The sequence below is a fragment of the Ruegeria sp. BF12 genome (assembly GCF_056538705.1).
In genome coordinates, this window is the sequence record NZ_JBQFTP010000020.1 from 1 (window position 1) to 57549 (window position 57549).

The window sequence follows — 57549 nt, forward strand, 5'->3', positions numbered from 1 at the left end:
AGCGCAAGACAACGGTGAAGCACGACAAGCGCCGATACAAACGCCGCAACCGGATCGAGATCATGTTTGGCAGGCTCAAGGATTGGCGCCGTGTGGCAACCCGGTACGACAGGTGCCCGAAGGTCTTCCTCTTAGCAATCGCCCTCGCAGCTCTCGTCATCTATTGGCGATCAGTCCTGACCCTAGGTTGTAGTGCAACTTGCTCAATGTGATGTTAGAAGCCGCTGGTTGTACAGGTTGTACAACCGCGACCAGGAACCCATCCAGACACAGGCTACCCCCTGTTTCGATCCAAATTTGGCGCAAACACATTTTCAGGTTTTCTGCTGAAAGGTTGCAGTGTTGGGAAGGTCTGCTTCGCGGACAAAGCTGCCGTTTGCTGCGGCGCAGAGCTCCGGAACCAATTGAATGATTGCTCAGCAGACGGAGTGGACGAACAGAGCTAATTTCGCTGTCGGGTCCAAAACGCGGACCCTAATTGCCTATCTCAGGGCAAAAGCCTTCTTCTACTACAGGATCGATACATAGCTTTCGGCGGACGCTCTATCTAGAAAAAAGGCCAGCAGAAGAAAATACAACAATATTGGGACAGCAAAAATAGCCTTCCCTATTATAGGTTTTAGGGAGCCATTCTTGTCCGGGTCAAATGTTTCGGCCTCGGCGTCATCCAAAGGCGGGAATAGCTCCCTTTTGATTTGCTTAACCATAGTCAACTCGTAAAAAACTATTTATTCTTTTCAGACCTCACATTAACCGAGAGTTAACGCTCCACTTATTTCCGTTTTAGCAGTTTTTTTTGATCGCTGCTGGAGACAAAAACTTTAAAATTATTGCTACTGTTAACAGCCTTGTGTCCTCAAGTGATTCTTTTGATGACAAAGGCTAAGCTGTTAATGTTAAATTAAAAATAGCAACTCCTGAAAGTCGGATAGCTGCCACATTCTAGCCCTGTTTGAGCAACATTCTTAAGGACGGCCGTTGTACGTCACTGCCGGCCCGTATGTCTCTAAACGAGTAGGATTTCTGCCATGTTGAACTTCCTTAAAGTGAGCGTCTCCGCACTCGTACTGTCTGCATTTGTAGTCGCGCCAATCGTGACCGTTTTCGCCACCGATTACGCATACGCAAAAAATGGTAACGGAAAAGGTGGAGGTAACGGCGGCGGAAAGGGGGATAACGGAGGTGGCAACGGTGGCGGAAAGGGCGGCAACAGCGGTGAAAAAGGTGCCAAAAGGGGATTGGGTTCCGACAAAACGCTGAACAGGGCGAACACGAAGTCCGCCAGCAAAAGTCATATGTCAAAGAGCGGCAGTCGTTTAGGTCGAGCTATGAAGGAAGACTTTCAGGCTTTAGGCCGCAACCTAAAGCAAAACGGTGTCAAAGGTCTATTTAAAGGGAACAAGGGTAAGACCACCACAAAACGGACAAATAAAGCGATTGTTAAGCAATCCCCAAGACCAACAAGCAGAAAAGCAAAATTCCTTGATGATGGTACACTTGCCCCGCGCAACCTCGGCAAACTAAATGGTGCCATTAACTCCAGTGTAAATGCAAAACTTGCTCATATCGCGAACGGACAATATGCGAAAGGTACAGGGCCGGTAAGCCTAGCCGCTGGCCTTGCCGTAGCCGACGCAAGTTTCAATCATGTCATGGGTGAAGATTACGACTTGAGCCCTGAAGAAGTGAAGGAAATTGCTGCTGCGTATGAATATTTGGACACGGCACCTATGACGTTGGAGGAAGCTGAACAGGTTCTTGCCCAAGAGGCGGCCACTCCCGGTACGATTGCGCCTGAAGACTTGGAAACCGCACAATCAGTGAAAGAAGCGCACGACGTAACAACAGATGAGGACGGAAATAAGATAGGGCAGCCGACGGACGATCAGTTGGCGGCTGCGGAGGCGGTGCATGACGCGGAGGCCAGCCTGTTGGGGCATTACAAGGGCGATTTTTCCGAAGATGAAATCGTCGCAGAGGAACAGCAAGACCGCGTCCTTGGCGCCGTCCGTGCCTCCAATCCCGATGAAGAATCGGTAATATCCACACTTGGCACTTCGGTTGACGGAAGCATTTATTCGGACGACCAGGAGGACGATGATGCTGATGGTGAACCGAAGGGAGTGGATCAAACCCCGGATGGAGAGCCGGAAGACGAATTTGCAAGTAACGGCTGAACTCAAAGTTAGAGGCCCGAGAGCAAGGACTTAGACGCTATTTTTGACAGTGCCAGCCACCCGTCGGATTGAAACTGATCTACTAGTTGGGTGGCACTATCACTACATTGGGGACCACCTAAAACAAAACTGACGCGAAAATATATGGTCCGCTCTGGGTTCTATAAAGCAGTCATTCGCTGCCATTCGGTTGTATGGCTACTATGCGTGCAATATTGGCCGAAGCTAGGACAACACCTTAACCACTCAATTTAGGTTCTTCTAACAAAACCTGGGCATCTAAGATGGCACCGCAACAAAGCTATGTTTAAATTTTTCGCAAATATGCCCAAGAGACAAATCCCTTTAGACCACGCACACGTTGCAAGGACACGCGGCACCAACGGGTGCCGCCGGTCTGCTCGCAACTGTGAACTCTTAAAGCAGTTCCATTTGGAAGGCCCACTATCACGTTGAACCCTATTCCCGGTCCTGCACGCAATTTCAGCATGTCTCCGTCTTCAACGCCAAAAACCTCGTATTGTCCAAGAGAGGCTGCCGATGCGGATTGAGTTACGACAATGGCGCCTAGGAAAAATGCCACTAAGGGTAAGAAGAGTGCTCTGCGCATAACGTTAACCTGCCTGTTTCCTCAACTGCAATCTTAGCGCCTCTGATCATCAAGCGTAACTCCCTGACCAAAGAATGCGCGCGTTTAAACCGACCATTGAACTAAGCATCTTAAGTATTCCGAAGGTCAGGTTTGGCTCGATGCAGTCATTCGCATGATTGCAGTGAATGTCTACTTTGCGGACAAAGTAGCCGTTTGGTTTCACCACCCAGTGACTACCTTTCGATGAAATGAAACTACGACCAATCGAAAAGCACTTTTCCATAAGTTGGGGGATGGCCCACTCACAAACCACCCCCCCCCCCAGCCGAACTGGACTGCAAAGGTCCAGGACGGTTGACTATAAGCCTTCAATCGCGGTTTCTACTTGGCCGCAAAACTTATCAATATCGCGCTCAAGCATACCGCTTTCTCGGGTCTCATCTCTGACCGCAGATAGTTCATCTACAACTACCCGCAAATCTTCTTCTGGAGCTGCCTCGGCGATGCGCACCAAAGCTCGAATAAGAGCGGCCGTTACGAGGCCATTGCCCCTGGCAGCGCGTCTCAGTGCCGGCATCGAGTCGTGAAACAGTGACTCTGCAGTGATGGTCGGGTAAACCACCCGCGCGACCCCGTCGTCATGCCGAACGAGGGCAGCTACTACGACGAATTAGCCAGCGGGCGATCTGATTGAGGTTGCCGCCGATGCGCCCAATGGCCAGCACCAGCGCTGGATCGACACGTGGCACGGGCTTACGGCGGCGCGCCTCGGTGAGGCCAAGCGCCTCACGCAAGAGAGTCGCGGCGGGTAGGCCAGCAGCCTCGGCCTTGGCGCGCAGCTCGGCCTTCTCTGCCGCCGTGCATCGGAAGACAAAGGTCTCCGTCAGCGGCTCTTTTGCGCGGGTCTTGCCCGCGCCGGTGGGGTTCGAAGGGGAGGCTTGCCGCCCCACGCAAGGTCCCGTGTCATCCGCGCCAGCGTATGACGCGGGTCGCCTTGCTGTTTGCTCAGACCGCATGGCGGTGCTCCACGGTTGCCGACGTGTCGCGGATCAAATCTCGCAGCGATTTGAGCTGGTCCTGCCATTCAGCGCTACTCATCGGGGCCGGTGTCCGTGCCGAAAGCCAGAAGCCCAGGTGATGTTTATGCGGTGACAGGGGCAGGCTGCGTTCCAGCGTTGTCATGCCTTCCCTCTCCAGCCTCTCGTTCCAGTCCCGGACAAAGCAGATGCCCCTCGGCACGAATGCCAGACGCTGGCCGCCTGGGGTACGTTCTAAACGTGTTCCGCCCGATTGCCCTTCATCGGGCAAATCCGGCGCGGACGCGCGCCCTTGTTCTTTTCTAAGTTCTTGTTCTCTGTTCGGGGGGCGATCCTGTCCCCCTTTGCCGGACAGGTGTGTCCCGCTTTGCGGACAGGATTGTCCCCCATTGGCACGGCTTAGCGGGACAACCTTGTCCCCCTCCCGGCGGCGTTCGGTGGCTCGTTGAATGGCCGCTTTGGTCGGACGGTAGCGAGAGGAATTGCCCTTATTGGTTCCGCGTTCGACGGTCATGTAACCCGCCGCTTCGACCTTGTTCAGCGCTCGCTTGACCGACTTGGCGTGTTTGCCGATAGCCGCGCCAATGGTCTCAAATGACGGACGGCTCTCCCCGGTTTCGTGATCGGCATGGGCAAGCGCTAGGTAGAGCGCCACGCGCAAGGCGTTGTCGTCCAGCTCGTGGTCGGTGACCATTTCCAGAAGGTATTGCAGCTTGATCTTGCAGAAAGCGAGAACCTCAGACATTGGCCCCTCCAGCGATTGCGATCATGTCCGCGATTTGGTATCCATTCAGTGCAAACTTTTCGATTTGGCCGTTGACGCGGGTGCCAGCCCGGTCAGCGGCCTTTCGGTTTCTGAGGGGGCTGGACTCACCGAAACCCGCCTCAAAAACCGCATAATCCGGATCAAATCCGGACCGACCCTTAACAAGGGTCATGACAAGATGGGCTAAGTATCTGGAATTATTGGTCGGAGTGAGAGGATTCGAACCTCCGACCCCTGCCTCCCGAAGACAGTGCTCTACCAGGCTGAGCTACACTCCGACCGTGGCGCGTGATCTATACCCGGCGATTTGGATGTGCAAGAGGGATTTTTGGCGGCCAGCCTGAATAGCGCGTGACCGCTCGTACCTTGGTATTGCGTCAGGTCAGAACATCGGTCTTGTACAGTCGGATTTTTGTACCTCCATGATCCACAACGGGGCCCGGCTGCAGCAGCGGCAGGCGCGTTGAACGGGCCAGGGACGTATTGCTGGTCACAATGCCGACACGCCAGCCTTTGAACCGGGTTTGCAAAGCCTTACCCAAGCTACCGTACACGGATCGCAAGCGTTTTTCATCTCCGATCCGCGCTCCATAGGGGGGATTGACGATGACAAGACCCGCAGCCTTCGATGGGGGTTTGATTTCGCTAACGGAACGTGTCTGAAACATGGTGACCTCAGCCACTCCGGCGCGTTCGGCGTTTTTGGTGGAAGCGTCTATCGCTCCGGCATTGCGGTCCGAGCCATAAAAAGCCAGGTCCGCTTTGATAACGGGCTGTGGCTGGCGCATCGAAGACCAAAGGTCGGGGTCGAAACTGACCAAATCCTCAAAGGCAAAGTTGCGAGAGCGGCCAGGGCGCAGCCCCAACGCGATCTCGGCCGCCTCGATGACAAAGGTGCCGGATCCACACATCGGATCCAAAACCGGCTCCGTCCCGTCAAATCCGCACTCCCGCAGAAACATCGCTGCCATGGTTTCGCGCATTGGGGCTTTGGCGACTGCGGGTTTGTGGCCGCGCTTGTGCAAAGGATCGCCTGAGCTGTCGATGGAAAACGTGCATAAGTCCTTTTCAATGCGCAGAAGAACACGCACTCGGGCATCACTAGAAATCGGCACACCGAGGGTTTCGGTGATCGCCCGCTCGACGCGTTGCCGTGCGGCGCCGGCGTGGTAGATCCGGGATTTGCGGCTCGTCGCTTCGACTTTTATCGGAACATCAGGGTGCAAAAAGTCGGCCCAAGGGAATTTTCGCGCCCTCTTGTCCAGTTGCGCCAAATGAACTGCCGGAAACCCGCCCACGCGTACCAGAACCTTGTTCGCGCCGCGCAGGCAAAGATTAGCGCGCCAGACCTCTTGCCAGTTTCCCTGGCAGGTCACGCCTCCCGATACTATTTTTGCGCCCGCGAATCCCTGTTCGACCGCCTCGGCATGCAATGGGCTTTCAAGGCCAGGCGTGGCCACCAGAAAGATTTCAAGATCGTTGTTTGGTTCCATATTCCGGTGCTTACACCGGAAGCGTTATGGGTGCGACATGCAATTTTGATCGGCGAAAATGCCGGGCTTCAAAGGAAAGTGACATTTTCTCGGTAATTTCGGCGGTAACGGGTTTGCGTTTGCGACCGTCCCCGCGTAAAGGGTCCCTGATCAAAACGAAGCTTGGAACGGAATGCGGCGGAATACGCCTTTTTCTGCTCGCAGGCTCCCACATACAGATCGTTTTGTGCCACTATGCAGTGGCTGTAACGATGTGTTGCAGGAAAGAGGCTTGGAAGACCGTAGCGACATGCAAACTTTCAAACTGAAAAAAGGGTTGGAGTTGCCGGTGCAGGGTGCACCTGAACAAACAATCCAACCGGGGCCTGAATTCAGCACGGTCGGGGTTTTGGGGGCCGATTACCTGGGCCTGAAACCGCGTATGCTGGTTCAGGAAGGTGAAGTGGTTCAGCGGGGAACACCTCTGTTTTGCCACAAGGACGTACCAGAGGCGATGATGGTCGCCCCGCTCAGCGGCAAGGTCGTGGCCATCAACCGCGGGGCACGCCGGGTTCTGCAGAGTGTCGTTATCCAGGTATCTGACGCCAATGACACGGGTCTGGACTTCTCGGGGGTAGGTAACGCCGACAGTGCCGAAGGTGTGACCGCGCGGCTTTGTGCAGCTGGACTGTGGACTGCTTTCCGGACGCGGCCTTATTCGAAGATGCCCGCACCAGGCACCAATCCTGCAGCGATCTTCGTGACCGCGATGGACAGCGAGCCTTTGGCCGCTGACGCTGCTGTCATTATCAAGGATGCAGCCGACGCCTTTGCTGCCGGGTTGAGCGCTGTTACAAAATTGACCGAAGGCAAGACTTACCTGTGTCAAAAAGACGGTGCCTCGCTTCCGGGCGCCGACGTGCCGGGTGTTGAGGCCGCAGCATTCTCGGGACCTCATCCTGCAGGTCTGGCCGGAACGCACATTCACTTCCTTGAACCGCTGGCCGGTGAGAAGCAGGTCTGGACGATCGGCTATCAGGATGTCATCGCGATTGGCCGCCTGATGCAGACCGGCCACCTTGACCCGAGCGTTGTGGTTGCCTTGTCCGGCCCCGGTGCGCGCCAGCCACGTCTGATCCGCACAGTTATGGGTGCGTCGACCGACGATCTGACGCGTGACGAGATCAATGTGGAAGGCACGGCCCGCGTGATTTCCGGCTCGATCCTGTCGGGGCGCCATGCCGAGGGACCGCAAGCCTATCTGGGCCGTTTTGCACGCCAGATCAGCATCATCCGCGAGGATCACGACCAGAATACGCTGGGTTGGATTCTTCCGATGCCATCAAAGTATGCCGTGCAGCCGGTGTTGGGTTCGGCCTTTGCCAAGAAGTTGTTTGCCCTTACGTCAAACCTGAATGGCGGACGTCGTGCAATGGTGCCAACCGGCACTTTCGAAGAGCTGATGCCGCAGGACTACCTTCCGACACAGCTGCTGCGGGCTCTGTTGGTGATGGACACGGACTCCGCGCAAGCGCTGGGTGCACTGGAACTGGATGAAGAGGATCTGGGTCTGGTGGGTTTTGCCTGTCCAGCAAAATATGAATACGGGCTGGCGCTGCGCGACTGCCTGACCAAGATTGAAAAGGAGGGCTGATCCGAATGGGTTTGCGCAACTTCTTTGACCGGATCGAGCCGAACTTTACCAAGGGCGGCAAGTACGAGAAGTATTTCCCCATCTACGAGATGGTCGAAAGCTTCATCTACACTCCGAAAACCGTAACCTCCGTCGCGCCCCATGCGCGGTCTTATGTGGATATGAAGCGGATCATGACTTACGTCGTGATCGCGACGATCCCCTGTATCCTGTGGGGCATGTGGAACACTGGTTATCAGGCCAACTCCGCCCTTGCTACACTGGGTCCGGACGCGGCCACGGGCTGGCGGATCGCTCTGTTGCAGATGTTTGGCATTTCTCTGGACCCGTCCAGCCTGTTTGCCAACGTGATGCATGGACTGCTCTATTTCCTGCCGATCTATATTGTCACTCTTGTGGCTGGCGGTATTTTTGAGGTTATCTTCGCCACTGTGCGTGGTCACGAAGTAAACGAAGGTTTCCTTGTTACCTCAATGCTTTACACGTTGATCATGCCAGCGACCACGCCGCTCTGGCAGGTGGCCTTGGGCATTATCTTTGGCGTCGTAATCGGCAAGGAAGTGTTTGGCGGTACAGGGAAAAACTTCCTCAACCCTGCGCTTGTGGGACGTGCGTTCCTGTATTTCGCTTATCCGGCGCAGATGTCCGGGGATGCGGTTTGGACGCCCGTTGACGGTTTCTCGGGCGCAACTGCACTGGCCGTTTCGGCGGCAGATGGTTTCCAAGCGCTTGCGGCTGACGGTATCACCTGGTGGAACGCCTTCTTCGGGACCATTCAGGGCAGCTTTGGCGAGACATCCACATTGGCGTGTATGATTGGTCTGGCCTTCCTGCTGATGACCAAGATCGCCAACTATCGACTGATCTTGGGCTGTTTGGGGGGCACAATTGCGTTCACGTTGCTGCTGAACCTGATCGGCTCTGACACCAACCCGATGTTCGCGATGCCATGGTACTGGCATGTTGTCCTGGGCGGTTACGCCTTTGGTCTGGCCTTCATGGTGACCGAACCTGTTTCGGCAAGTCACACCAATCTGGGTCGGTACATCTACGGTGCGCTGATCGGTGTCATGGTTGTGTTGATCCGTGTGGTTAACCCTGCTTTCCCCGAAGGCATGATGCTGGCAATTCTGTTCGGCAACGTTTTTGCACCGCTTATCGACTACTTCGTCGTTCAGGCAAACATCAAACGGAGGGCGCGTCGCCATGTCTGATACGCAACCCCAAGAACCCAAGGGGGCGATTGCCCGGTTCCTGGCGGCCTCGCCGGACTCGGTTGGCAAGACGATCTTTGTTGCCGTCGCCGTCTGCCTGGTCGCTTCGATGGTCGTTTCAGCCGCCGCTGTCAGCCTGCGCCCGGTTCAGGAAGCAAACGCGCTGAAGGACAAGCAGGTAAACGTTTTGCAGGTCGCCGGTGTCTACAAACCCGGCATCAATGTGTCCGAAGCCTTCGCGGCGTTTGAACCTCACGTTCTGGAACTGGCTACCGGCGAATTCGTCGATGATCAGTTCGATCCGGCGACCTTTGACGACATCGCTGCCGCGAGTGATCCCGAGTTGAGCGTTGCTCTGGACAATGATCCGGCGGGTATTGGGCGTAAGTCCAAATACCGTGTGATCTATCTGCTGCGCGACGACGCCGGCGACCTGGATAAAGTCATCCTCCCGCTGCACGGTTACGGACTGTGGTCAACGCTCTATGGCTTTATCGCGCTGGAAAACAACGGCAACGATATCTACGGCCTGCAGTTCTATCAGCACGGTGAGACCCCGGGCCTTGGCGCCGAGGTGGACAACCCACGCTGGAAAGCGTTGTGGAACGGCAAGAAACTACGTGACGATGCGGGCGATCTGCAGATCACCGTCTCCAAGTCGCAACCCGCCGCTGGTCCTGAGTTCTATGTCGACGCGCTGGCCGGTGCCACGCTGACTTCAGTTGGTGTCGATAACCTGGTGAAATTCTGGATGGGCGATGCGGGCTACGCTCCGTTCCTGGCCAAGCTGCAAGCAGGAGAGTTCTGATGTCTCAAACCAAGAAAGAGATGCTGGTCGACCCGCTTGTCGACAATAACCCGATCACCCTGCAGGTGCTGGGTATCTGTTCGGCACTGGCGGTGACCTCTTCGCTGCAGGTATCCTTCGTGATGGCGCTGGCGGTGACCTTCGTTACCTCGTTCTCATCCTTTTTCATCTCTTGCCTGCGCAACCAGATCCCGGGCTCTATCCGGATCATCGTGCAGATGGTGATCATCGCGTCGCTGGTGATCCTGGTGGATCAGGTTCTAAAAGCCTACGCGTTCGAGATCTCAAAAACCCTGTCGGTTTTCGTCGGTCTGATCATCACCAACTGTATCGTGATGGGCCGCGCCGAAGCGTTTGCGATGAAGAACCCGCCCGTCGCGTCCTTCATTGACGGTATGGGTAACGGTATGGGCTACGGTCTGATCCTGCTGCTGGTCGGTTTCATCCGCGAGCTGTTCGGCAATGGGTCGCTGTTTGGCGTCACCATTCTGGAGACCGTCAACAATGGTGGCTGGTATGTGCCCAACGGCATGCTGCTGCTGCCACCGTCAGCGTTCTTTATCATCGGTCTGATCATCTGGGCCTTCCGCACGTGGAAGCCGAACCAGGTCGAAGAACGTGAATACAAAATCCAGCAGGTAGAGGCGCACTGATGGAAGGGCTTATCTCTCTGGCCGTAAAGGCCATCTTTGTTGAAAACCTCGCGCTCAGCTTCTTCCTCGGCATGTGTACCTTCATCGCCGTGTCCAAGAAGATCTCAACCGCGCTGGGTCTGGGCATCTCGGTGATGGTTGTGCAGGCGATCACCGTGCCGACGAACAACCTGCTGCTCAGCTATCTGCTGAAGCCGGGTGCGCTGGCCTGGGCCGGCTTCCCGGATGTGGACCTGACTTTCCTTGGCCTGATTTCCTACATCGGCGTGATCGCCGCGATGGTTCAGATCCTTGAGATGGTATTGGATAAGTACTTCCCGCCGCTCTATAACGCGCTGGGGATCTTCCTGCCGCTGATCACTGTGAATTGCGCCATTCTGGGCGGCTCGCTGTTCATGGTCGAGCGTGACTATAACTTCGCTGAGGCAGCGACCTATGGTCTGTCTTCGGGCTTTGGCTGGGCGCTGGCGATCACTGCAATGGCGGGCGTGCGCGAAAAGCTGAAGTACTCGGATATTCCGGATGGTCTGCAGGGTCTCGGCATCACCTTCATCACCGCGGGACTGATGGCGATGGCCTTCATGTCCTTCTCGGGCGTGAAGCTGTAAGGAGGCGTCGATGGAAACTTTTAGCCTGGGCGTCGTCCTTTTTACCCTGATCGTTATTGCGCTGGTTGCCATCATTATGGCCGCGCGCTCGAAACTGGTTTCGACCGGAGATGTGAACATCACCATCAACGGTGAGAAAACCATCTCCGTTCCTGCGGGCGGAAAACTTCTGCAAACACTGGCGGCTGAGAAGCTGTTCGTCCCGTCGGCCTGTGGTGGCGGTGGTACTTGTGCGCAGTGCCGCGTGCGTGTGCATTCGGGCGGTGGGTCTATCCTGCCGACCGAAGAAAGCCACATCACCAAGCGCGAAGCTGCCTGCGGCGATCGCCTGTCCTGCCAGGTTGCGGTCAAGCAGGACATGGACATTGAAGTCCCGGAAGAGGTCTTCGGGGTCAAAAAGTGGGAATGCACGGTGCGTTCGAACGAGAACGTAGCGACCTTCATCAAGGCGCTGACGCTGGACCTGCCTGAAGGTGAGGATGTGAATTTCCGCGCCGGTGGCTACATCCAGATCGAAGCTCCTGCGCACCAGCTTAAGTACACTGATTTCGATGTGGAAGAAGAGTACCGCGAGGATTGGGATCGCTTCAATCTTTGGCAGTACGAGTCGGTTGTGAACGAGCCGATCGAGCGCGCCTATTCAATGGCGAACTACCCGGACGAAAAAGGCATGATCATGTTGAACGTCCGGGTTGCATCGCCGCCTCCGGGATCCGAAGGTATCCCGCCGGGTCAGATGTCGTCCTACATCTTCAACCTGAAACCGGGTGACAAGGTCACGATCTCGGGTCCGTTTGGTGAATTTTTCGCCCGCGAAACTGAAAAAGAGATGGTCTTCATCGGTGGCGGTGCCGGTATGGCGCCGATGCGCAGTCACATCTTCGACCAGCTCAAGCGTCTTGAGAACCGCAACCGCAAGATCAGCTTCTGGTATGGTGCGCGTTCGAAGAAAGAGATGTTCTTTGTCGAAGACTTCGACTCGCTAGCCGAAGAGTTCGACAACTTTGAATGGCACGTGGCCTTGTCGGATGCACAGCCTGAGGACGATTGGAAAGGCTATACCGGCTTTATCCATAACGTTCTTTTCGAGGAATACCTCAAGAACCACCCGGCACCCGAGGACTGCGAGTTCTATATGTGTGGTCCGCCAATCATGAACCAGTCGGTCATCAACATGCTGCTGGATCTGGGCGTGGACCGCGAAGACATCATGCTCGACGATTTCGGCGGATAAGAGACAAAGAAACCGGCGCTCATAGCGCCGGTTTTTACTTTGGCGTCACAGACGCAAGCCGCTGGCCTAAACGGGTAGAACGGATTTCACGTCGAATATGATGCTGGTTTCTTTCCCATAAGCACGGATCTTTGCAGGATCGACATCCAGAAACTCCCTATGTGCAGCGGCCAGAACCATCCCGTCATAGCTTCGCTCCGGTGGCGTTTCGACAAGTGAGATACCGTATCCGCGTGCTCCTCGGCCGTGTCGACGTGAGGGTCGTACGTATCGACCGCGATGCCATAGTCCTACAACTCGTTAATGATGTCGACGACCCGAGTGTAATGCAGATCGAGCCAGTTTTCCTTGAAAGTCAGTCCCATGACCAGCACCGGCGCCGATCCCATGTCGGTCCCGCTGCGCGTAGTACGGCGTTGGTATCAATGTCGAGACGCCCAAAGATCATCGCCAATTCGTTGACCAATGCGATGTTCAGATCGCGTCGCGTGTTTTCGATGACCTTCGCGGCTTTGGCTACGCGGATACTTCGGCTTTGCGCGTGCCAACGGCGACGATCCGGGCGTAAAGCGCGTCTATCAGATCGGCAACTTCCGGAGTTGAGCCTGAAGTCACCTTACAGATATCCGGAAACCGGTGTGTTTTGTCCCAAGGATTGATCCGTTCGGGGCGGTAGCCCGCAATGAAGTCCGTTTTGAACGCCAACCCGGAAACGCGTTTGAGTACTGGTACGCGGTCTTCTTCGGTTGCGCCGGGGTAGACCGTAGATTCGTAGATCACCAAATCGCCCTTTATCAGAAAGTGCCCGACGGTTTCGGACGCGCTTAGTAAGGGGGAGAAATCCGGTTGTTTGCCCACTGTGCTGGCGTTGGAACGGTGGAGATAAAGGTATCACATGCCGCCAAATCGGCGGGGTTCGTCGCAAAGGTCAGGCCTGTCGCTGCAGCCAGATCTTCCGGAACGATTTCCTGTATACTGTCCCGACCCGCGCGCAACGCCTCGGTTGATATCGAACCCGTCTTTTAAATCGGTCCGGGGAGGATACCCAGTCAAGTGTTGCAGCAGATCGTTGTTGGCCCAGGTCGCCGGGACGTCGCACATCTGCATCTGCATGTGGTTTCGGATTGCTATCTTTCCGACGGCTTCATTGATCGCATCACGAAATCCCTTTGCCGGATTTTTTTTCGCCATATACGATATTGACCACGCGCCACGGTGGGTTGTCGAAAGGCTGTCAACGTCCAAGGGCGGGACTTCAATCAGCAGTCTGATCCCCCGCACCAAGTCATCCACTCAGTTAAAATCCCGGTACATATCGCCGTGATCGCAGATATCGATCGGGCGATCATCCAGCATGGCATCCAAGAATTATGGAGCGCCAGGTCAGAGCGTTCCAAGGTGCCGTAAACGGTAAAGAACCGAAACATCGTTGTCGTCGGCAGGTTCCAAAGATGCGCGTAGGAGTGGCTCGTGGCCTCGTTCGACTTCTTGGTGGCGGCGTAGTTGGTCGGCGGCGTGTCAGCTTTTTCAACTTCGGCAAATGACATCAATTCAATTGCGCTGTAAACCGAGGACGTGGAGGTCATCAACAGGCGCTGAACTACATGTTGGCGCGCGACGTCCATGATATTGAAGGTGCTGACGATATTCGGGCGATATAGCTGCGTGGATTTTCAAGGCTGTATCGCACACCAGCTTGGCTTGAAAGGTGGACGATCACTTCTGGCTGAAAGTCCTCGGCAACCTGTAACGGTCTTTCAGCGTTTTCCAGCAAGTCCTAGGTCGCCGAGAACCCGAAATCCTTCGGCGAGGCAGCTTCGCCAGATGGAAGCCGATGAACCCTGCTGTGTCAGTAGCCAGAACCCGCTTCATTCCGCCCTCGACCTATGACCTGCTTTATTGCACCAGCAAGGGTACCTTCGGCCGCACAAGGTCAAGGGGAAATGCTGCCGGACCGGTCAGCCGACGATCATTTGCTTCATGCGAAGTGCTTCGTATTCCAGCTCCTTCAAGCGGTAATGAACCACGTCTCCAATTGTGATGATACCGCGCAGGTTGCCGTCGCTTAGAACTGGCATATGCCGGAACCGTCCTTCGGTCATGGTTTTCAGGACATCATTCAAAAGATCGTCCGGCGCGCATGTCTTAACCTCGCGCGTCATCAGATCCTCAACGGACTGAGGCAGAGTCTGACCGGGCGTATCTGCCATTCGTCTTACGATGTCACGCTCGGACAGGATGCCCTGCAATGCACCGTTCTGATCGGTCACGACAACGGCGCCGATCCGTTTTTCCTTGAGAGTGTTCACGACCGAGTGGATCGTGTCATTTGGGCGCACCGCAAAAACAGCATCCCCTTTGCCCTCAAGCAGTTTTGCCACTGTTGTCTGGGTGTGCGACAGGTTCGATTCAACCGACTGACTGTGCGTGGTTGTATCGGCCTTGTCGCCACGGGTGGGGGGCTGATATGAGGTTGGGGCCATTGGCAATCTCCTCTTATTTTTGAGATGGCTTTATCTACACCTTAGCGCAGCCAATCGGTCTGTATAGGGTGCAAATGCCGCAACAGGGGAAAACTGCCACAAAACAAGGATATCCAGCCTGTTGTCTGACCTATACCTGACACCGCCCATTGCCGCGCTGATTTTCTTTGCGGTCGTTGTCTGTGGGCATAATTTTCGAATGGCGTGGAAGCAGCAGGCCACGGGCTGGCAGAAAAAGGCCTGGTTGTTTGGCGTGCCTGCAGGCGTTGGATTGCTGGTGCTTGGGTTCCTGCCGCTAAAGCTCTGATGCCGGTTTGACTCTGCGGGGGGCCGCTGGCATATGCCGGGCACGGTTTTCCTCAGGAGGTCTCTCGATGCGCCTATTGCCTGTTTTGGCTGTCGCAACACTTGTTTCCGGCTGTCTCTTTGACAAAGAACCCGAAGTGGTGCGCCTGTCGGGTGAGACCATGGGCACCACCTTCAACGTCACGGCCATCGGCACGGATGTGGATGAGGACGCACTAGCCGTGGCAGTCGAAGAGACCCTGGCCGAAGTCAACGCCAAGATGTCCAACTGGGACCCGAATTCCGAGGTTTCGACTTTTTCCGCATCGACCAGTACTGAACCGACCGAAGTTTCGGACGAATTCGCATTGGTCATTGCTGCGGCAAACGATGTGCATGAAAAAACGGGCGGTACCTTTGATGTCACCCTTGGCCCACTGATCGAGCTTTGGGGCTTTGGTCCTCGCAAACCCGAAGATCCAGTGCCATCGGACGCCGAGATTCAGGCAGCACTCGACAGCGTCGGTCAGGCGCGTTTGCTGACGTTGAACAGCGAAAACGGTACCCTGGCAAAGTCGGATGCCGGGGTGGGTATCAATCTGTCCGCAATTGCCAAAGGGTACGGTATTGATGCGGTAGCCGGTGCCCTGCGCGACGCCGGGATCGAAAACTACATGGTCGAGATCGGTGGCGATCTCGTGACTATGGGCCAGAATGACAAGGGCGAGTCCTGGCGGATCGGGATCGAGAAACCGGAAGCAGGCGCCCAGAACATTCAACTGATCGTCGAGTTGGATAACCTCGGTATGGCGACCTCGGGCGATTACAAGAACTTCTTCGAACAGGACGGTGTGCGTTATTCGCACATCATAGATCCAACGACGGGACGCCCGGTCACGCATCATACGACTTCGGTGACTGTTTTGGCGGAAAATGCGATGATGGCGGATGCCTGGGCGACTGCAATGTTGGCTCTGGGTCAGGAAAAGGGCATGGAGCTGGCCGAAGAGAATAAACTTGCCGTGTATTTTATCTCGCGGGATGTGACAGGTGGCGAAGATGCCTATATCACGGTACACAGTACCGCGTTCAAAGACGCCTTGGGCACCAACTGACGGGTAGGGACCGGAATGAGCACCTTTATCATAGCTTTCTTTCTGCTGCTGATCATCGTGGTCGGCATGTCTCTTGGTGTTATGCTGATGGGTAAGACGATCAAGGGCAGCTGCGGCGGCCTGAACGCGATTTCGGGCGCGGACAAATGCGTGGTCTGCAAGAAAGATGTCGACCCGAACAGCCCCTTGCGCGATCAGTTGCAATGCAAACGCGCCAGGAAAATGCTGGACCAGATGGAACGTCAGGCCTAACGGCAGTTTGCGCTTCGCTCTTAGGGTGAAACTGGCTAAGTAATCCCCGAAGAAGTTCGGGGAGGACGCAGACTTGGCCGAAGCCAAAAACATCCTGTTCATCATGTTCGACCAGCTGCGCTGGGATTACCTGAGCTGTTACGGCCACCCGCATCTACAAACCCCGAACATTGACCGGTTGGCTGCGAAAGGCGTGCGGTTTAACCGCGCCTATATCCAGTCACCGATCTGCGGCAGTTCCCGCATGTCCTCGTATACGGGGCGCTATGTGCACTCACACGGCGCCTCGTGGAATGGCATTCCTCTGAAGGTTGGCGAGATCACCATGGGTGATCATCTGCGCAAGGCCGGCATGGATTGCTTCCTGGTCGGCAAAACCCATATGCGCGCGGATGCTGAAGGGATGGCGCGGCTGGGTCTGGAGCCCGACAGCCTGATCGGGGCGCGTGTGGCAGAATGCGGGTTTGACGTATTCGAACGAGACGACGGAATGCTGCCCGAAGGTCCGGACGGCTATTACGATCCGGATGGAGCGAAGGAATACAACAAGTATCTGACCGCTAAAGGGTACGAGAGTGACAACCCCTGGCACGACTTTGCCAATTCTGGACTGGATGCGGATGGCAACGTCCTGTCTGGCTGGTTTCTGAAAAACTCGGCTGAGCCCGCGAATATCGCTGAAGAGGACAGCGAAACCCCCTATCTGACGGCGCGGGGCATCGAATTCATGGAAATGCATGATGGCCCGTGGTGCTGTCACCTGAGTTTTATCAAGCCGCATTGGCCTTACATTGTGCCGGAACCCTACGCTTCGATGTTTGGCCCCGAGCATGTGTTGCCCGTGGTTCGGTCCGAGGCCGAGCGTCAGAACGCCCATCCGGTTTTGCGGGCGTTCATGGACACGAAGATCGGCCAAACATTCTCGCGCCAGGACGTGCGCAATGCGGTGATCCCGGCCTATATGGGGCTGATCAAACAGGCTGACGACCAAATGGGACGCCTGTTCGATTGGATGGAGAAGACGGGCCGGATGGAGGACACGATGATCGTGCTGACCTCGGATCATGGCGACTTTCTGGGCGACCACTGGATGGGAGAGAAAACATTCTTCCACGATGCCTCAACCAAGGTGCCATTAATCATCTACGACCCGTCGCCCGAGGCTGACGCGACCCGCGGTACAGTCAGCGATGCGCTGGTCGAGTCTATCGACCTTGCCCCAACGTTTGTGGATGTGGCAGGCGGAGAGATCGCGGGCCACATCCTTGAGGGGCATTCCCTGCTGCCGATCCTGCAAGGGCAGCACGCGGAAACGCCACGTGATGTGGTGATTTGCGAGTACGACTACTCGGCCTCACCGATAGCAGACATGCTGAACGCCTCGGTCAGGGATGCGGTGATGTTCATGGCGGCCAACAAGAAATGGAAGCTGATCCATTGTGAAGGCGGGCACCGGCCAATCCTCTTTAATCTCCAAAACGATCCAGAGGAACTCACCGATCTCGGAGACAGAGCGGACCATGCTGATGTTATCGCCGAGATGTACGAACATCTGTTTGCCTGGACACGCCGCCAATCGCAGCGCACAACCCGATCGGAACAGCAGTTGATCGAGATGCGGACCAAAAGCCGGGGCAGGGGAGTTGTGGTCGGGGTTTATGACGAAAACGATGCGCCGTTGGACCTGACCATCAAGTATCGCGGCCGCAAAGCGCGCCCATATCAGGAAATCAGAAACAGGGAATGAGCCGTCGGGCATTAATTCTGGTCGCCAGCGCATAAAATACGGTTCAATTGCCAAAGGTCAGAAGATACAAGACCGAGAAAGAGCAGAAATCCGGAGAGCCTCAATGACCGCCCCCAAACCCGTCGTCCTGTGCATTCTTGATGGTTGGGGCCTGTCCGATGACACGCAATCCAACGCGCCTTATCTGGCGAATACTCCGACTTTCGATGCGATCATGGCCAACGGGCCGCACGCCACGCTGATCACGCATGGGCCGGATGTCGGATTGCCCAGCGGTCAGATGGGCAACTCTGAGGTGGGCCATACCAATATCGGTGCGGGGCGGGTTGTTGCGATGGATCTGGGGCAGATCGATCTGGCGATTGAGGATGGCAGTTTCTTTGAAAACGAAGCTTTGCAGGCATTCATCGCCAAGGTGAAGTCAGCAGGTGGGACGGCGCATCTGATGGGCTTGGTCTCGGACGGTGGGGTGCACGGTCACCTGAACCATATCGTTGCGGCGGCCAAGGCGATAACAGATGCGGGTGTTCCGGTGGCGTTGCATGCCATTACGGATGGGCGTGACGTTGCACCAAAATCCGCATTTACCTATCTGGCGGAGCTTGAAGATCGGCTGCCCGACGGCGCGCGTATCGTCACCGTCAGCGGGCGGTATTTTGCAATGGACCGGGACAATCGCTGGGAACGCGTCAGTGAAGCCTATGATGCGATGATCACCGGCCAAGGCCGTGCCGCCGCGACTGCGCATGGGGCTGTGGATCACGCCTATAATCAGTCGGAAACGGATGAGTTTATCGTGCCCACGGTACTTGTAGGCTATGACGGTGTAAAAGATGGCGACGGCTTTTTCTGCCTGAACTTCAGGGCCGACCGCGCCCGAGAAATCCTGCGGGCCATTGGTGAGCCGGACTTTGCAGAGTTCGACACTGGCCTGCGCCCGCAGTTGTCTGCTTTGCTGGGCATGGTCGAGTATTCAGACGGCCACAACGCCTACATGACGACCGTGTTTCCCAAACGGGATATCGTGAATACCCTGGGTGAATGGATTGCCAAGAAGGGTTTGCGACAGTTCCGTCTGGCCGAGACCGAGAAATACCCCCATGTCACCTTCTTCCTTAATGGGGGGAAGGAAACACCCGAGGAAGGCGAAGATCGCTACATGCCGAAATCGCCTAAAGTTGCGACTTATGACTTGCAGCCCGAGATGTCGGCACCCGAGGTAACCGACAAATTCGTCGAGGCCATCGAGGCGGGTTATGATCTGATCGTCACCAACTATGCCAACCCGGATATGGTCGGTCACACGGGTGATCTGCAGGCTGCCATCGAGGCCTGCGAGGCTGTCGATCAGGGTTTGTCTCAGGTTGTCGCCGCATTGAACAAGGTGGGTGGCGCGATGATTGTCACGGCCGATCACGGCAACTGCGAACTCATGGTCAATCCGGAAACCGGCGGCCCGCACACGGCACATACGCTGAACCCGGTGCCGGTGGCATTGGTCGGTGGACCAGAGGGCGCGGTTTTGCGCGATGGTCGTCTATCCGACCTGGCTCCAACGTTGCTCGACCTGATGGGGCTTGAACAACCGCCGGAGATGACGGGTCAGAGCCTGCTTTCATGAGGGTTCGCGCGCTTATCCTGGCGATGCTTTTGGCGTCGCCCGCCAGCGCTCAGAGCGATCCGTCAACGGCGGCGTTGAATGCCGCGCGGATGCTGGAACGGGCTTCGATCAACCTGACCGAAGCGGACGGCGCCCGTGATCGCGTTCGTGCCCTTACCGAGACCATTCAAGCCTATGAGGCCGGGTTGTCCGCGATGCGGGACGGTTTGCGCATGGCTGCGACGCGAGAGGCGCAGTTGACTGCGGAATTGCGTGCCCGGGAAAAGGACGTGGCGCAGCTGTTGGGCGTGCTGCAGACTATCGAAACAACGGCGCCCCCGGTTCTGATGCTGCATCCGTCGGGGCCCCTTGGGTCAGCGCGGGCGGGTATGATGTTGTCCGAGGTCACGCCCGGCCTGAACGCCCGCGCGCAGGCGCTGGCCCGCGATCTGAAGGAGGTCCAAACGCTCCGCCAATTGCAGCAAAGCGCCTCGGAAACCTTGGTCGAAGGCCTGACCGGCGTCCAAAATGCTCGCACCTGGCTCAGTGAGGCAATTGCCGACCGCACCGATTTGCCGCGCCGTTTCGTCGAAGATCCGGTGCGAACGGCGATCCTGATCTCGTCGACCGAGACATTGGACGGATTTGCCAGTGGCTTGTCCGAAATCTCCGAGGGTGAGATTGCCGAGACAAACGCAGATGTTTCGGACAGGAAAGGGCGGATTTCCTTGCCAACCCAAGGGGTCATTCTCCATCGCGCAAATGAGACCGATGCAGCGGGCGTGAACCGCCCCGGAGTGGTTCTGGCAACCCGACCACGTGCAATTGTTACATCCCCGACAGCAGCAACAATCCGGTACCGTGGACCGTTGCTGGAGCTTGGGAATGTGATGATCCTTGAGCCTCAACCAGGTTTGTTGTTCGTGTTTTCGGGCCTTCAGGAGGTTTATGGTGACACCGGTCAGGTGATTCCCGAAGGGACACCGGTTGGGCTAATGCCCGGTGAAACGCCTGAAATCGGCGCTATTTTGTCAACAAGCAGTGATGGCACTGGAACTGACCGGTCAGAAACGCTCTATATAGAGGTAAGACAGAACAATACCCCCGTGGACCCGGAAGCGTGGTTTCGGACCGACAAGGATGGATAAACGAGTATGAAGAAATTTCTGATGGCTGGCCTGGCCGGTACCGTGGCAGGCGTAATCGCAACAACACAGATCGCCGGGCCTTTGCTGGCGCAAGAGGCCGACCGTAAGGCCAGTGTTTATGAGCAACTTGATCTGTTCGGCGATATTTTTGAACGCATCCGCGCCCAATATGTCGAAGAAGTTGAGGCCGAAGAGCTGATCGAAGCGGCCATTGATGGCATGCTGACATCGCTGGACCCGCATTCCAGTTACCTTTCGCCCGATGATGCCGAACAGATGCGCGTTCAGACGCGGGGCGAGTTCGGCGGACTTGGTATCGAAGTCACGCAGGAGGAAGGCTTTGTTAAAGTCGTCTCGCCAATTGACGACACGCCGGCGGATGAGGCCGGGATCGAAGCAGGCGACTTCATCACCCATGTTGATGGTGAAAGCATTCTTGGCCTGACGCTGGACAAGGCCGTTGATCTGATGCGCGGACCGGTCGGGTCTGAAATCGTCATCACAGTTGTTCGGGAAGGTGAACAGGAGCCCTTTGATGTCACCATCATCCGCGACACGATCAAGCTGACGGCAGTTCGCGCCCGGACCGAAGGCACCAGCGTTGTTCTGCGTGTGACCACGTTCAACGACCAGACGTTCCCGAACCTGCAAGAGGGTTTGAACGAGCAGATCGAGGAGGCCGGCGGCCTCGAGAAGGTAAACGGCGTCGTTCTGGATCTGCGGAACAATCCCGGTGGATTGCTGACGCAGGCTATCAAGGTCTCGGATGCATTCCTGAACGAAGGTGAGATTGTTTCCACCCGCGGTCGCGACCCAAGCGATGGAGAACGGTTCAACGCAACACCGGGCGATTTGGCGGAAGGCAAGCCGATAGTTGTGCTGATCAATGGTGGTTCGGCCTCTGCTTCCGAGATCGTTGCCGGCGCGCTGCAGGATCACCGCCGCGCGATTGTCGTCGGAACCAAGAGCTTTGGCAAAGGTTCGGTTCAAACGGTCATGCCATTGCGTGGTGATGGCGCAATGCGCCTGACCACCTCGCGCTATTATACGCCGTCAGGGCGTTCGATTCAGGCGCTGGGTGTCAGCCCGGACATCATCGTTGAACAGCCACGTCCGACACCGGATGCCGAGGAAGACAAAGCAAACGCGCGCACACGGTCCGAAGCGGACCTGCGCGGCAGCCTGAACAACGACAGTCTGAGCGAGGACGAAGTCCGTCAGATCGAAGAAGACCGTGCCAAAGCCGAAGCTACGGCTGAGCTGCGGGAAGAGGATTATCAGCTGGCCTACGCCATTGACATCCTCAAGGGTCTGTCGGCGTTCAATCCTACTGGCGGGCCGTCCCAGTAAATCGGAAATAGAGGCCGCCGATATCGGCGGCCTTTTTGCAAGGTTAGGGCTTAGCTCTCGACCTTGTGGAGTTTCTCTTCGTCCAGCATCATCGCCAGAATAACTCCAATCGAGACCGAAATGGCTGCGAACACAAACGCCATGTTCATGCCGATGTCGAATGCGGAGGCGATGGCGGATTTGACTTTTTCGACCTCTTCCGAGCTCAGTTTTTCTATGACCGCACGGGCCGTGTCGGTTGTAAGCGACCCACCGTTGATGGCTCGTTGATCGGCCTCTGACATGTCTATCCCATCCGCTGCCAGTTGTTTGCCAAGATTGGACAGGCTGGTGGCATACATAATCGCCGTTGCGCAGGCGACGGATATCGCGCCATAAACCAGGTGCGTCATGAAGCTAAGGCCGCCAACAAGACCTGCGCGCTCGGGTTTGACTGCGCATACGGCGGCCGTGCCCGAGGGCCCTACGGTCAACGTTGCACCCAGCCCGATCATCGCCATTCCCGGCAAAATCTGAAAGTAACCCCATCCGATAGGCATAACGACTATGCTCAGCGCGCCGATCGTTGCGATCATGTACCCCCAGAACAGCAGGCGTTTCGGACCGAAATCGTTGTAAAGCGAGCCCGAGACAATCGAGCCGACGGCCAGAAGGACCGTCAGTGGAGCCAGTCCAACCGCCGATTCAAATACGGACCAGCCCAGAACTTTTTGCATGTATTGCGGAAAGTACAGCAGCCCGACAAAGGCAGCGGAAACATTGAACATATTCAGCCCTAACGTGATACGAAATTCGCGGTTCTGCATCATCTGCGGCAGCAACAGCGGCTCTTTCACGCGCTTTTCGACCTTGGGGAACAGGAAGAACAAGACCGCGCTCACAAAGAACAGCATCAGCAACGGGACTGAGTTCCAGCCCCAATCGGCGCCTACGTCCAACCCATAAAGCAGCAGAAGAACAGCGAAAGACAGTATGCCCATTCCGGCAAAGTCGATGTGCTCACCCTGTTTGTGGTGGGTTTCGCGCTCCATGAGGACAAGGGCGGTAATCATCGAAATGGTCGAAAATACCACGTTGGCAAGGAAGAACAGCCGCCAGTCGCCAAAGTTCACCGCTGCGCCGCTGATCAGGGGGCCAAAAACATTGCCGCAGGTCACGCCTGCAAGGATCATCCCCATGATCATGGCGCGATGCTCGGGGCGAGAGACTTTGGTCGCACCGAAGGCAAGTGTGCAGGGCCAGACACAGCCTGCTCCGATACCCTGCAGCGCACGGGCACCGATCAGAAAGTCGAGGCTGGGCGAAACAAAGCACATGACGGAGGAAAACAGAAAAATCGACAAGCCGATGATCATCATCTTGCGATGCCCGAACATGTCGCCCATCCGGCCTCCGGCGACCATGGTCATGGCGAAGAACAGTGCATAGATGTTCAGAACCCACTGGGTGCTGGTGATATCTGCATCAAAACTGTTCTCGATGGCAGGGACCAGAATTAGGGCACCGGTAAAGTCGATACCGATACCAAACCCTGTCACCATCAGGGCGATAACTTTGACGATACTGCTGCGGTCCATATGCGCACCCGGATTGCTGCGGATGACGTTAATGATGCACGGAAATCAAAGGAAAGATAGGGAAACTGCCCTTGCCGAGCGGCTCGACCGTCAGTCCGTCGAAGCCTGAGAGCGTCGAAATGCCCGTTTCAGCATGTCCAGTTCAGCGCGCAATAACGCAACTTCGGACCGCAAATCGTCGTCGGCGGGAGCCCCGGCAATTATCGTAAAGTCCCCGAGTTTCTGCGACGTCAACGTGTCCGCAATCACAAAGCAATGGACCCCTTCGGATACCGCTGCAAGGGGTACCGGCACGGTGATCTCCCAACCTCCATCGATTGCCGACAAAAGGACATTATCAAGCACCTGGTCCAGATAGCGCACTTCGATGGCAGGTTCTGTTTCTGTTTGCAGAATTCCGCGCCAAATACCGTTTTCGAACAGGGTGGGTGTCAGGATCGGTTGTGTCATGGACATGTTCTCACAAGTCGGCGCGGTGGTGGCGGCAAAAGGTCAGGTCTCGGATGACCACGCGGTTCATTGCCGGATTGCTCAGAACCAGATCCAGCCAGATCTTGTCGATACGCCGCTCGTTCAGGGGCAGTTTGGCAAGGTCGAAATCCAGTGAGTTCGAGAGGGCAGACAAATCCAGCGCCCGTGGTACGGAATCGGTATTGGGGCCGTGCTGAATATTGAGCCGAGCGAAAATCTCTAGTGGGCGTTCGGTCTCAATCAGCGCATCAACACGAATAAGATGCTGCCGGGTCAACCCCTCGGCGGCCTCGGGCGGTAGATCCAGGGACAGGGATAGAAAAGTACCTGAAAAGCCAAAGACCTCTATGCTGAGCCCGAAAGCTGCCAGATCTTTTTCATCTGTGTTTCGTGATTGCCGAACGCCGATCTCGGACAAGGTACAGTCATGAAAGATCCCCACCTGCCGATCCAGCTCCGCCCTGCGCGGGATCGAGGCTGTGCCAAGTTGGGGTAGCGGATCGCGCCACAATTCCGGGCGCCAGCTCCAGTCAGTACCCAGAGGTTTCGGGAACTGGGTTGATCCAATCAAGGGCCGCGTCAGCCGACCGTTTGCTTCATGTATCAACCGGTCCAGCTGTACCCGTAATCTGCGCGCCTCGTCGCGCTGTTGGCGCAATTGCGGTGTCGTGGCCCCGACCGCGCCTTGCGCAGCCCGCCGCCAACGCGCAAGCGCTTTGCGGTGTAAATATCGATCCAGAAGTCTGCCCATGGTCCCATCGTCTGAACTTGACCCTCTTTAGTCAAAGACGGTGGCAAGGATAAGACCGAATGCGCGAATTTGCGGATAATTCTGCCCACCTGTTGACACGCTTGTGACTGGGCATCGCCGATGACGTCTGCTAGGGCGACCGCCGTTCTTGCAATCAACCAGGACTGTGCGTACCGTCCGGCACTTGATTGCTGTGGATCATCCGAAAAAAACCGCGTATCAATTTCTGAGGCAAGGCCGGGGCATGGAACCCACTCTATTTGCGTTCATCTGGAAGTATTCGAAAAAGCAACAGCTTGTGCTGTTGTTTCTGACAGTGCTGTCATTTCCGTTTCTCTATGCCTCGCTCGAACTGCCAAAGCAAATCATCAACGACGCAATTGGTGCGCCCAGTGATAGCGTCACAGTTCTGGGCATCACATTTACGCAGGTCCAATACCTGCTGATCCTTTGTGTGGCCTTTCTGGCGACTGTAATCGCCAGTGGATTGATGAAAATGCGTATCAACACGATGAAAGGTGTGCTGGCCGAACGCATGTTACGTCGGCTGCGCTTTACCCTGATCCATCGTACCATGCGTTTTCCGAAATCGTACTTTGCCACGACCAGCCAGGGTGAGCTGGTTTCGATGATCACGTCGGAGGCCGAGCCGATGGGCGGCCTGATGGGTGACGCGATTGCCCAACCGGTGTTTCAGTTCGGTCAGATGATGACAATCGTCACCTTTCTGTTCATGCAAAGTGTGTGGTTCGGACTGGCCAGTATTGCGCTGATCCCGTTGCAGGCTTGGCTGATCCCCAAGCTGCAGCGCCAGATCAATCTGCTGAACAAAGAGCGAATTCAAGAGGTGCGACACCTAAGCTCGGAAATCGGTGAAAGCGCGGCGGGGATCAGCGATCTTCGTACCAATGGCGGTTGGCGGTACCGGCTGGCCCAGTTCAGCCACCGGTTGGGAACTTTGTTTGAGATCCGATTCAAGATCTACAACAAAAAGTTCTTCATGAAGTTCCTCAACAATCTGATCACTCAGATGACGCCGTTCCTGTTCTATTCGGTTGGTGGTTATCTGGCGATCAAGGGTGAGGTGACGGTGGGTGCGCTTGTTGCGGCGCTTGGGGCATACAAGGATCTCAGTGGCCCATGGAAAGACCTGCTAACCTATTACAATCAGGTTCAGGACATGTCGCTGCGCTGGGAAGTCGTGACCGAGCGCTTTGCACCGGACAACATGATCCCCGAAGAACTGTTTGTTGGTAAGCCTGACTCGATTCCCCACCTCACCGGCGACATTGAACTGCGCAATGTCACGGTGCGGGATGATGACGGGAAAACGATCCTCGAAGACATCGACCTGACCATCCCTAAAGGCGCACGTGTTGCCATCCAATCGGCAAGCGCGGCCGAGCGCGGCGCATTGGCACAATTGCTGACACGAGAGCTTTTGCCGGTTCAGGGGGAAGTCACAATCGCGGGCCATGATCTGCGAAAGCTGCATCAGTCTGTGATAGCTGCACGGATTGGTTATGCGTATTCACGGCCTTATCTTTTCGATGGAACACTGGGTGATAACCTATTGATGCCGTTGCGGACGCACCCGCAACACGAAGCAGATGCGAAAAAGGCACCAAGTCGCCGGCAGATTGAAGCTGTGCGTGCGGGGAACCCGCCGGACTCCTTGTCGGATGAATGGATTGATCCCGGCTTGGCCGGGTTGGAAGACATTGAGGATATCCGTAACTGGTGGTTCCGACTGGTCGAGGCGATGGGCATCGACGAGTTCATGTTCCGCCGAACGCTGCGCACACAGTTCGATCCGGAACAGCATCCTGCTTTGGCCAGGGACATTGTGAACTTGCGCGAAACGGTTGCGCACAGGCTCGAGGAAAAGGGGCTGGCCCGGTATGTCTATCGGTTCGACCCGGAACGGTTCAACCCGGCGGTTCCGCTGGGTGGCAACCTGCTTTATGCCGCCCCGTCGCGCGATATTTCTCCGGATATTCTGGCGGGCGACGATCGGTTCATGTGGATGCTGCGCCACCATGATCTGGACGATGATGCAATGAGCATCGCAAGCGCAGTGCTTGAGACGTTGAACCAGACATTCGGCCGGGACGGGGCGGACCACCCGTTGTTCCTGCGCCTGGGTATGGCGAAGGACATGTATCACCGTTTGCTCGACATCGAGGATCGCCGTAAAGCCAGAGGTGATGCGGGTATCAGTGATCGCGAAAGGGCCTTGTTACTGACTGTTCCGTTCCTGCTGACAGCCGAACAGATCGGTCCCGATTTCCCGGACGAGTACAAAGACAAGATTTTGGCCATTCGAAGCGGACAGGCTGAAAAGTTGCGCTCGTCCATGAATGGTATGTTTATCCCGGTCACGCCGGAAACCTATATTGAACGCATGACGGTTATGGAAAACGCTCTGTTCGGGCGCATTTCCCTGATGGCCGGGGCGCATAAGGATGAGATTGAAGACGTTGTGGCCGACGCCATGAACGAAGCGGGCCTGCGCCGTCGAGCGGCTGCCACCATCTACGACCTGCCTTCGGGATTGGGCGGAAACAACCTGCCTACGGTGTTCCAGGAACGCGCCGCGTTCTCGCGCGCAGGTATCAAGCGTCCGGACGTGTTGATCCTAGACAAAGCTCTGGCCAGCCATGATTCCGAGAGCAGGTTGAGGACAAGGTTGAAACTGCGTGAATTGCTGCCGGAATCGATCATGCTGTTCATGGAAGACCATTTTGCCCACCCCGAGGCATATGATCTGTTTGTCGAGATCAAGGACGGTCGCATAGATGGTGTTTCGAGAACCCGAACCGACGAAGACGCCAGCACCACGGACGATCTGAGCCGGAAACTCAAGATCATCTCTTCGACCGAGCTGTTCTCAGGGATCGACGGGCGAAATCAACGGTTGTTGGCGTTCTCGGCGCAATGGTACGATGCCGCAGCTGGCCAGATAATCTTTTCCGAGGGGCAGGCGCCGGATGCCGCTTACCTGTGCGTATCGGGTGAAGCCGACCTTATTTGGAACGAAGAGAACGGGACAGCGCGCACAATTTCGGTCATCGAACCGGGCCGCCTGATCGGAGATTTGTCGATAATCACGGGTGAGATCCGGCAATTTGACCTGGTTGCGGTCAAGAATTGCTCGTTCCTGCGCATTGGGGCCGAAGAATTGCGCGCTGTTATCGAAAGTGACGCAGGTGTCGCATTACAGCTTCTGCAAACGGTCGCTGGCTACCTGACCACAATTTCTCAGAGGTTGAACGCCGCCAATGCAACGTCACTGATCTTTGATGACGACCAGCAGAGCGAGGAAACGGCCGGTAATGTCTGACACCCGACCCGCCGCATACGCCGCACATGAGCGTCTGGTGAAACCCGGACGTGCACGACCCGAACTGTGGCGCCTGCTGGTGGGGCTGGCCATTGTTGGTGTTGTCGTCACGTTGCTGAACCTCGTGTTGTTTGCTCTGGTCTCTGGCCTTGGGTCCTTCGAATGGGCTGAAAATCTGCTGACCGGCGCATCGCCGGCTGCGATGCTGGTGCTTTTGGCGAGTTTTGCCTTCGTCACGTTCGGCGTATCCATTGCGGCACGACGTCTGCAGCATCGGTCGCTGCGCTCGATTCTGGGGCCTCGACGCGAAGGTATCGTGCAATTCTGGAGCGTTTTCAGGGCGTTGGTTGTGGTGGGGATCATCGTGGCCATCCTTCCCCCGTATGATATGGGGGCGACACTGACGCGGAATCTGGCGCTGTCGACCTGGCTCTTGTTTCTTCCCTTATCTCTGATGGCTGTACTGATTCAAACCAGCGCCGAGGAAGTGCTATTTCGCGGGTACATGCAGCAAAGCCTGGCCGCGCGGTTCCGGTCTCCGATCATCTGGATGGGGCTGCCGTCGTTCCTGTTTGCCGCAGGCCATTTCGCCCCAGGTTCTGCGGGAGACAATGCTTTACTGGTGGCGGTGTGGTCCGGCATGTTCGGCTTATTGGCAGCAGATCTGACGGCCAGATCGGGAACGCTGGGGCCAGCTATTGCATTGCATCTATTCAACAATATGGTGGCGCTGTTATTCATCTCACTGCCTGATGGCTTGAGCGGACTAGCCTTATATCTTTTGCCGTACGACATGTCGGACACTGGGGTGCTGCGGCAATGGCTGTATGTGGATTTCGCCGTGATGATTGTCAGTTGGTTAACAGCGCGGGTTGCGCTCAGGCGTTGATTGCATTTCTTTCCGTAGCGTCTTATTTGACGTCAAAGCCGCACTAGCAAGGTTCCGACATGAACTGGATCACAAACTACGTCCGCCCACGGATCAACTCGATCTTCTCGCGCCGCGAAGTGCCTGAAAACCTTTGGCACAAATGCGATGAATGCGGAACGATGCTGTTTCATCGCGAACTGGCGGAAAACCAGAATGTCTGCACCCAGTGCGGGCACCATATGGCGATCACGCCGCGCGAACGGTTCCAGCACCTGTTCGACGGTGGCATCTTCACCGAAGTGGCGGTGCCCGCTCCTAAGGACGATCCTCTGCAGTTCCGTGATCAGAAGAAGTATCCGGATCGGATGAAGGCAGCGCAGAAAAAGACGGGCGAGAAAGAGGCAATGCTTGTTGCTAAAGGTGAAATCGGGCGTACCCCGATCGTCGCCGCCGCTCAGGACTTTTCGTTCATGGGCGGATCGATGGGCATGTATGTCGGCAACGCCATCATTGCGGCCGCGCAAGAGGCGGTAAAGTTGAAACGCCCGCTGATCTTGTTCTCGGCGGCCGGTGGCGCGCGGATGCAGGAAGGGATCCTGAGCCTGATGCAGATGCCGCGTACGACCGTGGCGGTGGAAATGCTGAAAGAGGCGAATCTGCCTTACATCGTCGTGCTCACGCACCCGACCACAGGTGGTGTGACGGCCTCTTACGCAATGTTGGGCGATGTCCATATCTCGGAACCCAACGCCCTGATCTGCTTTGCCGGCCCGCGCGTGATCGAGCAGACCATCCGTGAGAAACTGCCCGAAGGGTTCCAGCGCGCGGAATATCTGCTGGATCATGGTATGTTGGACCGTGTGACCAAGCGCACCGAAATGCGTGACGAATTGGTCACCATCACGCGCATGCTGATGAACCAGCCTCCGGCCGTCAAAGGCGATCTGCCTGCGCCAGAGCCCGAGGACGTAAAAGCCGAAGCTCCGGCTGAAGTTGCGGAAGAGAAATGACCACCCAGACATCAGACGTCATCCTTGATCGGATGATGGCGCTGCACCCCAAGATCATTGACCTGACCTTGGACCGCGTTTGGCGTTTGCTGGCCGCCTTGGGTAATCCGCAGGACAAGCTGCCCCCGGTGATCCATATCGCCGGTACGAACGGCAAAGGCTCGACACAGGCGATGATCCGTGCGGGTCTGGAGGGGGCAGGGCTGTCTGCGCACGCCTATACCTCGCCGCATCTGGCACGGTTTCATGAGCGTATTCGCTTGGCCGGCGAGTTGATTTCCGAGCCCGATCTGACGGCGGTGTTGGATGAATGCTATGCCGCCAATGGTGGTGAGAACATCACCTATTTCGAGATCACGACCTGTGCGGCCTTGCTGGCGTTCGCACGGTCGAAGGCCGATTTTACCTTGCTCGAGGTCGGGTTGGGCGGTCGGTTGGACGCTACCAACGTCATTCACGAACCGGCGGTGACGGTCATCACTCCGGTCTCCATCGACCATGAACAATTCCTGGGAAACACGTTGGGCAAAATCGCGGCGGAAAAGGCCGGAATCATAAAGCCCGGCGTACCCTGCATCGTTGGGCCACAGCAGGACGAAGCGCTGGAGGTTATCGAGTACACCGCAGCGCGTCTGGGCGCGCCGTTGCTGGTGCATGGTCAGCACTGGCACGTCACCGAGGAAAATGGTCGGCTGGTCTATCAGGACGAAACGGGCCTGCGCGATCTACCGTTACCCAACCTTCTGGGCGCACATCAGATCCAGAATGCTGGGGCTGCGCTGGCCGTATTGCGCCACCTGAACCTTGGGGACGACGCATACGAGGCCGCTGTGACCAAGGCCGAATGGCCCGCTCGCATGCAGCGCCTGAAAACCGGACCGTTGGTCGAACAGGCCCCAAAGGCCGAGCTGTGGCTGGATGGTGGGCACAACGCGGCTGCAGGGCATGCGTTGGCCGATCTGCTGTCAAAACTACCCGAACGCCCGACCCATATGATCTGTGGGATGCTGAACACAAAAGATGTCACCGGGTATCTTGCCCCGTTGGCAACGCAGGCGCAAAGCCTAACGGGCGTGTCTATCCCGGGCGAAGCGAATACACTGACCGCAGAAGATACGGCCGATGCAGCCGCTCAGGTCGGACTGACGGCGTCTACGGCCGGCACTGTTTCAGAGGCTCTGAAAGCCATCACCGAAAAAGACCCGCTGGCACGGGTTCTGATCTGTGGTTCACTGTATCTGGCCGGAAACATCCTGCGCGAAAACGGGTAGGGCGGGGCGTTACTGGCCCCAATGCTGATCCTGCATCTCACGTAGACGCGAAGCCGTACGTTCGAATTCGAACGTTCCTTCGCCTTCGACATACAGCATTTCAGGTTCGGCGGCGGCGGAACAGATCAACCGGACCTTCGCCTCATATAGAGCGTCGATCAGTGTGACGAAGCGTTTGGCTTCGTTGAAGTTGTTCCGGGACAGGCGTGGGATGTCCTCCAACACCAATACTTTGACCTCTTCGGCTACGGCAAGGTAATCCGCCGGCCCCAACATTCGCCCGCAGAGGTCGTAAAAGCTGGCACGGGCCACGCCGTTGCGGAAGGCAGGCAGCTCTACCGCGCGCCCGTTGACTTGCAGGATCAGTGGTTCGGCCTTGCCCCCTGCCAGATCGTTCCAAACGCTGCGGATGCTCTCGCGCGCTTCCGGCCCGATTGGCGTAAAATAAACCGGAGCGCCCTCCAACCGGTTCTGCCGGTAATCGGTCGGCGAGACCAGTTCCCACACTTCCAACTGTTCTTTGATATGCGCGATGAAGGGCAGGAAAAGCTGCCGGTTTAGTCCGTCCTTGTACAAGTCGTCCGGGTGGCGATTTGATGTCGTGACCACCACGACTCCGCCGTCATGCAACAGATCAAACAGACGGCCAACGATCATCGCGTCGGTGATGTCGGTGATCTGCATTTCGTCAAACGCCAACACTCGCACCGACTTCACAACCGAGGCGGCGACGGGGGCTAATGCATCCTCTACCCCATCCTTGCGAGCCTTGTGCATACCTGCGTGGATTTCTTGCATGAAGGCATGAAAATGCACACGTCGGGCCGGGATTTCGCCAAGCGAGTCGACGAACATATCCATCAGCATAGATTTTCCACGCCCGACTCCGCCCCATAAGTACAGGCCTTTTGGCGGCGGTGGCGCCTTGCGGAACAACCCGCGTTTCACAGGTTGCGCCAAAGCGGCTCGGATACGTTCAAAATGGGGAAGAACGGCCTCTTGCGCGTCGTCTCTGGTCAGGATGCCTTCGGCGACCTGCGTATCATATAGCGAAATCAAACCCGTCATGTTTCGAGGCATAGCGTTCGGCTTGACCGTTGAAAAGTGGCCATTTCCTGGACGCATCAATTTTGCTTATCCGTGACCGCAAAACTCCTGAATTGACGCGCGACTCAAACGGGGTAACTTCTGGCCTCTCAACGTCCGAGGTCACAATGCCCCAATACGCCCGCCTGCTTAACCCAATCCTGATCGTCGGGTGTATCATCATTACGGTCAGCTTTGCAGTGCGCGCGTCTTTTGGCGTGTTCCAGATTCCAATTGCGGATGAATTTGGCTGGCTGCGCACGGATTTTTCGATGGCGATTGCGATCCAGAATCTTGCATGGGGCATTGGGCAACCGATTTTCGGTGCGATTGCCGAAAAAGTCGGCGACCGTCGCGCTATTGTTCTGGGGGCGCTGACCTATGCCGCCGGTATGGTGCTATCGGCGTGGTCGGTCACGCCGTTCGAACACCAGATGTATGCCTGGCTGGTCGGTTTCGGTATCGCAGGGACAGGGTTCGGTGTGGTCCTTGCCGTGGTCGGTCGGGCCTCGTCGGATGAGAACCGCTCCATGTCGTTGGCGATCGTCACGGCAGCGGGCAGTTTCGGGCAGGTCCTTGGCGCTCCTGCCGCCGAGTGGATGTTGAGTTTTATGCCATGGCAGCAGGTGTTCATCGTGTTTGCCATCGCAATTCTGGCGCTTGTTCTGACGCTTCCTTTCATGCGTGCACCACAGGCAGCCAGTAAGGTGGAAATCGAAGAGAGCATGGGGGAAATCCTGACCAGGGCTTTCCGCGACCCCTCTTATACGCTTATCTTTCTGGGCTTTTTCAGCTGCGGCTATCAACTCGGATTTATTACGGCCCATTTTCCTGCATTCGTAACCGAGATGTGCGGACCCATCGAACCCGGTGGCATGCTGCATTCGATTGGCATCACGACCACTTCGGCGCTGGGGGCTGTGTCGATCTCTTTGATCGGGATGGCAAACATAGCTGGCACGCTGCTGGCAGGTTGGGCCGGGAACCACTTCCCGAAGAAATACCTGTTGGCAACGGTTTACACCTTGCGCACAGTTGCGGCAGCGGCCTTCATAGTGTTCCCGATCACGCCGCTGTCGGTGATCGTGTTTTCGCTGATCATGGGCTCGCTCTGGCTGGCAACTGTGCCGTTAACATCGGGGCTGGTCGCGCATCTTTATGGATTGCGCTACATGGGCACGCTGTACGGGATCATCTTCCTCAGCCACCAAATTGGCAGCTTCCTCGGCGTCTGGCTGGGCGGGCGTATGTACGACCAGTACGGAGACTACACCATGGTCTGGTGGATCGGCGTCGCCATTGGGGCATTTAGCGCCATTGTTCACTTGCCCATTCGCGAGAACCGTACGACGGTGGTCGCAGCCTGAGTTAAACGGCCTCCTCCGGCGTCAGAAGACATTCTTTCACGAGGCGGTCTGCCCATCCCTGAGGCCCGGTGAAGTGGTGCGTTTGCCAGCCGCGCGCCCGGGCTGTTTCGATGTTGTCGATCCTGTCATCGGTAAACAGAAGGGCCTCGGGTGGCAGACCGCAATCGGCCTCGACCATTTCGTAGATCGGAACGTGGGGCTTCACGGTTTGCATCCGGCCTGAGACGTATTGTTTGTCGAATTCGTTGAGGAAGGGATAGACCGTGGTTGCATAGTCAAAGTTTTGCACTCCGAAATTGGTAAGGGCAAAAACCGGTACGCCGTTCGCCCGCAAAGCGCGTTGCAACCGAACCGAATGCGGAATTTCCGGTGCGGCAAGTTCGATCCACTTATCGTGCCACATGCGGATTTCATCGCGCCACTCGGGGTATTTCTCGGCCCAGTTGTAGATCGTATCGGTGAAGTGATGTCCCTGATCGACCAGGTCATTCATCCCGTGCAGATCAACTTCCCGGAACATGGCGCGGCGACGATCTTCCCCTATGACCCGGTCATAGTAGCGCTCGGGTTGCCATTCGATCAGCACGTTCCCAATGTCAAAAATCACGGCCTCTACCGACATGTGTGCACCTGTTTCTTCAATCTCTGATTGACCGGACTGCACCAATCTCAACAGCATTAATCAAGGCCCGACCGCAGCGCGCAGCGCTGCCTGGCCCAACCGGAGAAGGCGCATCTTCGATGCGACTTTGGCGGGCGGGAGCACTAACCCCGCTGCGCTGCCCTCAATTCCCGTTCCAAAGCATCCAGAAATCGGGACCGATCAGCCTTGCCGAACGGTTTGCCGCCGCCGCCGGCGCCTAGCGGGTTGGCGGCGCGCAGATCAGCCATCAGGTCGCGCATCGCCAGCTGTTGCCCGATATTTGTTGCCGTAAACACCTCGCCGTTGGGGCGCAGGACACGTGCCCCGGCCTCAACACATTTTGCGGCCAACGGGATATCCGATGTGACCACAACATCCCCGTGACCGCAGCGTTCAGCGATCCATTTGTCCGCTTCATCCGCGCCCTCTGATACAATCACGACTTGTACCAGAGGGTTTGCCGATGGCCGAAGCCCACCGTTCGAGACCAGGGCCATCGGGATCTTGTGCCGTGTGGCAACACGTTCGGCCTCGGCCTTCACCGGGCAGGCATCACCATCGACATAAAGAGTCGTCACGCTTTCTTGGCCTCTTTTTTGGCTGGTTCTGGCGCCTTTTTGCGGACCTTGAACTCTTCAGGGATCGGCATCCGGTTAAACGCGTCCAGACCTGCGATTTTATAGGCTTCAGCCAGGGTCGGATAGTTGAACGTGTTCTGCACGAAGTAGTCCACGGTGCCCTTCAGGTTCAGAACGGCCTGAGCGATATGGATCAATTCCGTTGCGCCTTCACCCACGATCTGCACGCCCAGCACCCGGCGGGTTTTGAGTGAAAACAGCATCTTCAGCATGCCATGTTCCAGCCCCATGATATGTCCGCGAGAGGTTTCGCGGAACCGGGCCACGCCGACCTCGTAAGGAATGCCGCGCTCCTGCAACTCTTCCTCGGACATTCCGCAGGTAGAAATCTCGGGCACCGAATAGATGCCGTAAGGGTACCAGGGACTTTCCGGCAGGGTCGGGGTTTCCAGCGCGTGACAAGCCGCAACACGACCCTGTTGCAGTGAAGTGGACGCCAAAGACGGGTGCCCGATCACATCCCCGGTCGCATAGATATGCGGTACGGCGGTTTGGTATGTCTTTCGGTCTACGTTGATCCGATTGCGGTGGTCGGTTTCCAAACCGACGGCTTCCAGATTCAATGCCGACGTCGCGCCCATGCGGCCAGCGGCAAACAGCAGCATCTCGGCCCGGACATGGCGGCCATTTTCAAGTGTCACCTCAACGTGGCTGCCTGCGTCTTCGATCTTTTCCACGGCCGATCCAAGCCGCAGGTCCACGCCGTTTTCGCGGATCTGATGGGTGAAATCGTGGATCAACCGGCTGTCGATGAAGTCAAGGAACGTATCCCGTGGTTCGATCAGCGTCACCCGCACATCCAGCGCCGAGAACATGGTGGCATATTCCACGCCAATAACTCCGGCACCAATCACGACCAGCGAGCGTGGAATTTCCGCCATTTCCAGAAAGTCATCGCCGTCCACAACAGTTTTGCCATTGAATGGTACATAATCCGGGCGGTATGTTTTAGTGCCTGTGGCGATCAGGAACTTCGCCGCCGTCAGACGTGTGGTTTCGCCTGCATCGGTGGCAACTTCGACCTCATGCGGGCCGATAAACTTGGCCAGCCCGTTCAACGTTTCCACGTGGTTTCGGTTGAACTGGTGCTCCAATACATCGACTTCGTGGTCCAGCGTCATGTGCAGACGGGCCTTCAGATCCTCGGCGCGGATCTGGTCCTTGACCCTGTAGGAACGGCCATAAAAGCTGCGCTCACGCCAGCCCGACAGGTTCAGCACCGTTTCGCGCAGGGTCTTGGACGGAATGGTGCCGGTATGCACCGACACGCCGCCCAACCTGTCCTTGCGGTCGATTACCAGAACACGGCGTTTCAGTTTGCCCGCCTGAATCGCTGCCGCCCGCCCCGAAGGGCCAGACCCGATGATGATCAGGTCATAGTCGTACTTGCTCATGCCTCAGTCCCCGTACAACGCTTCGGCGTGGAATGTGATGTGGTCTTCCATAAAGGTCGACACGAAGAAATAGGAGTGGTCATAGCCCGGCTGCAGACGGAACGTTGCCTGCTGGCGACGTTCGGCAATCGCCTGCGCCAGAGTCTCGGGGCGCAGCAGGTCGATGAACTGGTCATTTGCGCCTGTGTCGATCAGCACTGGGCCGTCGAAGCCCTTTTCCCTCATCAGTACCGAAGAGTCATGCTTGTTCCAAACGGACTGATCATCGCCCAGATAGGCGCTCAGTTGCTTGCGACCCCAATCCGCACCAGTGGGGTTGGAAATCGGCGCAAAAGCGGACACGGACCGGAACCGCCCCGGCAGGCTCAAGGCCAGTGTCAACGCTCCGTGGCCGCCCATCGAATGGCCGGTGATGGCCTGACGGTCTCCGTCGATGGCAAAGTTCTCGAGCAGCAGCGCAGGCAGTTCCTCAGCCACGTAGTCCCACATGTTGAAATGCGGAGCCCAAGGCTCTTGCGTTGCGTTCACATAGAACCCGGCGCCCTGACCCAGATCGTAATCTTCGTGATCAGAAACTCCTTCACCACGCGGCGACGTGTCAGGAAATACCACGGCAATGCCTTGCTCTGCCGCCCATGCCTGAGCACCTGCCTTGGTCATAGCGTTTTCATGGGTGCAGGTCAGTCCGGACAGATACCAAAGGACCGGCACCGGACCGTCCTTGGCCTCAGCTGGCAGGAACAGGCCAAAAGTCATGTCGCATTTGCACGCGGTCGAGGCGTGACGGTAGACACCCTGAACGCCTCCAAAACATGCATTTTCCGAAATGGTTTCCATCTGGTTTTGTCCTTACGTTGGGTTTGCGCCATGGCTATCCTTACACGGCCAATACGTAAAGACTGAGTGCCTTGCCCGTGGCTATTTTTCACAAGCTGGCGATCAGGGTGTACCCACCCAAGCTATGACGAGCGGCACCGTCAGGATGCTTGCGGCTGTTGACAACAGGATTGCGGCGGACGCTCTATGCGGAGCGACGCCGTAGTGCGCAGCCAGCATGTAGACATTGCCCGCCACCGGCAACGCAGCGGCGGCGATGGCGACGGACGCTGGGAACGTGGCCACTGGTAAAAGCCAGAGCAGAACGATGGCGACGCAAACCGGGTGAATAACCAGTTTGCAAAAACTCAGCCATCCGGCGATCTGAACGCGTTCGGCGGATTTGCTGGCCAGAGACGCGCCGATCGCGAACAGTGCACCCGGCGTGGCTGCGCCACCCAAAATCGTTAGAAAATCGTTCAGCGGGGCCGGGACAGGGACTTGGAATGCAGACCAGAGCAGACCTGCAGAAATCGAAACGATCATTGGGTTCTTGAGCAGACCGATCCCGATCAGGCGAAAAGTTGCGGGCGTCAACCGACCATCGCGCCCACCGTTGATCAGGATGACGATCAGGGATGAAAAAACCACCAGATCGACAGTCAGAACCAGCATCACCGGGCCAATGGCCGCTTCGGTAAACAACAGCGCCAGCATAGGCAGGCCCAGAAATCCAACGTTGCCGATTGCGGCGCATTGCGCCTCGACAGCAGCAGTTGGGATGTCGAGCCGCCGTATCCAGGCGACAAGAGTGGCCAGCGCATACACGGCTGCGGTGCCAATTAGGTACCCCACGACCAACCGGGCGTTGAAAATCTCGGCAAAGGGCAGGGTGGCGGCAAATCGAAACAGCATCGCCGACAGGGCAAAGTAAAAAACGAACTTGGTCAGATAGGCGGTGGCTTCTTCCGAGAAGAACCGGCTGCGCCCGGCCCAGTATCCCAGGCCGATGATCGCGAAAAAGGGCAATGTGCGCAGGAAGATATCGACCATGCCCTGAGTGGTAGCACGGATTTTGCGGGCCGCAAGTCCAGCCTGCCCGGTCGCATCATTTTGATGTCTCGATTGGAGATTTCGTTGGGTCTCACAAGGGAAAACCCAGCGTAAATCCAGTTGTCGCTCTCAATGGATGTGTGCGAATCGTTGTATCTGAACTGAACGGTTTATACATTTGTCATCCATACAACCCAAGGAGAGCACATGACCGAAGCGACCGCCATCCTACGTACAGGCCGAAAATTTGATCAGGTACTGCGCGGAGCCCGAGAGGTTTTCATGGCGGACGGTTTCGAAGGCGCAAGCGTCGATGATATTGCGCGCGCCGCAGGGGTCTCCAAGGCAACGCTTTACAGCTATTTCCCGGATAAACGCCTGTTGTTCATGGAGGTCGCCCAGGTCGAGTGCAAACGGATGGCCGAGAACGTCGTCGCCATGGTCGACGATTGCAAGCCAGCACGCGAAGTCCTGATGATTGCCGCGACGGAACTCACCGCATTTTTGGTTTCGGATTTCTCGCAACAAATGTTCCGTATCTGCATTGCTGAACGCAGCCGGTTTCCAGAGCTTGGTCAGACTTTCTATGAAGCCGGTCCACAGAATGGCCAGCGCAAGATGGTCGAGTATCTGGAGAAGGCGGTCAACAAGGGCGAACTGGCAATCGACGATCTTCAGATGGCGGCCGAGCAGTTTAGCGAACTGTGTAAGGTCAGAATCTGGACCCGTGCCGCAATCGGAGTCCAGAAGAGCTTTTCCAAGGCGGAAATCGACGAAATTGCATTACAGGCAGTCGATATGTTCATGGCTCGTTACGGTGTCTGAACAACAAAACTTCGCAGCGGTTTGCGGGATATCGGCCTGCATCTGAGCCCGTCACCGGCAACCGGCCACGGGCTCGACCATTCACTCGATAAAGGTCTTGGCCAGCCGGTCGCTGATCGGTTGCGACAGGTAACTGATCACCGCTCGCTCGCCGGTATTCACGAACAGATCTGCAGGCATTCCCGGCACCAGCTCCAGTTCGGCAACTTCCGTGGGCTGATCGGAGTCCAGTTTTACCCGAGCCTTGAAATATGGCTCGCCCGTGCGATCGTCCTCCAACGCGTCGGCTGAGATGTCAAAGATCCGGCCACTGGCCTCGGGTACATCGGCTTGCGCGAAGGCTGACAAGCGAATGCGCGTCGTTTGACCAATGTGCAACTTGTCTATGTCCCCGGTTTTGATCCGCGCCTCGACGATCAAAGCCTGATCAGCCGGCACGATATCCATGATCGGTTCGCCCGGTCGAATGACGCCCCCGGTTGTGGACACGGCCAGATTGACGACCCGCCCACTGGTTGGCGCCAATACATGCGTTCGTTTCAGACGCTCGGATGCGCCCTTGAATTGAGACTGGATCAAATCAAGTTGGGCGTCGACCACAGCCAGTTCTCCGGCAATCACCTCCTCGCGCAGCTTTTGCTGACTGATCAAAGCCAGCTGCATTTCCCGTACCTGATCCTCCGCCTGAGCAATCTGGGTGCGTAGCGATGCGTCAACGCCACCCAGACGTTCCAGCTCGATCTGTCGCGCGCTGACCCGCGTCACGGCAACCAGCCCCTTGGCCAGCAAGGACTGAAGGTTGGAGAGTTCGACCTGGGTAATACCGATCTGGTTTTGAGTGGCACTGCGTTGTTCGTTCAGCCCGGCGATCTGGTTGCGCAGACCCTGAATGCGCTGCGCGTTGATCTGCGCTTCTGTTCGTCTGGCGCGGGCTTCGGCGTCGAACAGCTGTTTTTGCGTCAGATACGGGGACACCCAATGCAGGCGGTCCATGCCATCCCAGAAACCTGCCAGAGCCATGGGTTCGTCGAACTGTTCGTTCCCGCTCATTTGCGCCAACAAACGCGCGCGGCGCACGGACAATTCACCCAACTGGCTGCCCAGAACGCTCAGGTCTACGTCGATTTCCGTGCTGTCGAGCCGCACGAGGGGCTGCCCCGCCTGTACGAACTCACCGTCCGCCACAAGGATCGAGTCAATTATGCCGCCATCCAGGTGCTCGACCGTTTTGCGATCACCCTCGACCACGAAAGAGGCGGGCGCAACCACGGCTCCATCCAGCTTGGAGGCGACAGCCCAGTAAACGCTGCCCCCGACAAAGGCCGTCAGTGTAAGAAGTCCGAACAGAACATAGCGTTTGATCCCTGAAGAATTGTCCGGGATTTCCACGAATTCTGCGTCGCGCACGGTAAAGGAGTTGAGGGGATGAGAGAGTTGGATCATCTGTGTCATTGGGTGGCTCCGGTGATCTGAGTTGCTTTGGCCGGGCGAAATGCGGGTTGTTTCGCATCAGGTTGCGCTGGATTGTTCAACACATTGCGGCGATTGACCTTTAGAACGTCGTCCTTATCTCCGAACTGCGTCTGGGACCCGTTGCGCAGAACCATGACCTTGTTGGCAACCTGTAAAGTCGCCGGACGGTGGGTCATGACAATGGTGATCGCGCCGCGTGCCTGAGCTGCAATAATCGCGTCACGCAGGGCTTGTTCACCTTCGGCGTCCAGATCCGAGTTTGGTTCATCCAGGATTAGAACAAACGGATCGCCGTAAAGTGCCCTGGCCAGCGCCAGCCGCTGACGTTGACCACCGGACAAAAAGAAACTGCGACCGATACGGGTGTCATATCCGTCCGGTAAGCTGCTGATCATCTCGTGCACTCCGGCTTCGCGGGCGGCGCGCAGGACTTCGGTGTCGTCGATTGAAATGGAAAACCGCCCGATGTTTTCACGGATCGTGCCGTCGAACAGTTCGACATCCTGCGGAAGGTATCCGATCTGCTTGCCGAGATCTTCTTGATTCCATTTGGACATTGGAGTGCCGTCCAGCAAAACTTCGCCCCTTTGCGGGTGCCAGATACCCGCCAGCATCTTGCCCAGCGTGGTCTTGCCCGAGCCACTGTGCCCGATGACGGCCAGCACGTCCCCGGGCGTCAGACTAAAGTCGATCCCGCGGAGCGAGGCATTTATGGCGCGCGGTGGTCCAGCCTGTGCAATCCTGACGTCCAATGACTTGAACGCGCGTGGCAGGTGTAGGTTGGGTGGCGCCTCGCCAAACTCTTCAGTCAGCTTTTTCAACTTGGAATAAGAGCCGCGCGCAGCCAGAAATGTACGCCACTGGCCGATCAGTTGGTCGATCGGTGCCAGGGCGCGGGCAAGAATGATGGTGGCGGCAATCATGACGCCAGCGGTGGTTTCACCGGTGATGGCAAGCGCTGCACCAAGGCCCAGAATGGCTGACTGCAAACCCATCCGAACGGTCTTGGACATAACTGAAAAGCTGGTGACCCGATCGGCAGCCCGGGTTTTGTGCTGATGTGCGTCGGCCTGAAGCGACGCCCAGCGTCGCCGCAGATCTGCTTCCATGCCAAGCGCATGGACCAGTTCGGCGTGTTTGTCGCTTGTACTGAAAAGAGCGTCCGAACGTCCGCGCGCCTGTGAAGCCAATTGCATGGGAGAGCGGGCACGGGCGTTGTTGATCAGCGCCATGACCGTCAGCGTCAGCGCTCCGACCAATCCAAGCAGGCCCAGATAGGGGTGCAGAACAAAAAGTGTCAAAAGATACACCGGAATCCACGGTGCATCGAAAAAAGCTGTCAGAGTGGTGCCCGAAATGAACTCGCGAAAGCCGTTCACGTCCTCAACAAGGTTTTCTCCGGCTTTGCTTTCTCCTTGCACACGACGGCGCATGGCAGCGCCAAGGACCGGAGCGCCGACGCTGAGTTCAAAGCGGGCGGCCAGACGGCCAAGAATGCGCATGCGTGTCAGGTCAAGGCAGGCGACAACGACGAACACGCCGGCCAGCAGAAGGGACAAGGCGATCAGCGTATCGACATTCTGGCTGGTCAGAACACGGTCATAGACCTGCAGCATGTAAAGTGGTCCGGCCAGCATTAGAAGGTTCAGAAACAAGCTGAAAAAGGCCACCGCGACAAAGCCCTTGCGCAGCGAGCCCCAGGCGGTTTTGACGGGATTGGCTATATGGAACATCAGGGAACCCTTTCCGGTTGGGCAAACGGGGCAGTCCAGGCCGCCCCGCTGTCGATCGGTTAGACGATGAAGTCGTTTTCGTTCAGGTCAGCGACATCGATGCCGGCCAGGCGGATCGACCCGGCGTCGCCAAAGCTGATCACAGCGTCCTCACCATCCTGAACGGCGTTCTGTTCACCGTCGAATTCCGGACCCAGATCGCCGACCTGGATTCTGTCCACGCCAGTTTCGAAGTCCGTGACGGTGTCGTCGCCAAACGTGCCCTGGAACAGGAAGGTGTCTGCACCTGCGCCACCGATCAGGACATCATTGCCGCCCTCACCGTTCAGCAGATCGTCGCCATCTCCTCCGTTCAGGACATTTTTCAGACCGCTCCCGACGATCACGTCACCATCGTTTGAGCCGATGACGTTTTCGATCGAGAACAGAATGTCGGTTTCTACCTGGTTCTCGACCACGTCTTGCCCGATGACGCCGGTGCCATCGGTGGCATCGGCATCCAGCGTCGCGCCCGCATCCACCAGCGTGTCCTGCACAACCGGGCCATTTGCCCCGGTAGGTGCATTGTGCAGATGGATGGCTGATACAACACCGGGGATCGGCGTGTTCAGATCGGCTTCGTTCAGACCGACGACGCTCAGCTCGCTGGAATAGGTGACTTGGCCTGTTGCAAGGTTGTGGGTGATGACAACAGTAGCGTTTCCGGTGGCGGCGCTGTCCGATGTCGGTCCAGGCTCTTGCGCCGCATCCAGACCGCCGCTCAAGGACACGGTGCGGACGCCATTCTCGGTCACGTCGCTATCGACAAGCAGCTGCCCACGGATTTCCCCGGCAGGGAAATCTTCGGTGTGGATGTTGTAGTACAAGTTGCCCTGAACTGCTTGTTCAACAAATGCAGCGCCGTCGGCGATGTTCGACCCGAACTGGTCCGGCGCGGCGACGACCGCATCCACGATTGATACGTTGAAGCCAGTGTCACGTACTGCGGTTCCGTTGCCATTGGCATCAAGACGGACCTCAACCGTGACATCCTGATCCGAGAAGTCGGCCGTGTCAGTGCCTTCGCCACCGTCGATGAAGTCATTGCCCAGACCGCCGGTCAGGACATTGTCCGCATCTCCCGCGATCAGAACGTCGTCACCAGCGCCACCGTTGATGTCACCATTGGTGGTCCCAAAGTCGACAAAGATGTCTTCACCATCGCTAAGCAGAACGTTGCCATTGATGACGCCTTCATCGTCATTGACGATTGTCACCGTACCGGCTTCCGAAGCGTCGATCGCATTGACCGTGCCGCGGATTTCACCTTCGTTCAGGATCGCTCCCAGCAGGTTCAAACCCCCGTCCACGCGGACGCCCGCAGCAGCATCCGAGTCCTCGGAACCGGCGATCAGGCCTTCGTTGACGACAACGCCAGCAAAGGACGCATCGTCTTGGCTGCTGAACAGGCGCAGACCGTCGCCGACCTGGTTGCCTTCAACGGCGTCGCCACGGCCTTGCAGGACCCCTTCGTTCAAGATCGCAGCTGATACAACGTCACCCGACACATCACCGGTTTGCAAAGAAACCGCTGAGCCGTTGTTACCCTCGCCTGCATCGACCAGACCGGTGTTGGTAAAGGTGTAGTTATCGGCGGTGCCATCGGCATAAACGGTGCCATTCCGCTGGTCGCCGGTGCCAAGGATCGTTCCCGAGTTTTCAACTACGAGGCCATCGCCATCGATGTTCAGCGCGCGGCTGCCCGAAGACACAAGGCCTTCGTTCACGAACGAACCGCCAGCGTGATCACCGGTGCCGAAGTAGACACCGTTTTGAACGCCTGAGATGATCCCCGCGTTGGTGAGTGTGCCCTGGAAGTTCACCCCGTTGACCACGCGTACCCCAGCCACGCTTCCGTTGGCGCCTTCCGACGCAATTTCGCCGGTGTTGGTAATCGTTGCATCGGTCGTGCCGGCGTTGCCTACATTTCCAATACGCACTCCATCGCCAGCCTGCGACGTGGCAGCACCCGCGTTGCCGCGGCCCTGGATGACGCCCGTGTTGTCGAGCCTGAACGTGTTCGCGCCGTCCGCTGCCTCGCCGATTTCGGCGCCAAAGCCCGAACCCTGGTTCCAGTCGCCAGCGTCGATCCGGCCCGAATTGACGACCGCAAAGTCGTCCGCCGTGCCGTCCGCGTAGGCCGTTCCATTGCGCTGATCGCCGGTGCCCAGAATGGACCCTTCGTTTTCAATCTGCAGGCCGGCGCCGTCTATGTTCAGAGCGCGGCTGTCCGAAGACACGGTGCCTCGGTTTACAAACGAACCGCCAGTATGGTCACCGGTGCCGAAGTAAACGCCGTTCTGAACGCCTGCGAAAACACCGGTCGCTTCGTTGATCAGCTCGCCCTGGAAATTGACGTTGTTGACTGCGCGAAACGCGCCAACGGTTCCGTTTGCACCTTCTGATGTGACCGAGCCGCTATTTGTGATCGTGCCTTCGAACAGGGCAGAGCCAAATCCTCCGCCTTCAAGCCGTGCACCTTCCAACCGGATGCCATCGCCCGCGGTGCCCAACCCTGCACCTGCGTTCCCACGCCCCGAAATGGTGCCGGCGTTCTGGACCTCGACCTCGCCATTGCCATCTTCGGCCAACGACAACGAGATACCCGCACCGTCATTGTGCTCGCCCGCGTCAATCGAGCCTGTCGCAAGGTTGTTGATCGAGAAATCTCTGGCGGTGTCATCCGCATACACAGTTCCGTTGCGTTGATCACCGGTGCCCAGGATGTCACCGCCATTGATCAGATCAACGCCTGAGCCGTCGATGTTCACGGCTCGGCTGCCGGATTGGATGGTGCCGAAGTTCAGCACATCCAGGTCATGCTCGCCATCGCCGATATACAGGCCATTTCGAGGACCTTCGATCACGCCGGTCGAGGTGTTCAGGATCTCGCCATCGGTGTTTGCGCCGTCCGCGATGCGGATCCTAGCGGCGGTGCCCTGATTGCTTTCGGTTGAGATCAGGCCGCTGTTGACGATTTCGGTTTCCAGAATGGTGCCATCAGCGCCATTGTCGATGCGGATACCATCACCAGCCAGACCGGTGTTCGCCGCCGCTTGACCACGGCCTTGAATTGTTGCGCCGAAACCGTTGAAAACGTCTGTTTCAACGCGATCACCAACCTCGTCACCGATCTGCAGAGAGATACCGGCACCCTGGTTGCCTTCGCCCGCATCAATCGTGCCGCCCGAAAAGTTCGAAATCGAAATGTCTTCGGCCGTGCTGTTGGTGTAGATCGTACCGTTACGTTGATCACCGGTCCCGATGATGTCACCGAAGTTGCGCACATCGATGCCCTGACCCTGAATATCCACGGCACGGCTGTCCGAGCTGATCACTCCGCCACGAAAGTTGTCCAGACTGCCCGAGCTGCCTGCTCCGGCAAACTGGACACCGTTAAATTCACCGGCGATCTCGCCGAAGTTGCGTACAGCGGCGCTGCCGGTGACCTGAATACCGGTGGCCAAAGCGTCCAAGCCGCTATTGGCCTCGATCCGGCCAGAACGGAAGTTAAAGACATCGACGTCCTCGCCCTGTGCCTGAACGGCTGCAACGGCGTTGTTGGTAACGATCTCTCCAAAGTTCAGCAGGCGGGAAGAGTCGTTTGCCAGAACAAAAGCCGGGGTGTCATCCAACACCGTGCTTTGAAAGAAGTTGTTGAAAAGGGTTTGGCCGTCACGTGTTGTCTCTTGCGCCAATGTAGACGTGGTCAAGAGACGAGAGCGCAGGCTTGTCAGAAGTTGGGACAGCATGAGGTACTCCGTCAAAAATTGTTACGTTTGGCAGCCCGCCCGTTTGTCTGGGCGTTCCACGTAACAAAGGGGTAGAGGGCACCCCGGGTCCGCTGAAATTCATCCTGCAAATCGGAGCTATAACCAATGCGAATACTCACGATCTTCGTGAGAACTGACATGTTTACATGCCGAAAAATCATCGCGTTACGGCGTCATGACCTTTCGCGAACTTCTATTCGCATGCGCCGGTTGACAGTTTTGTCAGTGGAATTGATCTCGATTTCCTGCAGCCGGGCCTGCTTTGCGGTATGAAGAGAGCGGCTTTGGGCCGTCATTTGAACGACCGCAGAGAGATTGAGCGGATGAATTTCAGGGATTTGGAATACGTGCTTGCCATTGCAAAGCATGGCCAGTTCAGTCAGGCGGCGGTTGCTTGCAACGTTTCGCAGCCCGCGTTGTCGAACCAGATCAAGAAGCTGGAACAGGAACTGGGTGTCGAATTGTTCCTGCGGCTCAACAACGAAGTGCGCCCAACCGCGTTTGGTCAGCGTATTCTGCGGATCGCTGACAGCATCCTTTCGGACGCTCAGAAAATTCGCGATACGGCGACCGAGTTTCGCGATCCTGAGGCCGTTCCTTTCCGGATCGGCATGACGCCAACCCTGGCGCCTTATTTGACGCAGTATTTCTCTGAACTGTTCAGCGATCTCTTCCCGCGCATGCGTGTTACGATGATAGAGGACCTTCCGCAGAATATGCTGGATATGGTCGAGGACCACCGGCTGGATCTGGCTTTGGTTGCTCAGGTCAATAACAGCGCGGCCTTGGATTTCACATCGATCTGGACCGAGCCGCTGTTTCTGGCCCTGCGCGAAGGGCACCCGTTATGTACTCTGCCGTCTATCGCGCCCGAGGACGTGCCACCACATGACTTCATCCGGCTTCCTCACAGCTTTGGCTATGAGCTTGAGGATCGGTTGCCCAAAGCCGATCCGGCGTTCCGGGTCAGCAAGCGGTTTGATCTGAGCGCTTTGAGATTTGAGACGATCTGCCGACATATCTGCCACTCGGACGATTGTACCATCGTTTCAGCATTGGCGGCAGAACAGTTCAAACGGGACAAGTGGCCGATATGCTTTATCCCTTTTGACGCCCCTGGCCACCTGCGCAATCTTGGTGCAGCCACCCGCCCCGGATGCCCGAGGCGACCCTTGCTGAACCGTATCGGCGCGTATATTCGGGGCAACCCTCCGGTCGGTGTGACGCCTACCTTCACCCAGTAGCGCGTTACCCCCGGATTTGTTTGCTTGTCGTTCCTGTATGGGGCATGCGAAAGGCCGCATCCCGTCGTTGATTCCGCGAATTGTTCAGGCTCTCAAAGTGAGTTGACAATGGATTTTGTATTTTGGATACATTGAGCACAGATTTCGCGGCGATGAGAGTCGTCTTTGATTGCTTGGCAAATAAAAGCAACGCGAAAGCCGAACGAAAATATTTCTGGGAGACAATCATGAAACTTAGACTATTGGCTGCAACAGCGGCAATTGCCCTGTCCAGCGCGGCCGCGCATGCAAACACGCTGGTTTATTGTTCAGAAGGTTCACCTGAAGGGTTCGATCCGGCGCTGTTTACGGCCGGTACCACCTTTGATGCCTCGTCGCATCCGATCTATAACCGCCTGCTTGAATTCGAAACCGGTACGACCAACGTGATCCCGGGTCTGGCGGAAAGCGTCGAAGCCAGCGATGACGGTTTGGAATACACGTTCAAGCTGCGTCAGGGCGTCAAGTTCCATTCGAATGACGAATTCACTCCAACCCGCGACTTCAACGCCGACGACGTGATCTTTTCGTTCATGCGTCAGAAGGACGACAGCCACCCCTATAACCAAGTTTCGGGCGGCACCTGGGAATATTTCAAGGGTATGGGTATGCCCGACCTAGTGGAGTCCATCGAAAAGATCGACGACTACACTGTGAAATTCACTCTGACCAAGCCCGAAGCTCCGTTCGTCGCCAACATGGCGATGGACTTCGCATCGATCCTGTCCGCGGAATATGCGGATGCGATGATGGAAGCGGGCACACCTGAAAAGCTGAACACCGCACCGATCGGCACCGGGCCGTTCTCGTTCTTGGCGTACCAGAAAGACGCCGTGATCCGCTATGCCCAGAATGCCGACTACTGGAAAGACCCTGCGGCGGTTGAAAACCTGATCTTTGCGATCACTCCGGATGCCTCGGTTCGGTATCAAAAGCTGAAGGCAGGCGAATGCCACATCATGCCGTATCCGAACCCCGCCGATATTCAGGCGATGAAGGATGATGCTGACATCAACATGATGGAGCAGGAAGGTCTGAACGTCGGCTATCTGGCCTACAACACGACCATGGCGCCGTTCGACAACCCGAACGTCCGCAAGGCGCTGAACATGGCAATCGACAAGAACGCCATCATTGACGTCGTGTTCCAGGGCTCGGGCCAGGTTGCGAAGAACCCGATCCCGCCGACCATGTGGGGCTATAACGACGCCATCACCGACGACGCCTATGATCCCGAAGCTGCCAAGGCGATGCTGGAGGCCGAAGGTGTTTCGGACCTGTCGATGAAGGTCTGGGCGATGCCCGTACAGCGTCCGTACAACCCGAACGCACGTCGTATGGCTGAACTGATTCAGGCGGATTTCGCCAAGATCGGTGTCGATGTCGAGATCGTGTCCTACGAATGGGGTGAGTACCTGTCGCGTTCGAAAGATCTGAACCGTGACGGCGCCGTTCTGCTGGGTTGGACCGGCGACAATGGCGACCCAGACAACTTCCTGGCAGTTCTGCTTGGTTGTGACGGTCGCGAAGCGTCAAACCGTGCACAATGGTGCCACGAGCCATTCGAAGATTTGATCCTCAAGGCCAAGCAGTCCACGGACCAGGCTGAGCGTGCCAAGCTGTACGAAGAGGCTCAGGTCATCTTCAAAGAGCAGGCCCCCTGGGCGACCATCGCACACTCGGTTGTTTACATGCCGATGAACAACAAGGTTCAGGGCTACAAGGTGCACCCGCTTGGCGGTCACATCTTCTACGGTGTGAGCGTCGAATAAATCACCACTCACTTGCCGGAGCCGCCCATCGGGTGGCTCCGGCTTCTTTTTTGGGAGGTCGGCCTGAATGCCGGATTTGTCCGAGTACCGTCAACTGGCAAAGGACATGTCAGTAGATGCCGTGGCACTGGTGCCCGGCCCGAATTTTACCCGCGCTTTGGGAAAGCCCTTCATGAGCCACGAACGACCCTTTGCGGTCGTGATCCCGGCCGAAGGGACTCCGGCAGCAATTGTGCCCAATCTGGAATTGGGGTCATGGGAATTGGTCGGTTTCGAAGGCGCAGTCTTCGATTGGCGCGATCAGACCGGATATGACGACGCATTTGCCGCACTAGCCGAGTTTTTGCCGCTGCGATCACTGGCCGTCGAAGGTCAGGTCATGCGGGTTTTCGTTTCAAAAGCCTTCACGCGAGCGCTGCCAGACCTGCGTATCGTCGACGCAGAACGAGAAATTTCCGGCCTGCGGATCATCAAAACTGATGAAGATATCGCGGCGCTGCAAGCTGCCATCGATATCTCGGAACGTGCGCTGGAACGTGTGATCGCAGACGTCCGCGTCGGTCAAACCGAGCAGCAAATCGAACAGGCGTTGATCCAGGCCCTGTTTGCCGAAGGCGCGGCCTCGCTGGCCTTTTCACCGATCGTCACCGCCGGGGATAACTCGGCACGCCCGCACGGCAAGGCTCGGGCGGATTATCAGATCAAACCGGGCGACGCGCTATTGTTCGACTTCGGTGCCCGCAAGCACGGATTTGCCGCCGATATCACGCGGACATTCTTTGTCGAAGAGGTCTCGGATGAGGGCAGGGCGGTTTACGACACTGTTCTGCGCGCCAATCTGGCCGGGTTCGAGGCGTGCCGACCGGGTGTTACCGCCCATGACATCGACGATGCCGTGATCAGCGTGCTTGAGGCCTCGCCCTATGCTGATCGTATTCGCACCAAAACGGGTCACGGGCTGGGTCGAGACGTGCACGAGGCGCCATACATCATGCGCGGTAATGATCAGGAAATCCTTGCAGGGATGGTCTGGACGAACGAGCCGGGCCTTTATGATCTGGACAATTTCGGCGTTCGCATCGAAGATGATGTTCTGGTGACCGAAAACGGTTGCCGGTCGCTGACCAGCTTTCCCAAAGATCTAACAATCATAGGTCGCTGATGTTTGGCTACTTACTTACCCGTCTCGGTATGTTCATACCGACATTTCTGGGCGTGACCCTGATCTCATTCATGTTCATCCGGGTTCTGCCGGGCGATCCCATCATCGTCATGGCCGGTGAACGCGGGATGACCGAGGAACGCTATCAGGAGATGGTCGAAAAACTGGGCTTCGACAAACCGGTTTTGCAGCAATATTGGGACTACCTCGTAGGCGTTCTGCACGGCGATCTGGGCGAAAGCTTTGTGACCAAGAAACCGGTTTGGGATGAGTTTTTTGCTCTGTTCCCCGCCACGCTGGAACTGTCCCTTTGTGCTATGATCTTCGCTGTCGCTCTGGGTTTGCCGGCCGGAGTGATCGCAGCGGTGAACCGGGGCAAGTTCTTTGACCGGGCGCTGATGTCTTCGGCATTGGTCGGATATTCCATGCCGATCTTCTGGTGGGCACTGCTGCTGATTATCGTGTTCTCAGGCAATCTCGGCTGGACGCCGGTCTCGGGCCGGATCGACCTGTTGTACTACTTCCCCAGCGTGACCGGCTTTATGCTGATCGACAGCCTGCTCTCGGGGCAGTCGGGAGCGTTCGGCTCGGCAGTGCGCCACCTGATCCTGCCAACGATCGTGCTGGGGACCATCCCGCTCGCTGTGATCGCACGTCAAACCCGGTCGGCCATGCTGGAAGTTCTGGGCGAAGATTATATTCGGACCGCGCGCGCCAAGGGTCTTTCACCCTCGCGGATCAATGGTCTGCACGCGCTGCGCAATGCACTGATCCCGGTCGTTACGGTGATCGGCTTGTCGGTTGGCACTCTGCTGGCTGGCGCTATCCTAACCGAGACGATCTTTAGCTGGCCCGGTATCGGTAAGTGGATGGTCGACAGCATTTTCCGCCGGGATTACCCGGTTGTGCAGGGCGGCCTGCTGATGATCGCCGTGATCGTGATGCTGGTGAACCTTCTGGTCGATGTCCTTTACGGCATCATCAACCCCAAAATCCGGAGGCGGTGATGGCCGAACTGTCCGCAACCCCACCCAAAACCGAAGACCGCCCCAGTGCCCTGCGCGAATTCTGGTTCTATTTCAGCGAAAACCGAGGCGCTGTCATGGGGCTGTGGGTGTTCTCTGCCTTTGTGCTCTGCGCCGCCTTTGCACCTCTGCTGGCGCCTTACGATCCGACCGAGCAGTTTCGCGACCACATCCTGCAGCCACCCGCCTGGCAAGAGGGCGGTAGCTGGGCTTTCCCTCTGGGCACCGATCCGTTGGGGCGGGATATGCTGTCGCGCCTGATCATGGGATCACGTTACTCATTCTTTGTCGGGATCGTCGTGGTATGTGTCGCAGTAACCGGCGGAGTGATCATCGGTTTGTTGTCCGGATTTGCGCCCAAATGGGTCGACACTCTGATCATGCGGATTATGGACATCATCCTGTCTTTTCCCTCGCTGTTGCTGGCACTGGTTCTGGTCGCAATCCTCGGCCCGTCGCTGACCAATGCGATGATCGCCATCGCCATCGTGTTCCAACCGCATTACGTGCGCCTGACCAGGGCGTCAGTGTTGTCGGAACGTCAGAAAGATTATGTGACTTCGGCCCGCGTGGCGGGAGCGGGCAAAGCGCGGCTGATGTTCAAGACCGTGCTTCCAAACTGTCTGGCTCCGATCATCGTACAGGCCGCGCTGTCGTTTTCGACCGCCATTCTGGACGCCGCCGCCCTTGGCTTTCTGGGCATGGGGGCGCAACCTCCCACGCCCGAATGGGGCACCATGCTGGCCGAAGCGCGCGAGTTCATACTGCGTGCCTGGTGGGTGGTGACATTCCCCGGCCTCGCCATCCTGATCACAGTGCTCGCCATCAACCTGATGGGCGACGGTCTGCGCGATGCGCTGGACCCGAAACTGAAGCGGAGCTGACGATATGAGCCTTTTGGATATCCGAAACCTCACCGTCGAGTTCGCCACCGCTTCGGGTAAGTTCCGCGCCGTGGATGGCGTCGACCTCTCGGTCGACAAGGGCGAGTTGATGGCCATTGTCGGCGAAAGTGGATCAGGTAAATCCGTGTCAATGCTGGCCCTTATGGGCTTGCTGCCGTGGACTGCTACGATTACCGCCGACGAGTTGCGCTTTGAAGGTATCGACCTGACCAAAATCTCGGCACGGGATCGGCGTAACATCATCGGCAAGGACATTGCTATGATCTTTCAGGAGCCGATGTCCTCGCTGAACCCCTGTTTCACGGTTGGTTTCCAGATCAAGGAAGCGCTGCGCATTCATCTGGGTCTGAACCGGAAAGAGCGGCACCAGCGCGCGATCGAACTGTTTGATCAGGTTGGCATCCCTGCGCCTGAAAGCCGGCTAAACACCTTTCCGCACCAGATGTCAGGCGGCATGAACCAGCGTGTGATGATTGCGATGGCGATTGCCTGCAAACCCAAGCTGCTGATTGCGGATGAACCTACGACCGCACTGGATGTGACCATTCAGGCACAGATTCTGGACCTCCTTGTTCGACTGCGTGACGAACAGGGCATGGGACTTGTCCTGATTACGCATGACATGGGTGTCGTTGCTGAGACGGCCGAACGCGTGCAGGTGCAATATGCCGGCCAAAAGGTTGAAGAGCAGCCTGTCCGTGATCTGTTCCGAACGCCGCGCCACCCCTATACATCTGCACTGCTGAGCGCGCTGCCCGAACGCGCAACGTCTAAGATGTTGCCGACTATTCCTGGCGTGGTTCCGGGTCAGTTCGACCGTCCCAAAGGATGTCTGTTCAGCCCAAGATGCAAGTATGCGGACGAGCTGTGTCGGAGTACGCCGCCAAAACCACACAGCGCTGAGTTCGGGAAAGCCCGCTGCCACTATGTCGAGAAGATAACCGCCGGAGAACTGGTATGACCGCACCTATCGTACAGGCCAATGCGCTGGTCCGGCACTATATCGTCAAAGGCGGGTTGTTGTCGAAATCGGCCACGGTGAAGGCGCTATCCGGCGTGGATTTTGATTTGAAGCCGGGAAAAACGCTGGCGATCGTGGGTGAATCCGGTTGTGGGAAATCGACACTGGCACGAGTTGTGACAATGATCGAGGAACCAACCTCGGGCACTTTGACCATCGACGGTGTCGACATTACCCCATCGAAATGGGCTGAGATGCGCGAAACGGTGCAGATCGTGTTTCAGGACCCTTATGGTTCACTCAATCCGCGTCAGCGGATCGGACAAATCCTTCAGGAACCGCTGATTATCAACCGTCCTGATATGTCGGCCGCTGACCGTGAAGCCCGTGCGCGCGAAATGATCGACCTCGTGGGTTTGCGCCCTGAGCACTATGACCGCTATCCGCACATGTTCTCGGGCGGTCAGCGTCAGCGCATTGCCATCGCCCGCGCCCTGATGCTCAATCCAAAGGTTCTGGTATTGGACGAGCCCGTGTCGGCGCTGGACGTTTCGATCCAGTCACAAATTCTGAACCTTCTGGTCGAGCTGCAGGAAAGGCTGAATCTAGCCTATCTGTTCATCTCGCATGACTTGTCGGTCGTGAAGCATTTTGCCGACGACGTGATCGTCATGTATCTGGGTCGCGCGGTTGAGAAGGCCCCGAAGGAACAGTTGTTTGCAGCACCGCGGCACCCGTATTCCAAGGCGTTGTTGTCGACGACGCCTCGGGCGGACCCCGACGCGCGGAAAGATCGCATCAAGCTGGAAGGTGAGCTTCCGTCCCCCATGAATATCCCGAAAGGGTGTGCATTTGCACAACGCTGCTGGCTTGCGACCGAAGAATGCCGGGCGGCTCCGCCAGAGCTAAGCGGGACCACGCACAAGGTGGCGTGCCTGCATCCGTTGGAATAACACGAGCGAACGTCAGCGCGCCTCGGTTTTACGCGTGGTGATGACCATCGCCAGCAGTTGATCCTTGGTTCGTTGAATGTGCTGAGTCAGCAGGTCGCAAGCGGCCTCGACCTGGCCCATTCGCGCCAGCGATAACAGCTGCCTGTGGTCTTTCTTGGCTGGTTCGCGCTGTTCCATAACGCTCAGATGCATGCGGACATAGCGATCCGATTGCAGGTTGACCCTTTGTAGAATTTCAGTGGTCAATCCCCGGTCAGCTGCCGCATAGAGGGCCTTGTGATATTCATAGTTCAGGCTACCCCAACGACCAACATCGTAAGCTTCGTAAGACCTCTCCATATCGTCGAGCAATTGTTCGCAAGCGGTGAAATCAGCTTCTGTCATCAAAGGTATGGCACGTTTGAATAGATCGACTTCCAGCAGGACGCGCAGATCGAAAATCTCTCCGATTTCGGAAAGCGAGTGCGAGGTGACCGACGCGCCACGGTTGTTTGTCAACTGGACGAGGCCCTCGGCGTCAAGCCGCTTCAGGGCTTCGCGAATGGGCATTCGCGAGACGTCGTAATCCTCGGCTAGCGCCTCTTGCCGAATGGTTTCGCCTTCGGCCATCTCGCCGCTCAAAATACGCTCGCGCAGATCGTTCGTTATAACATCTGGAAGGCTTTGACGTGCAATCGCGCGGGTTCTGGGCATGTGAGTGGTCTCAGTCGGTGTATTCTTGTATCCAAAATACAAAATCAAAGTTCGATTTCCAAGGGTGTTGCGCCTATAGAAAATAATAAGGTGATGTCCGGCCGTTGCAGACAGATCAAGCTGTGAGACTGCGCAACCAGACAAAAGGTCAGCGACGGCTCTGGTTCAACCGACGCGGATGTTTGCAGGAACATACGTGTATGATTTCAAGCACAAAATTTTTCATTCATGAAACTGCTGCGGTGATTTGGCAGTAGATTCGCTGGGCTCGGAATTACCATTCCGGCATGACGCTCGAAAGAAGTGTCGAAATGTTTAGCAAGATCGTTACCTGGTGTCTGAAACTCGAAAGCCGGTCCGAGGGAATTGCAGCGCTCAAGCAGTTGGCCATCGATATCGAGGCAAAGGAACCGGGCACGTGGGGATACCTCATACACTCCGGTGCTGCGGGTTCAACTTCGCCATGTAGCGACGATACTATCGTCTTTGTGGAAATCTACAGGGACGAACAGGCTTTAATCGGCCATTTACACGGTCCGGTCTTTACGAAATTCATGACAGACCACGGCGATCTTCTTCAAGGCGGGCCGGGCGGTGACAGCCCTTTCGTGCAGTTTCAGAATGTCGACCGCATTCAGGGGTTTCTGCGGCCTGAAGCCGGTTCCGGGAAAGGCTGACTTGCCAACGGCCTGACCCGCAAAGGTTAATGCCCAGCATGGAACACACTTCAACCCAAGCGTTGGCAGGTGTTTTTCAGCCATCTCGTGGCATGCGAGACTAAAACAACTATTGGCTGCGCGCAGATGGGTGTCGCGCCCTATTTTGTCAGATGTGAAGGTGTGTTGGTCTGTGCGATCAGTTGAGGTTTCAACGATGTTGACTCCATATGTATCCAAATGTATACATATGGACGCATTGAGAAAGGCATGCGCGCGATGACCATTCAGGGCGACCCCTTACAGCCAGGCCCGCAAGGCAATTCTGCGTATCAACGCCTGTCAAAAGAGATTCGCGAAGGCTCACTTCCGTCCGGCGCACGCCTACGCGAGAGTGAGCTTTCTGAACGGTTGGGCGTCAGCCGCACCCCGGTACGCGAGGCGATCCGGCAGTTGGAGGCTGACGGGCTGGTCACCCATGTTCCTCGACAGGGCGTTATGGTGCACAGTTTAGATTACGCCGAGGTCATGGAGCTCTATGAGATGCGCGCCGTGCTTGAGGGGACCGCGGCCAGACTGGCGGCGCGTGCGGCGTCGGATGTCGAATTGGACGAGCTGGACATGCTGAATGATCGGTTGGCCGAGGCTGGCACCGGCCCGGATGCGGCTCGGATCAATCGGGTTTTTCACGCCACTCTTCTGGACGCTGCCAAGAACCGTTTTCTTGCCAAGTCCATGTTATCCCTTCAGAAAGCGCTACTGATCCTTGGACCTTCACAATTGTTGGACAGTGATCGGGCCGGATCGGCCGGAGCCGAGCACCGTTGTATCATGGCCGCTTTGAAGGCACGCGATGGTGCGGCGGCCGAAACAGAGATGCGTGCGCATATTCAGGCCGCACAACGGGTGCGCATCCGTGCATTGCAGGACAGCGACCGCTCAATCGACGAAAATCAGTAGGTAGACAGGATATGGCCACCCAAAAGGAAGCTTACGATATCGTTGTGATCGGTGGCGGGAACGCTGCCCTTTGCGCCGCGATGACCGCCGCCGAGGCAGGCGCGCGCGTTTTAATCTTAGAGACGGCGCCAAAACCCTATCGTGGCGGAAACTCACGTCACACGCGCAACTTTCGTTGCATGCATAAATCTCCATTGGGACCGTTGATCGAAGAGTACAGCGAGGATGAATATCTATCTGACCTGCTGAAAGTCACCGATGGAAAAACCGACGAGCATTTGGCCCGACTGGCGATCCGAACCTCGGAGGAATGCCTGCCGTGGATGGAGGAACACGGCGTTCGCTTTCAACCCTCACTGTCCGGGACACTCTCACTGGCCCGGACAAATGCCTTCTTTATGGGAGGCGGTAAGTCTCTGGTGAATGCCTATTTCAGAACAGCGGAAGGTCTGGGCGTTGACGTGCTGTATGAAGCTGCCGTGACGCATTTGGAGCTGAGCGGCGATAGAGTCGAATGGGTAGACTACACATATGAGGGTCAATCTCACCGGATTTCTCCTAAGGCAGTGATCGTTGCTTCGGGCGGATTTCAGGCCGACACGGATTGGCTCACACGCGCTTGGGGTGAGCCCGCAAAGAACTTCCTGATCCGGGGCACGCCCTACAACCGAGGTGTGGTGCTGGCCGACCTTCTGGATCAAGGCATCGAAAGCGTTGGCGATCCAACCCAATGCCACGCTGTCGCCATTGATGGCCGCGCGCCGAAATTCGACGGCGGCATTGTCACCCGTCTGGACTGCGTGCCGTTTTCCATCGTCGTGAACAAGGATGCTGAGCGGTTCTATGACGA

At 56.9% G+C, this 57549-nt stretch carries 52 protein-coding genes, 1 tRNA gene and 1 pseudogene (1 of these 54 only partly in view); 31 read left to right on the forward strand and 23 right to left on the reverse strand.

Going from position 1 to position 57549, the window contains the following annotated elements; translation table 11 throughout:
* On the forward strand, positions 1-212 hold a 212-nt coding region (locus ACR0J0_RS21270), incomplete at its 5' end, for a transposase (RefSeq protein ID WP_480665992.1).
* A gap of 816 nt (positions 213-1028) precedes the next feature.
* Positions 1029-2177, forward strand: coding sequence for a hypothetical protein (locus ACR0J0_RS21275; RefSeq protein WP_480665993.1), 1149 nt, complete (start codon positions 1029-1031; stop codon positions 2175-2177).
* Positions 2178-2484: 307 nt separating this feature from the next.
* On the opposite strand, the gene ACR0J0_RS21280 is transcribed toward ACR0J0_RS21275, so the two are convergent.
* From ACR0J0_RS21280 to ACR0J0_RS21305, 6 genes are all read right to left on the reverse strand, one after another.
* On the reverse strand, positions 2485-2787 hold the full coding sequence (locus ACR0J0_RS21280; protein ID WP_480665994.1) for an SH3 domain-containing protein: 303 nt from the start codon (positions 2785-2787) through the stop codon (positions 2485-2487).
* Between the two features lie 620 nt (positions 2788-3407).
* Positions 3408-3785 (reverse strand): plasmid mobilization protein, encoded by a 378-nt coding sequence (locus tag ACR0J0_RS21285; RefSeq protein ID WP_480665995.1) that lies wholly within the window; start codon positions 3783-3785, stop codon positions 3408-3410.
* The gene (locus tag ACR0J0_RS21290; protein ID WP_480665996.1) at positions 3775-4551 is read right to left on the reverse strand and encodes a helix-turn-helix domain-containing protein; all 777 of its coding nucleotides are present in this window, start codon (positions 4549-4551) and stop codon (positions 3775-3777) included. Before ACR0J0_RS21290 ends, ACR0J0_RS21285 begins: the two co-directional genes overlap by 11 nt.
* Positions 4544-4744: a hypothetical protein gene (locus tag ACR0J0_RS21295; RefSeq protein ID WP_480665997.1), complete on the reverse strand. Its 201-nt coding sequence runs from the start codon at positions 4742-4744 to the stop codon at positions 4544-4546. Before ACR0J0_RS21295 ends, ACR0J0_RS21290 begins: the two co-directional genes overlap by 8 nt.
* A 29-nt stretch (positions 4745-4773) precedes the next feature.
* Positions 4774-4850, reverse strand: a tRNA-Pro gene (locus ACR0J0_RS21300).
* Positions 4851-4949: 99 nt separating this feature from the next.
* Positions 4950-6065, reverse strand: a complete 1116-nt coding sequence (locus ACR0J0_RS21305; RefSeq protein WP_480665998.1) for a THUMP domain-containing class I SAM-dependent RNA methyltransferase — start codon at positions 6063-6065, stop codon at positions 4950-4952.
* Positions 6066-6354: 289 nt separating this feature from the next.
* Between ACR0J0_RS21305 and ACR0J0_RS21310 the strand changes: the two genes are divergently transcribed.
* The 6 genes from ACR0J0_RS21310 to nqrF are packed head-to-tail and all read left to right on the forward strand — an operon-like array spanning position 6355 to position 12215.
* Positions 6355-7698 carry a Na(+)-translocating NADH-quinone reductase subunit A gene (locus tag ACR0J0_RS21310; protein ID WP_480666042.1) on the forward strand — a complete coding sequence of 448 codons (1344 nt, stop codon included), beginning with the start codon at positions 6355-6357 and terminating at the stop codon, positions 7696-7698.
* Between the two features lie 5 nt (positions 7699-7703).
* Positions 7704-8912, forward strand: a complete 1209-nt coding sequence (locus ACR0J0_RS21315; protein WP_480665999.1) for an NADH:ubiquinone reductase (Na(+)-transporting) subunit B — start codon at positions 7704-7706, stop codon at positions 8910-8912.
* Positions 8905-9720 carry a Na(+)-translocating NADH-quinone reductase subunit C gene (locus ACR0J0_RS21320; protein WP_480666000.1) on the forward strand — a complete coding sequence of 272 codons (816 nt, stop codon included), beginning with the start codon at positions 8905-8907 and terminating at the stop codon, positions 9718-9720. The genes ACR0J0_RS21315 and ACR0J0_RS21320 overlap by 8 nt, the downstream gene beginning before the upstream one ends.
* Positions 9720-10373: an NADH:ubiquinone reductase (Na(+)-transporting) subunit D gene (locus ACR0J0_RS21325; protein WP_170614094.1), complete on the forward strand. Its 654-nt coding sequence runs from the start codon at positions 9720-9722 to the stop codon at positions 10371-10373. The genes ACR0J0_RS21320 and ACR0J0_RS21325 overlap by 1 nt, the downstream gene beginning before the upstream one ends.
* Entirely contained in the window at positions 10373-10981 is a 609-nt protein-coding gene (nqrE, locus tag ACR0J0_RS21330) for an NADH:ubiquinone reductase (Na(+)-transporting) subunit E (protein WP_010441340.1), read from the forward strand. The genes ACR0J0_RS21325 and nqrE overlap by 1 nt, the downstream gene beginning before the upstream one ends.
* Before the next feature lie 10 nt (positions 10982-10991).
* A complete protein-coding gene (gene nqrF, locus ACR0J0_RS21335; protein WP_480666001.1) occupies positions 10992-12215 on the forward strand; it encodes an NADH:ubiquinone reductase (Na(+)-transporting) subunit F in 1224 nt (407 codons plus the stop codon).
* Positions 12216-12570: 355 nt separating this feature from the next.
* On the opposite strand, the gene ACR0J0_RS21340 is transcribed toward nqrF, so the two are convergent.
* The 4 genes and pseudogenes from ACR0J0_RS21340 to ACR0J0_RS21355 form a co-directional block, all read right to left on the reverse strand.
* On the reverse strand, positions 12571-12681 hold the full coding sequence (locus tag ACR0J0_RS21340; protein WP_480666002.1) for a hypothetical protein: 111 nt from the start codon (positions 12679-12681) through the stop codon (positions 12571-12573).
* Positions 12682-12731: 50 nt separating this feature from the next.
* Positions 12732-13073 (reverse strand): hypothetical protein, encoded by a 342-nt coding sequence (locus tag ACR0J0_RS21345; protein WP_480666003.1) that lies wholly within the window; start codon positions 13071-13073, stop codon positions 12732-12734.
* A 156-nt stretch (positions 13074-13229) separates the two neighbouring features.
* Positions 13230-14087, reverse strand: a pseudogene (locus ACR0J0_RS21350) (NAD-dependent epimerase/dehydratase family protein); the annotation flags it as partial.
* An 86-nt stretch (positions 14088-14173) separates the two neighbouring features.
* The gene (locus ACR0J0_RS21355; protein WP_480666004.1) at positions 14174-14698 is read right to left on the reverse strand and encodes a CBS domain-containing protein; all 525 of its coding nucleotides are present in this window, start codon (positions 14696-14698) and stop codon (positions 14174-14176) included.
* A 121-nt stretch (positions 14699-14819) separates the two neighbouring features.
* On the opposite strand from ACR0J0_RS21355, the gene ACR0J0_RS21360 reads away from it, so the two are divergent.
* The 7 genes from ACR0J0_RS21360 (at position 14820) to ACR0J0_RS21390 (ending at position 22195) form a co-directional block, all read left to right on the forward strand.
* Complete coding sequence (locus tag ACR0J0_RS21360) at positions 14820-15005, forward strand: hypothetical protein (protein ID WP_480666005.1); 186 nt, start codon at positions 14820-14822, stop codon at positions 15003-15005.
* A gap of 67 nt (positions 15006-15072) precedes the next feature.
* Positions 15073-16098 carry an FAD:protein FMN transferase gene (locus tag ACR0J0_RS21365; RefSeq protein WP_480666006.1) on the forward strand — a complete coding sequence of 342 codons (1026 nt, stop codon included), beginning with the start codon at positions 15073-15075 and terminating at the stop codon, positions 16096-16098.
* Between the two features lie 15 nt (positions 16099-16113).
* Entirely contained in the window at positions 16114-16350 is a 237-nt protein-coding gene (gene nqrM / locus ACR0J0_RS21370; RefSeq protein WP_480666007.1) for a (Na+)-NQR maturation NqrM, read from the forward strand.
* A 73-nt stretch (positions 16351-16423) separates the two neighbouring features.
* Positions 16424-18097 (forward strand): sulfatase-like hydrolase/transferase, encoded by a 1674-nt coding sequence (locus ACR0J0_RS21375; RefSeq protein ID WP_480666008.1) that lies wholly within the window; start codon positions 16424-16426, stop codon positions 18095-18097.
* Between the two features lie 103 nt (positions 18098-18200).
* Positions 18201-19718 (forward strand): 2,3-bisphosphoglycerate-independent phosphoglycerate mutase, encoded by a 1518-nt coding sequence (gpmI, locus tag ACR0J0_RS21380; RefSeq protein ID WP_480666009.1) that lies wholly within the window; start codon positions 18201-18203, stop codon positions 19716-19718.
* Entirely contained in the window at positions 19715-20845 is a 1131-nt protein-coding gene (locus ACR0J0_RS21385) for a murein hydrolase activator EnvC family protein (protein ID WP_480666010.1), read from the forward strand. The genes gpmI and ACR0J0_RS21385 overlap by 4 nt, the downstream gene beginning before the upstream one ends.
* 6 nt (positions 20846-20851) lie before the next feature.
* Positions 20852-22195, forward strand: coding sequence for a S41 family peptidase (locus ACR0J0_RS21390; RefSeq protein ID WP_480666011.1), 1344 nt, complete (start codon positions 20852-20854; stop codon positions 22193-22195).
* A gap of 50 nt (positions 22196-22245) precedes the next feature.
* Here ACR0J0_RS21390 and ACR0J0_RS21395 read toward each other — a convergent pair whose 3' ends face one another.
* The 3 genes from ACR0J0_RS21395 to ACR0J0_RS21405 form a co-directional block, all read right to left on the reverse strand.
* Positions 22246-23772 (reverse strand): MFS transporter, encoded by a 1527-nt coding sequence (locus tag ACR0J0_RS21395; RefSeq protein WP_480666012.1) that lies wholly within the window; start codon positions 23770-23772, stop codon positions 22246-22248.
* Between the two features lie 90 nt (positions 23773-23862).
* Positions 23863-24222, reverse strand: coding sequence for a hypothetical protein (locus ACR0J0_RS21400; RefSeq protein ID WP_480666013.1), 360 nt, complete (start codon positions 24220-24222; stop codon positions 23863-23865).
* 10 nt (positions 24223-24232) lie between these two features.
* Positions 24233-24994 carry a DUF6478 family protein gene (locus ACR0J0_RS21405; protein WP_480666014.1) on the reverse strand — a complete coding sequence of 254 codons (762 nt, stop codon included), beginning with the start codon at positions 24992-24994 and terminating at the stop codon, positions 24233-24235.
* Positions 24995-25238: 244 nt separating this feature from the next.
* On the opposite strand from ACR0J0_RS21405, the gene ACR0J0_RS21410 reads away from it, so the two are divergent.
* From ACR0J0_RS21410 to ACR0J0_RS21425, 4 genes are read left to right on the forward strand one after another with little or no spacing between them, the layout of a single operon-like run.
* Positions 25239-28337: an ABC transporter transmembrane domain-containing protein gene (locus tag ACR0J0_RS21410; protein WP_480666015.1), complete on the forward strand. Its 3099-nt coding sequence runs from the start codon at positions 25239-25241 to the stop codon at positions 28335-28337.
* Positions 28330-29226, forward strand: a complete 897-nt coding sequence (locus tag ACR0J0_RS21415) for a CPBP family intramembrane glutamic endopeptidase (RefSeq protein WP_480666016.1) — start codon at positions 28330-28332, stop codon at positions 29224-29226. Before ACR0J0_RS21410 ends, ACR0J0_RS21415 begins: the two co-directional genes overlap by 8 nt.
* Positions 29227-29285: 59 nt before the next feature.
* Complete coding sequence (gene accD / locus ACR0J0_RS21420; protein ID WP_480666017.1) at positions 29286-30218, forward strand: acetyl-CoA carboxylase, carboxyltransferase subunit beta; 933 nt, start codon at positions 29286-29288, stop codon at positions 30216-30218.
* Positions 30215-31489 (forward strand): bifunctional folylpolyglutamate synthase/dihydrofolate synthase, encoded by a 1275-nt coding sequence (locus tag ACR0J0_RS21425; protein WP_480666018.1) that lies wholly within the window; start codon positions 30215-30217, stop codon positions 31487-31489. Before accD ends, ACR0J0_RS21425 begins: the two co-directional genes overlap by 4 nt.
* A gap of 9 nt (positions 31490-31498) precedes the next feature.
* Here ACR0J0_RS21425 and zapE read toward each other — a convergent pair whose 3' ends face one another.
* The gene (gene zapE / locus ACR0J0_RS21430; protein ID WP_480666019.1) at positions 31499-32557 is read right to left on the reverse strand and encodes a cell division protein ZapE; all 1059 of its coding nucleotides are present in this window, start codon (positions 32555-32557) and stop codon (positions 31499-31501) included.
* Positions 32558-32703: 146 nt separating this feature from the next.
* Between zapE and ACR0J0_RS21435 the strand changes: the two genes are divergently transcribed.
* Positions 32704-33942, forward strand: coding sequence for an MFS transporter (locus tag ACR0J0_RS21435; RefSeq protein WP_480666020.1), 1239 nt, complete (start codon positions 32704-32706; stop codon positions 33940-33942).
* A 1-nt stretch (position 33943) separates the two neighbouring features.
* Here the strand turns inward: ACR0J0_RS21435 and ACR0J0_RS21440 are convergent, their stop codons facing one another.
* The 5 genes from ACR0J0_RS21440 to ACR0J0_RS21460 form a co-directional block, all read right to left on the reverse strand.
* Positions 33944-34564, reverse strand: a complete 621-nt coding sequence (locus tag ACR0J0_RS21440) for an HAD family hydrolase (RefSeq protein WP_480666021.1) — start codon at positions 34562-34564, stop codon at positions 33944-33946.
* 143 nt (positions 34565-34707) lie between these two features.
* Entirely contained in the window at positions 34708-35163 is a 456-nt protein-coding gene (locus ACR0J0_RS21445) for a YaiI/YqxD family protein (protein WP_480666022.1), read from the reverse strand.
* Positions 35160-36617 carry a Si-specific NAD(P)(+) transhydrogenase gene (sthA, locus tag ACR0J0_RS21450; RefSeq protein WP_480666023.1) on the reverse strand — a complete coding sequence of 486 codons (1458 nt, stop codon included), beginning with the start codon at positions 36615-36617 and terminating at the stop codon, positions 35160-35162. Before sthA ends, ACR0J0_RS21445 begins: the two co-directional genes overlap by 4 nt.
* A 3-nt stretch (positions 36618-36620) precedes the next feature.
* The gene (gene fghA, locus ACR0J0_RS21455; RefSeq protein WP_480666024.1) at positions 36621-37454 is read right to left on the reverse strand and encodes an S-formylglutathione hydrolase; all 834 of its coding nucleotides are present in this window, start codon (positions 37452-37454) and stop codon (positions 36621-36623) included.
* 102 nt (positions 37455-37556) lie between these two features.
* Entirely contained in the window at positions 37557-38486 is a 930-nt protein-coding gene (locus tag ACR0J0_RS21460) for an AEC family transporter (protein WP_480666025.1), read from the reverse strand.
* 207 nt (positions 38487-38693) lie between these two features.
* Between ACR0J0_RS21460 and ACR0J0_RS21465 the strand changes: the two genes are divergently transcribed.
* On the forward strand, positions 38694-39311 hold the full coding sequence (locus ACR0J0_RS21465; RefSeq protein ID WP_480666026.1) for a TetR/AcrR family transcriptional regulator: 618 nt from the start codon (positions 38694-38696) through the stop codon (positions 39309-39311).
* An 81-nt stretch (positions 39312-39392) separates the two neighbouring features.
* On the opposite strand, the gene ACR0J0_RS21470 is transcribed toward ACR0J0_RS21465, so the two are convergent.
* Genes ACR0J0_RS21470 through ACR0J0_RS21480 form a run of 3 tightly spaced genes read right to left on the reverse strand, consistent with a single transcriptional unit; the run spans position 39393 to position 46308 of the window.
* On the reverse strand, positions 39393-40763 hold the full coding sequence (locus ACR0J0_RS21470) for an HlyD family type I secretion periplasmic adaptor subunit (RefSeq protein ID WP_480666027.1): 1371 nt from the start codon (positions 40761-40763) through the stop codon (positions 39393-39395).
* Positions 40760-42517 carry a type I secretion system permease/ATPase gene (locus ACR0J0_RS21475; protein WP_480666028.1) on the reverse strand — a complete coding sequence of 586 codons (1758 nt, stop codon included), beginning with the start codon at positions 42515-42517 and terminating at the stop codon, positions 40760-40762. The genes ACR0J0_RS21470 and ACR0J0_RS21475 overlap by 4 nt, the downstream gene beginning before the upstream one ends.
* A 59-nt stretch (positions 42518-42576) precedes the next feature.
* The gene (locus tag ACR0J0_RS21480) at positions 42577-46308 is read right to left on the reverse strand and encodes a beta strand repeat-containing protein (protein ID WP_480666029.1); all 3732 of its coding nucleotides are present in this window, start codon (positions 46306-46308) and stop codon (positions 42577-42579) included.
* 344 nt (positions 46309-46652) lie between these two features.
* Between ACR0J0_RS21480 and ACR0J0_RS21485 the strand changes: the two genes are divergently transcribed.
* From ACR0J0_RS21485 to ACR0J0_RS21515, 7 genes are all read left to right on the forward strand, one after another.
* Positions 46653-47573 (forward strand): LysR family transcriptional regulator, encoded by a 921-nt coding sequence (locus ACR0J0_RS21485; RefSeq protein WP_480666030.1) that lies wholly within the window; start codon positions 46653-46655, stop codon positions 47571-47573.
* A 227-nt stretch (positions 47574-47800) separates the two neighbouring features.
* Complete coding sequence (locus ACR0J0_RS21490) at positions 47801-49384, forward strand: ABC transporter substrate-binding protein (protein ID WP_480666031.1); 1584 nt, start codon at positions 47801-47803, stop codon at positions 49382-49384.
* 67 nt (positions 49385-49451) lie between these two features.
* On the forward strand, positions 49452-50546 hold the full coding sequence (locus ACR0J0_RS21495; RefSeq protein WP_480666032.1) for a M24 family metallopeptidase: 1095 nt from the start codon (positions 49452-49454) through the stop codon (positions 50544-50546).
* Positions 50546-51553, forward strand: a complete 1008-nt coding sequence (locus tag ACR0J0_RS21500) for an ABC transporter permease subunit (protein WP_480666033.1) — start codon at positions 50546-50548, stop codon at positions 51551-51553. Before ACR0J0_RS21495 ends, ACR0J0_RS21500 begins: the two co-directional genes overlap by 1 nt.
* Positions 51553-52455 carry an ABC transporter permease subunit gene (locus tag ACR0J0_RS21505; RefSeq protein ID WP_480666034.1) on the forward strand — a complete coding sequence of 301 codons (903 nt, stop codon included), beginning with the start codon at positions 51553-51555 and terminating at the stop codon, positions 52453-52455. The genes ACR0J0_RS21500 and ACR0J0_RS21505 overlap by 1 nt, the downstream gene beginning before the upstream one ends.
* Positions 52456-52459: 4 nt before the next feature.
* Entirely contained in the window at positions 52460-53437 is a 978-nt protein-coding gene (locus ACR0J0_RS21510) for an ABC transporter ATP-binding protein (protein WP_480666035.1), read from the forward strand.
* Positions 53434-54390: an ABC transporter ATP-binding protein gene (locus tag ACR0J0_RS21515; protein ID WP_480666036.1), complete on the forward strand. Its 957-nt coding sequence runs from the start codon at positions 53434-53436 to the stop codon at positions 54388-54390. The genes ACR0J0_RS21510 and ACR0J0_RS21515 overlap by 4 nt, the downstream gene beginning before the upstream one ends.
* A 12-nt stretch (positions 54391-54402) precedes the next feature.
* Here the strand turns inward: ACR0J0_RS21515 and ACR0J0_RS21520 are convergent, their stop codons facing one another.
* Positions 54403-55083 (reverse strand): GntR family transcriptional regulator, encoded by a 681-nt coding sequence (locus ACR0J0_RS21520; RefSeq protein ID WP_480666037.1) that lies wholly within the window; start codon positions 55081-55083, stop codon positions 54403-54405.
* Between the two features lie 311 nt (positions 55084-55394).
* Here ACR0J0_RS21520 and ACR0J0_RS21525 point away from each other — a divergent pair, with 311 nt between their 5' ends.
* The 3 genes from ACR0J0_RS21525 to tcuA form a co-directional block, all read left to right on the forward strand.
* Positions 55395-55760 (forward strand): putative quinol monooxygenase, encoded by a 366-nt coding sequence (locus ACR0J0_RS21525; RefSeq protein WP_480666038.1) that lies wholly within the window; start codon positions 55395-55397, stop codon positions 55758-55760.
* A gap of 249 nt (positions 55761-56009) precedes the next feature.
* Positions 56010-56699 (forward strand): GntR family transcriptional regulator, encoded by a 690-nt coding sequence (locus ACR0J0_RS21530; protein WP_480666039.1) that lies wholly within the window; start codon positions 56010-56012, stop codon positions 56697-56699.
* 11 nt (positions 56700-56710) lie between these two features.
* A protein-coding gene (gene tcuA, locus ACR0J0_RS21535; protein ID WP_480666040.1) for an FAD-dependent tricarballylate dehydrogenase TcuA crosses the window boundary here: on the forward strand, positions 56711-57549 show its 5' portion. 556 nt of this gene lie beyond the right edge of the window; the window shows 839 of its 1395 coding nt (coding positions 1-839); its start codon is at positions 56711-56713; the stop codon falls past the right edge of the window.

Bases quoted from the DNA above. Each gene is read 5' to 3' on its own strand.
- ACR0J0_RS21275 (WP_480665993.1), top strand. From the start codon at position 1,029: ATGTTGAACTTCCTTAAAGTGAGCGTCTCCGCACTCGTACTGTCTGCA.
- ACR0J0_RS21280 (WP_480665994.1), bottom strand. From the start codon at position 2,787: ATGCGCAGAGCACTCTTCTTACCCTTAGTGGCATTTTTCCTAGGCGCC.
- ACR0J0_RS21285 (WP_480665995.1), bottom strand. From the start codon at position 3,785: ATGCGGTCTGAGCAAACAGCAAGGCGACCCGCGTCATACGCTGGCGCG.
- ACR0J0_RS21290 (WP_480665996.1), bottom strand. From the start codon at position 4,551: ATGTCTGAGGTTCTCGCTTTCTGCAAGATCAAGCTGCAATACCTTCTG.
- ACR0J0_RS21295 (WP_480665997.1), bottom strand. From the start codon at position 4,744: ATGACCCTTGTTAAGGGTCGGTCCGGATTTGATCCGGATTATGCGGTT.
- ACR0J0_RS21305 (WP_480665998.1), bottom strand. From the start codon at position 6,065: ATGGAACCAAACAACGATCTTGAAATCTTTCTGGTGGCCACGCCTGGC.
- ACR0J0_RS21310 (WP_480666042.1), top strand. From the start codon at position 6,355: ATGCAAACTTTCAAACTGAAAAAAGGGTTGGAGTTGCCGGTGCAGGGT.
- ACR0J0_RS21315 (WP_480665999.1), top strand. From the start codon at position 7,704: ATGGGTTTGCGCAACTTCTTTGACCGGATCGAGCCGAACTTTACCAAG.
- ACR0J0_RS21320 (WP_480666000.1), top strand. From the start codon at position 8,905: ATGTCTGATACGCAACCCCAAGAACCCAAGGGGGCGATTGCCCGGTTC.
- ACR0J0_RS21325 (WP_170614094.1), top strand. From the start codon at position 9,720: ATGTCTCAAACCAAGAAAGAGATGCTGGTCGACCCGCTTGTCGACAAT.
- nqrE (WP_010441340.1), top strand. From the start codon at position 10,373: ATGGAAGGGCTTATCTCTCTGGCCGTAAAGGCCATCTTTGTTGAAAAC.
- nqrF (WP_480666001.1), top strand. From the start codon at position 10,992: ATGGAAACTTTTAGCCTGGGCGTCGTCCTTTTTACCCTGATCGTTATT.
- ACR0J0_RS21355 (WP_480666004.1), bottom strand. From the start codon at position 14,698: ATGGCCCCAACCTCATATCAGCCCCCCACCCGTGGCGACAAGGCCGAT.
- ACR0J0_RS21365 (WP_480666006.1), top strand. From the start codon at position 15,073: ATGCGCCTATTGCCTGTTTTGGCTGTCGCAACACTTGTTTCCGGCTGT.
- nqrM (WP_480666007.1), top strand. From the start codon at position 16,114: ATGAGCACCTTTATCATAGCTTTCTTTCTGCTGCTGATCATCGTGGTC.
- gpmI (WP_480666009.1), top strand. From the start codon at position 18,201: ATGACCGCCCCCAAACCCGTCGTCCTGTGCATTCTTGATGGTTGGGGC.
- ACR0J0_RS21385 (WP_480666010.1), top strand. From the start codon at position 19,715: ATGAGGGTTCGCGCGCTTATCCTGGCGATGCTTTTGGCGTCGCCCGCC.
- ACR0J0_RS21390 (WP_480666011.1), top strand. From the start codon at position 20,852: ATGAAGAAATTTCTGATGGCTGGCCTGGCCGGTACCGTGGCAGGCGTA.
- ACR0J0_RS21395 (WP_480666012.1), bottom strand. From the start codon at position 23,772: ATGGACCGCAGCAGTATCGTCAAAGTTATCGCCCTGATGGTGACAGGG.
- ACR0J0_RS21400 (WP_480666013.1), bottom strand. From the start codon at position 24,222: ATGACACAACCGATCCTGACACCCACCCTGTTCGAAAACGGTATTTGG.
- ACR0J0_RS21405 (WP_480666014.1), bottom strand. From the start codon at position 24,994: ATGGGCAGACTTCTGGATCGATATTTACACCGCAAAGCGCTTGCGCGT.
- ACR0J0_RS21410 (WP_480666015.1), top strand. From the start codon at position 25,239: ATGGAACCCACTCTATTTGCGTTCATCTGGAAGTATTCGAAAAAGCAA.
- ACR0J0_RS21415 (WP_480666016.1), top strand. From the start codon at position 28,330: ATGTCTGACACCCGACCCGCCGCATACGCCGCACATGAGCGTCTGGTG.
- accD (WP_480666017.1), top strand. From the start codon at position 29,286: ATGAACTGGATCACAAACTACGTCCGCCCACGGATCAACTCGATCTTC.
- ACR0J0_RS21425 (WP_480666018.1), top strand. From the start codon at position 30,215: ATGACCACCCAGACATCAGACGTCATCCTTGATCGGATGATGGCGCTG.
- zapE (WP_480666019.1), bottom strand. From the start codon at position 32,557: ATGACGGGTTTGATTTCGCTATATGATACGCAGGTCGCCGAAGGCATC.
- ACR0J0_RS21435 (WP_480666020.1), top strand. From the start codon at position 32,704: ATGCCCCAATACGCCCGCCTGCTTAACCCAATCCTGATCGTCGGGTGT.
- ACR0J0_RS21440 (WP_480666021.1), bottom strand. From the start codon at position 34,564: ATGTCGGTAGAGGCCGTGATTTTTGACATTGGGAACGTGCTGATCGAA.
- sthA (WP_480666023.1), bottom strand. From the start codon at position 36,617: ATGAGCAAGTACGACTATGACCTGATCATCATCGGGTCTGGCCCTTCG.
- fghA (WP_480666024.1), bottom strand. From the start codon at position 37,454: ATGGAAACCATTTCGGAAAATGCATGTTTTGGAGGCGTTCAGGGTGTC.
- ACR0J0_RS21460 (WP_480666025.1), bottom strand. From the start codon at position 38,486: ATGGTCGATATCTTCCTGCGCACATTGCCCTTTTTCGCGATCATCGGC.
- ACR0J0_RS21465 (WP_480666026.1), top strand. From the start codon at position 38,694: ATGACCGAAGCGACCGCCATCCTACGTACAGGCCGAAAATTTGATCAG.
- ACR0J0_RS21470 (WP_480666027.1), bottom strand. From the start codon at position 40,763: ATGACACAGATGATCCAACTCTCTCATCCCCTCAACTCCTTTACCGTG.
- ACR0J0_RS21475 (WP_480666028.1), bottom strand. From the start codon at position 42,517: ATGTTCCATATAGCCAATCCCGTCAAAACCGCCTGGGGCTCGCTGCGC.
- ACR0J0_RS21480 (WP_480666029.1), bottom strand. From the start codon at position 46,308: ATGCTGTCCCAACTTCTGACAAGCCTGCGCTCTCGTCTCTTGACCACG.
- ACR0J0_RS21485 (WP_480666030.1), top strand. From the start codon at position 46,653: ATGAATTTCAGGGATTTGGAATACGTGCTTGCCATTGCAAAGCATGGC.
- ACR0J0_RS21490 (WP_480666031.1), top strand. From the start codon at position 47,801: ATGAAACTTAGACTATTGGCTGCAACAGCGGCAATTGCCCTGTCCAGC.
- ACR0J0_RS21495 (WP_480666032.1), top strand. From the start codon at position 49,452: ATGCCGGATTTGTCCGAGTACCGTCAACTGGCAAAGGACATGTCAGTA.
- ACR0J0_RS21500 (WP_480666033.1), top strand. From the start codon at position 50,546: ATGTTTGGCTACTTACTTACCCGTCTCGGTATGTTCATACCGACATTT.
- ACR0J0_RS21505 (WP_480666034.1), top strand. From the start codon at position 51,553: ATGGCCGAACTGTCCGCAACCCCACCCAAAACCGAAGACCGCCCCAGT.
- ACR0J0_RS21510 (WP_480666035.1), top strand. From the start codon at position 52,460: ATGAGCCTTTTGGATATCCGAAACCTCACCGTCGAGTTCGCCACCGCT.
- ACR0J0_RS21515 (WP_480666036.1), top strand. From the start codon at position 53,434: ATGACCGCACCTATCGTACAGGCCAATGCGCTGGTCCGGCACTATATC.
- ACR0J0_RS21520 (WP_480666037.1), bottom strand. From the start codon at position 55,083: ATGCCCAGAACCCGCGCGATTGCACGTCAAAGCCTTCCAGATGTTATA.
- ACR0J0_RS21525 (WP_480666038.1), top strand. From the start codon at position 55,395: ATGTTTAGCAAGATCGTTACCTGGTGTCTGAAACTCGAAAGCCGGTCC.
- ACR0J0_RS21530 (WP_480666039.1), top strand. From the start codon at position 56,010: ATGCGCGCGATGACCATTCAGGGCGACCCCTTACAGCCAGGCCCGCAA.